The 56196-nt window shown below is 66.3% G+C and carries 53 protein-coding genes, 2 tRNA genes and 1 pseudogene (2 of these 56 only partly in view); 32 read left to right on the forward strand and 24 right to left on the reverse strand.

The annotated features are described in order from the left end of the window. From bamC to HPF_RS09445, 5 genes are all read right to left on the reverse strand, one after another. Positions 1 to 710 carry the 5' portion of an outer membrane protein assembly factor BamC gene (gene bamC / locus HPF_RS09430; protein ID WP_127804037.1) on the reverse strand. It extends 421 nt beyond the left edge of the window, so the window shows 710 of its 1131 coding nt (coding positions 1-710); its start codon is at positions 708 to 710; the stop codon falls past the left edge of the window. 44 nt (positions 711 to 754) lie between these two features. Further along, positions 755 to 1639 carry a 4-hydroxy-tetrahydrodipicolinate synthase gene (gene dapA / locus HPF_RS09435; protein ID WP_133156450.1) on the reverse strand — a complete coding sequence of 295 codons (885 nt, stop codon included), beginning with the start codon at positions 1637 to 1639 and terminating at the stop codon, positions 755 to 757. A gap of 104 nt (positions 1640 to 1743) precedes the next feature. Further along, positions 1744 to 2292 (reverse strand): class I SAM-dependent methyltransferase, encoded by a 549-nt coding sequence (locus HPF_RS09440; RefSeq protein WP_133156451.1) that lies wholly within the window; start codon positions 2290 to 2292, stop codon positions 1744 to 1746. Continuing rightward, entirely contained in the window at positions 2292 to 2420 is a 129-nt protein-coding gene (locus HPF_RS24065; protein ID WP_256861488.1) for a hypothetical protein, read from the reverse strand. Before HPF_RS24065 ends, HPF_RS09440 begins: the two co-directional genes overlap by 1 nt. After that, positions 2417 to 3661 carry an MFS transporter gene (locus tag HPF_RS09445; RefSeq protein ID WP_079366051.1) on the reverse strand — a complete coding sequence of 415 codons (1245 nt, stop codon included), beginning with the start codon at positions 3659 to 3661 and terminating at the stop codon, positions 2417 to 2419. Before HPF_RS09445 ends, HPF_RS24065 begins: the two co-directional genes overlap by 4 nt. A 166-nt stretch (positions 3662 to 3827) precedes the next feature. Here HPF_RS09445 and HPF_RS09450 point away from each other — a divergent pair, with 166 nt between their 5' ends. The 7 genes from HPF_RS09450 (at position 3828) to HPF_RS09480 (ending at position 12336) form a co-directional block, all read left to right on the forward strand. Further along, a complete protein-coding gene (locus HPF_RS09450) occupies positions 3828 to 5795 on the forward strand; it encodes a DNA topoisomerase IV subunit B (protein ID WP_133156452.1) in 1968 nt (655 codons plus the stop codon). Further along, complete coding sequence (locus tag HPF_RS09455; RefSeq protein ID WP_066158985.1) at positions 5795 to 6529, forward strand: lytic transglycosylase domain-containing protein; 735 nt, start codon at positions 5795 to 5797, stop codon at positions 6527 to 6529. Before HPF_RS09450 ends, HPF_RS09455 begins: the two co-directional genes overlap by 1 nt. Positions 6530 to 6583: 54 nt before the next feature. Further along, complete coding sequence (gene parC, locus HPF_RS09460; RefSeq protein ID WP_133156453.1) at positions 6584 to 8923, forward strand: DNA topoisomerase IV subunit A; 2340 nt, start codon at positions 6584 to 6586, stop codon at positions 8921 to 8923. Next, entirely contained in the window at positions 8920 to 9111 is a 192-nt protein-coding gene (locus HPF_RS09465; RefSeq protein WP_133156454.1) for a hypothetical protein, read from the forward strand. Before parC ends, HPF_RS09465 begins: the two co-directional genes overlap by 4 nt. Before the next feature lie 70 nt (positions 9112 to 9181). Further along, the gene (locus tag HPF_RS09470) at positions 9182 to 10309 is read left to right on the forward strand and encodes an MBL fold metallo-hydrolase (RefSeq protein ID WP_207959341.1); all 1128 of its coding nucleotides are present in this window, start codon (positions 9182 to 9184) and stop codon (positions 10307 to 10309) included. Positions 10310 to 10316: 7 nt separating this feature from the next. After that, on the forward strand, positions 10317 to 11609 hold the full coding sequence (locus HPF_RS09475) for a type III PLP-dependent enzyme domain-containing protein (RefSeq protein ID WP_133156455.1): 1293 nt from the start codon (positions 10317 to 10319) through the stop codon (positions 11607 to 11609). Positions 11610 to 11793: 184 nt separating this feature from the next. Continuing rightward, the gene (locus HPF_RS09480) at positions 11794 to 12336 is read left to right on the forward strand and encodes a phasin family protein (RefSeq protein ID WP_066158973.1); all 543 of its coding nucleotides are present in this window, start codon (positions 11794 to 11796) and stop codon (positions 12334 to 12336) included. Between the two features lie 94 nt (positions 12337 to 12430). Here HPF_RS09480 and HPF_RS09485 read toward each other — a convergent pair whose 3' ends face one another. Beyond that, positions 12431 to 12805 (reverse strand): EamA family transporter, encoded by a 375-nt coding sequence (locus HPF_RS09485; protein ID WP_243721712.1) that lies wholly within the window; start codon positions 12803 to 12805, stop codon positions 12431 to 12433. A gap of 63 nt (positions 12806 to 12868) precedes the next feature. Here HPF_RS09485 and HPF_RS09490 point away from each other — a divergent pair, with 63 nt between their 5' ends. From HPF_RS09490 to HPF_RS09500, 3 genes are read left to right on the forward strand one after another with little or no spacing between them, the layout of a single operon-like run. Continuing rightward, entirely contained in the window at positions 12869 to 14341 is a 1473-nt protein-coding gene (locus HPF_RS09490; protein WP_079366058.1) for a UbiA family prenyltransferase, read from the forward strand. Positions 14342 to 14388: 47 nt separating this feature from the next. Then, complete coding sequence (locus HPF_RS09495) at positions 14389 to 15675, forward strand: ArnT family glycosyltransferase (RefSeq protein ID WP_133156456.1); 1287 nt, start codon at positions 14389 to 14391, stop codon at positions 15673 to 15675. A gap of 20 nt (positions 15676 to 15695) precedes the next feature. Continuing rightward, the gene (locus HPF_RS09500; protein ID WP_165961673.1) at positions 15696 to 16361 is read left to right on the forward strand and encodes a class I SAM-dependent methyltransferase; all 666 of its coding nucleotides are present in this window, start codon (positions 15696 to 15698) and stop codon (positions 16359 to 16361) included. 56 nt (positions 16362 to 16417) lie between these two features. Here the strand turns inward: HPF_RS09500 and HPF_RS09505 are convergent, their stop codons facing one another. After that, positions 16418 to 16888: a RidA family protein gene (locus HPF_RS09505; RefSeq protein ID WP_133156458.1), complete on the reverse strand. Its 471-nt coding sequence runs from the start codon at positions 16886 to 16888 to the stop codon at positions 16418 to 16420. Positions 16889 to 16999: 111 nt separating this feature from the next. Between HPF_RS09505 and HPF_RS09510 the strand changes: the two genes are divergently transcribed. The 9 genes and pseudogenes from HPF_RS09510 to mnhG form a co-directional block, all read left to right on the forward strand. Continuing rightward, positions 17000 to 18412: a sodium:proton antiporter gene (locus HPF_RS09510; RefSeq protein ID WP_133156459.1), complete on the forward strand. Its 1413-nt coding sequence runs from the start codon at positions 17000 to 17002 to the stop codon at positions 18410 to 18412. Between the two features lie 19 nt (positions 18413 to 18431). Next, on the forward strand, positions 18432 to 19820 hold the full coding sequence (locus HPF_RS09515; protein WP_066158958.1) for a DNA recombination protein RmuC: 1389 nt from the start codon (positions 18432 to 18434) through the stop codon (positions 19818 to 19820). Further along, positions 19817 to 20992 carry an MFS transporter gene (locus HPF_RS09520; protein WP_279512608.1) on the forward strand — a complete coding sequence of 392 codons (1176 nt, stop codon included), beginning with the start codon at positions 19817 to 19819 and terminating at the stop codon, positions 20990 to 20992. The genes HPF_RS09515 and HPF_RS09520 overlap by 4 nt, the downstream gene beginning before the upstream one ends. 74 nt (positions 20993 to 21066) lie before the next feature. Next, positions 21067 to 23901 carry a monovalent cation/H+ antiporter subunit A gene (locus HPF_RS09525; protein ID WP_133156460.1) on the forward strand — a complete coding sequence of 945 codons (2835 nt, stop codon included), beginning with the start codon at positions 21067 to 21069 and terminating at the stop codon, positions 23899 to 23901. Then, positions 23898 to 24242: a Na+/H+ antiporter subunit C gene (locus HPF_RS09530; protein WP_066158952.1), complete on the forward strand. Its 345-nt coding sequence runs from the start codon at positions 23898 to 23900 to the stop codon at positions 24240 to 24242. Before HPF_RS09525 ends, HPF_RS09530 begins: the two co-directional genes overlap by 4 nt. Continuing rightward, the gene (locus HPF_RS09535) at positions 24239 to 25870 is read left to right on the forward strand and encodes a monovalent cation/H+ antiporter subunit D (RefSeq protein ID WP_133156461.1); all 1632 of its coding nucleotides are present in this window, start codon (positions 24239 to 24241) and stop codon (positions 25868 to 25870) included. Before HPF_RS09530 ends, HPF_RS09535 begins: the two co-directional genes overlap by 4 nt. Then, on the forward strand, positions 25867 to 26394 hold the full coding sequence (locus HPF_RS09540) for a Na+/H+ antiporter subunit E (protein ID WP_133156462.1): 528 nt from the start codon (positions 25867 to 25869) through the stop codon (positions 26392 to 26394). Before HPF_RS09535 ends, HPF_RS09540 begins: the two co-directional genes overlap by 4 nt. Then, positions 26391 to 26666 (forward strand): K+/H+ antiporter subunit F, encoded by a 276-nt coding sequence (locus HPF_RS09545; protein ID WP_133156463.1) that lies wholly within the window; start codon positions 26391 to 26393, stop codon positions 26664 to 26666. The genes HPF_RS09540 and HPF_RS09545 overlap by 4 nt, the downstream gene beginning before the upstream one ends. A gap of 4 nt (positions 26667 to 26670) precedes the next feature. Next, positions 26671 to 26925, forward strand: a pseudogene (gene mnhG / locus HPF_RS09550) (monovalent cation/H(+) antiporter subunit G); the annotation flags it as partial. Here the strand turns inward: mnhG and HPF_RS09555 are convergent. Continuing rightward, a complete protein-coding gene (locus tag HPF_RS09555) occupies positions 26891 to 27625 on the reverse strand; it encodes a TetR family transcriptional regulator (RefSeq protein ID WP_243721713.1) in 735 nt (244 codons plus the stop codon). The pseudogene mnhG and the gene HPF_RS09555 sit on opposite strands and share 35 nt — an antisense overlap. Positions 27626 to 27779: 154 nt before the next feature. Between HPF_RS09555 and HPF_RS09560 the strand changes: the two genes are divergently transcribed. The 3 genes from HPF_RS09560 to HPF_RS09570 are packed head-to-tail and all read left to right on the forward strand — an operon-like array spanning position 27780 to position 33624. Further along, positions 27780 to 29096: an efflux RND transporter periplasmic adaptor subunit gene (locus tag HPF_RS09560; RefSeq protein WP_066158942.1), complete on the forward strand. Its 1317-nt coding sequence runs from the start codon at positions 27780 to 27782 to the stop codon at positions 29094 to 29096. Between the two features lie 12 nt (positions 29097 to 29108). Further along, positions 29109 to 32261: an efflux RND transporter permease subunit gene (locus HPF_RS09565; protein WP_133156464.1), complete on the forward strand. Its 3153-nt coding sequence runs from the start codon at positions 29109 to 29111 to the stop codon at positions 32259 to 32261. Further along, positions 32254 to 33624, forward strand: coding sequence for an efflux transporter outer membrane subunit (locus tag HPF_RS09570; protein ID WP_243721714.1), 1371 nt, complete (start codon positions 32254 to 32256; stop codon positions 33622 to 33624). The genes HPF_RS09565 and HPF_RS09570 overlap by 8 nt, the downstream gene beginning before the upstream one ends. Here HPF_RS09570 and HPF_RS09575 read toward each other — a convergent pair. The 11 genes from HPF_RS09575 to HPF_RS09625 form a co-directional block, all read right to left on the reverse strand. Next, positions 33621 to 34490: an LOG family protein gene (locus HPF_RS09575; RefSeq protein ID WP_133156466.1), complete on the reverse strand. Its 870-nt coding sequence runs from the start codon at positions 34488 to 34490 to the stop codon at positions 33621 to 33623. The genes HPF_RS09570 and HPF_RS09575 overlap by 4 nt on opposite strands. Positions 34491 to 34520: 30 nt before the next feature. Further along, positions 34521 to 35399 (reverse strand): AEC family transporter, encoded by an 879-nt coding sequence (locus HPF_RS09580; RefSeq protein ID WP_066158932.1) that lies wholly within the window; start codon positions 35397 to 35399, stop codon positions 34521 to 34523. 66 nt (positions 35400 to 35465) lie between these two features. Further along, on the reverse strand, positions 35466 to 36020 hold the full coding sequence (gene efp / locus HPF_RS09585; RefSeq protein WP_066158929.1) for an elongation factor P: 555 nt from the start codon (positions 36018 to 36020) through the stop codon (positions 35466 to 35468). 63 nt (positions 36021 to 36083) lie between these two features. Continuing rightward, positions 36084 to 36695 (reverse strand): recombinase family protein, encoded by a 612-nt coding sequence (locus HPF_RS09590; protein WP_133156467.1) that lies wholly within the window; start codon positions 36693 to 36695, stop codon positions 36084 to 36086. A 169-nt stretch (positions 36696 to 36864) separates the two neighbouring features. After that, positions 36865 to 37911 carry a zonular occludens toxin domain-containing protein gene (locus HPF_RS09595; protein ID WP_133156468.1) on the reverse strand — a complete coding sequence of 349 codons (1047 nt, stop codon included), beginning with the start codon at positions 37909 to 37911 and terminating at the stop codon, positions 36865 to 36867. After that, on the reverse strand, positions 37908 to 38195 hold the full coding sequence (locus tag HPF_RS09600; RefSeq protein ID WP_133156469.1) for a DUF2523 domain-containing protein: 288 nt from the start codon (positions 38193 to 38195) through the stop codon (positions 37908 to 37910). Before HPF_RS09600 ends, HPF_RS09595 begins: the two co-directional genes overlap by 4 nt. 1 nt (position 38196) lies before the next feature. Then, positions 38197 to 38622, reverse strand: a complete 426-nt coding sequence (locus HPF_RS09605) for a hypothetical protein (RefSeq protein ID WP_133156470.1) — start codon at positions 38620 to 38622, stop codon at positions 38197 to 38199. 1138 nt (positions 38623 to 39760) lie between these two features. Next, complete coding sequence (locus tag HPF_RS09610) at positions 39761 to 40099, reverse strand: hypothetical protein (RefSeq protein WP_133156471.1); 339 nt, start codon at positions 40097 to 40099, stop codon at positions 39761 to 39763. An 18-nt stretch (positions 40100 to 40117) separates the two neighbouring features. Beyond that, complete coding sequence (locus HPF_RS09615) at positions 40118 to 40318, reverse strand: major capsid protein (protein ID WP_133156472.1); 201 nt, start codon at positions 40316 to 40318, stop codon at positions 40118 to 40120. 73 nt (positions 40319 to 40391) lie between these two features. Beyond that, a complete protein-coding gene (locus HPF_RS09620) occupies positions 40392 to 40712 on the reverse strand; it encodes a hypothetical protein (RefSeq protein WP_133156473.1) in 321 nt (106 codons plus the stop codon). Positions 40713 to 40724: 12 nt separating this feature from the next. Then, entirely contained in the window at positions 40725 to 41855 is a 1131-nt protein-coding gene (locus HPF_RS09625; protein ID WP_207959345.1) for a phage/plasmid replication protein, II/X family, read from the reverse strand. Positions 41856 to 42187: 332 nt separating this feature from the next. On the opposite strand from HPF_RS09625, the gene HPF_RS09630 reads away from it, so the two are divergent. Next, a complete protein-coding gene (locus tag HPF_RS09630) occupies positions 42188 to 42538 on the forward strand; it encodes a hypothetical protein (RefSeq protein WP_133156475.1) in 351 nt (116 codons plus the stop codon). A 118-nt stretch (positions 42539 to 42656) separates the two neighbouring features. After that, entirely contained in the window at positions 42657 to 42938 is a 282-nt protein-coding gene (locus HPF_RS09635) for a hypothetical protein (protein WP_133156476.1), read from the forward strand. A 3-nt stretch (positions 42939 to 42941) separates the two neighbouring features. Here HPF_RS09635 and earP read toward each other — a convergent pair whose 3' ends face one another. After that, entirely contained in the window at positions 42942 to 44024 is a 1083-nt protein-coding gene (gene earP, locus HPF_RS09640) for an elongation factor P maturation arginine rhamnosyltransferase EarP (RefSeq protein ID WP_243721715.1), read from the reverse strand. Between the two features lie 40 nt (positions 44025 to 44064). Between earP and uvrC the strand changes: the two genes are divergently transcribed. Next, positions 44065 to 46128 carry an excinuclease ABC subunit UvrC gene (uvrC, locus tag HPF_RS09645; RefSeq protein WP_133156477.1) on the forward strand — a complete coding sequence of 688 codons (2064 nt, stop codon included), beginning with the start codon at positions 44065 to 44067 and terminating at the stop codon, positions 46126 to 46128. Between the two features lie 14 nt (positions 46129 to 46142). Here uvrC and HPF_RS09650 read toward each other — a convergent pair whose 3' ends face one another. Continuing rightward, positions 46143 to 47798 carry an adenylate/guanylate cyclase domain-containing protein gene (locus tag HPF_RS09650; protein ID WP_165961675.1) on the reverse strand — a complete coding sequence of 552 codons (1656 nt, stop codon included), beginning with the start codon at positions 47796 to 47798 and terminating at the stop codon, positions 46143 to 46145. Between the two features lie 78 nt (positions 47799 to 47876). Between HPF_RS09650 and pgsA the strand changes: the two genes are divergently transcribed. Together pgsA and HPF_RS09660 are read left to right on the forward strand one after the other, a co-directional pair. Continuing rightward, positions 47877 to 48446: a CDP-diacylglycerol--glycerol-3-phosphate 3-phosphatidyltransferase gene (gene pgsA, locus HPF_RS09655; protein WP_133156479.1), complete on the forward strand. Its 570-nt coding sequence runs from the start codon at positions 47877 to 47879 to the stop codon at positions 48444 to 48446. Next, complete coding sequence (locus HPF_RS09660) at positions 48446 to 49333, forward strand: DMT family transporter (RefSeq protein ID WP_133156480.1); 888 nt, start codon at positions 48446 to 48448, stop codon at positions 49331 to 49333. Before pgsA ends, HPF_RS09660 begins: the two co-directional genes overlap by 1 nt. On the opposite strand, the gene HPF_RS09665 is transcribed toward HPF_RS09660, so the two are convergent. Further along, positions 49290 to 50273 (reverse strand): LysR family transcriptional regulator, encoded by a 984-nt coding sequence (locus HPF_RS09665; RefSeq protein WP_133156481.1) that lies wholly within the window; start codon positions 50271 to 50273, stop codon positions 49290 to 49292. The two genes, HPF_RS09660 and HPF_RS09665, sit on opposite strands and share 44 nt — an antisense overlap. A gap of 89 nt (positions 50274 to 50362) precedes the next feature. Here HPF_RS09665 and HPF_RS09670 point away from each other — a divergent pair, with 89 nt between their 5' ends. The 5 genes from HPF_RS09670 to HPF_RS09690 all read left to right on the forward strand — a co-directional run bounded on the left by HPF_RS09670 (position 50363) and on the right by HPF_RS09690 (position 54200). Further along, positions 50363 to 51460, forward strand: a complete 1098-nt coding sequence (locus HPF_RS09670) for a tartrate dehydrogenase (protein ID WP_079366076.1) — start codon at positions 50363 to 50365, stop codon at positions 51458 to 51460. A gap of 286 nt (positions 51461 to 51746) precedes the next feature. Next, positions 51747 to 52019, forward strand: a complete 273-nt coding sequence (locus HPF_RS09675) for an HU family DNA-binding protein (protein ID WP_066158910.1) — start codon at positions 51747 to 51749, stop codon at positions 52017 to 52019. 20 nt (positions 52020 to 52039) lie between these two features. Continuing rightward, a tRNA-Val gene (locus HPF_RS09680) sits at positions 52040 to 52115 on the forward strand. 85 nt (positions 52116 to 52200) lie between these two features. Beyond that, positions 52201 to 54096: a SurA N-terminal domain-containing protein gene (locus HPF_RS09685; protein WP_079366077.1), complete on the forward strand. Its 1896-nt coding sequence runs from the start codon at positions 52201 to 52203 to the stop codon at positions 54094 to 54096. Between the two features lie 28 nt (positions 54097 to 54124). Then, positions 54125 to 54200, forward strand: a tRNA-His gene (locus HPF_RS09690). Between the two features lie 933 nt (positions 54201 to 55133). Here HPF_RS09690 and HPF_RS09695 read toward each other — a convergent pair. Beyond that, on the reverse strand, positions 55134 to 55640 hold the full coding sequence (locus HPF_RS09695) for a hypothetical protein (RefSeq protein WP_133156482.1): 507 nt from the start codon (positions 55638 to 55640) through the stop codon (positions 55134 to 55136). A 14-nt stretch (positions 55641 to 55654) separates the two neighbouring features. After that, positions 55655 to 56196 carry the 3' portion of a hypothetical protein gene (locus HPF_RS09700; protein WP_207959348.1) on the reverse strand. The gene runs 187 nt beyond the window's last position, so 542 of the gene's 729 nt are visible here — the last part of the coding sequence; the start codon falls outside the window, past its right edge; the stop codon is at positions 55655 to 55657.

Consider the following 56196-nt stretch of genomic DNA (forward strand, 5'->3'; position numbering starts at 1 on the left):
CCGAGCTTGACCATCAGCCGGCGCATGAACTCCGTTTCCAGCTCGGGGTCGGCCGCGCGCGGCTGCCAGACGGTCTGGTCCTTGCGGGCATCGGTGTAGACCTCAATCATGCCGCGGTGGCTGATGTAGATCTCTGTGGCACCCGACGGGGTGCGCTCCAGCCGGGTGCGGAACTTGTCCTTCTCCCCCGTTGAATAGAGGCTGTCGAACACTTTGCCCAGTGTGGATCGGATGACGTCCTGCGGCAGCTTGGCGCGGTTCTCGGCCCAGTCGGTCTCCATCACCCCCAGGGTTTCCTGGTCCAGGGTGAGCACAAAGCCGTTCTCCTGCCAGAAGTCCTTGACGGGGCCCCACACCTTGTCGGCAGGGCGGTCCACCACCAGCCAGCGCTGACTGCCCGCGCGCTCGATGCGGACATCGCCGATCTTGCTTGCGGCGGTGTCGGAGGAACCCGCAACTGGCTGGGCCGTCTGGTAGCCGCTGGCCGTCACGGTGGCGCCAGGCACCTGGTAGCGCGACTCGCGGCTGAGCTGGGTCAGGTCCGGCGGCACTTCGAGGGAGTTGACCTGGCGGGCGCTGCGGTAGTCGATCTTGTCTTCCTCGAGCACGGAGCAGCCCGTGGCGAGAAAGGCTGCCATGGCCACGGCGCCCCAGCGGAGCGACACGGTGGGGCGGATGCGCGAAGACAGAGAGCGTGAGGTGATGGACATGGGCAGCTTGGATGACGTCTTGGTGGGACCTGGCAGCGGCGTGATCAGATCAGGCCGCTCTCTTTGAGTGCCGCCTCGACCACCGGTTCCAACGGGGAGCTCATGGGCGTGAGGGGCAGGCGCATGGTGCCACCACACAGGCCCATGCGTTCCATCGCCCACTTCAAGGGGATCGGATTGGCTTCGACAAAGAGGTTCTTGTGCACGGGCATCAGGCGGCGCTGGATCTCCATCGCCTTGCGGGCGTCACCGGCGATGGCGGCCATACACAGTTCGTGCATCAGTCGGGGCGCGATGTTGGCGGTCACGCTGACATTGCCCTGGCCACCACACAGCATCAGGGCGACCGCCGTCGGGTCGTCGCCCGAGTAGATGGCAAAACCTTCCGGCGCCTCGCGGATCAGCCACTGGGCACGCTCGATGTTGCCGGTGGCTTCCTTGATCCCGACGATGCCGGGCACCGCCGCCAGGCGCAGCGCGGTGTCCACGCTCATATCGGCGACGGAACGGCCGGGCACGTTGTACAGCACGATGGGCAGGTCGCCGGTGGCTTCGGCAATCGCCTTGAAGTGCTGGTACTGGCCTTCTTGCGTCGGTTTGTTGTAGTAGGGCACGACCTGCAGCTGGCAGTCGGCACCGACGCCACGGGCAAATTTCGCCAGCTCGATGGCTTCGGCGGTGGAGTTGGCGCCGCAGCCGGCCATGATCGGCACGCGCTTGGCGGCCTGTTCGACGGAGACGCGGATGATCTCGCAGTGCTCTTCGACGCTCACCGTGGGCGACTCGCCCGTGGTGCCGACGACGCCGATGCAGTCGGTGCCTTCGGCGATGTGCCAGTCGATCAGCTTGCGCAGGGTGGGGTAGTCGACGCTGCCGTCGGGGTGGAACGGGGTGACGAGGGCAACGATGCTGCCGGTGATGGTCTTCATGTTCTCGGGCTCAAGTCAGAGGCGCCGGCCTGTGCGCCGGACACGTTGAGGAAATCGATCCGGCGGCTCGCGCGCGAATCGTGCATTCTACCCAGCGCAGTCGCTCATTCAGGGAGCAGGTGGCGCGCCGGCACGGAGGCGTCTGACGGACGTTTTCGCAGGGCGGTGATGCGCTGCACGAAGCGCTCCGGGTGGTCGCAGAAGCCGTTTTCATAGGCGACCACGTGCAGGCCGGCGCAGGCCTGCAGCAGCTCGCCGGGCTGCAGCAGGAAGTCGGGCCGGGACGGTCTGCCGACCGATTCGTTACCGGTTGCAAAGGTCTCGTAGATCAGCGCGCCACCCTCGCCCACGCTGTCCACGATCACGGGCAGCAGCGCGCGCCAGAGGTAGTTGGTCACCACCACGGCGTCGAAGCGTTGTCCTTCGAAGGGCCAGGGGCCGTTCTCGATGTCGGCCTGCACCACCCGCCCGGCGCTGGCCGCTGCTGCCACAGCGGTGGGGTCCCGGTCCACGCCAGTCACCGCATGACCGCGGCCGGCGAACCAGCGCAGGTGCCGTCCCTGTCCGCAGGCCACGTCCAGTACGGTGCCGCCGACCGGCACCAGGTGCGACCAGCGTTGCACCCAGGGGGAAGGCGACTCCGTGCCGTGCATCAGAAACAGCTCCAGAGCTGGTCGGCCAGATTCACCAGGAAGTCCGGGCGCTGGTAGAGCATCAGCGTGCCCAGCAGGGCCAGGGCCACGGCGGCCCAGACCAGCGCCCTGACGGCCAGCGGCCTCACGCGGCGGCCCCCACACGCTGCGGGCCGCGTTCGATGGCCGACTCGCGGACCGGCAAGTTCACCAGGGCCGCGAACACGCCCAGGGCGATCGAGATGTACCAGACAACGTCGTAGCTGCCGGTCCGGTCGTAGAGCACGCCGCCCAGCCAGACGCCCATGAAACTGCCGATCTGGTGGCTGAAGAACACGAAGCCGCCCAGCATGGACATGTGGGCCACGCCGAAAATCTGGGCCAGCATCGCGTTGGTCGGTGGCACCGTCGAGAGCCAGAGCACGCCCATCACGGCGGAGAAGACATAGACGCTTGTGGGCGTGAGCGGTGCCCAGAGGAAGACCACGATGGCGACCGAGCGCGCCAGGTAGATGAAGGCCAGGATGTGGCGCTTGGCCAGGCGCTGTCCCAGCGCGCCGGCGGCGTAGGTGCCGATCACGTTGAACAGGCCGATGATGGCCAGCGCGTAGCTGGCCACCTGCGGCGAGAGGCCGTGGTCCTTGAGGTAGCTGGGCATGTGCACGCCGATGAACACCACCTGGAAGCCGCACACGAAGTAGCCCGCCATCAGCAGCTGGAAGCTGCGGTAGCCGAAGGCCTCGCGCAGGGCCTGCCCGATGGTCTGTTCGCGCTTTGGTGCCGCCCCGCCCCTGAAACCCGGCTCGCGCAGGAACAGTGCCAGCGGCATGATCAGCAGCACCGCTGCCCCGAGGATGAGCAGCGCCTGCTGCCAGCCAAAGCCCGAGATCAGCCAGCCTTCCACAGGCACCATCAGGAACTGGCCGAAGGAGCCGGCCGCCGCCGCCACGCCCATGGCCCAGGAGCGGCGCTCCGCAGGGATCTGGCGACCGATCACGCCATAGACCACGGCATAGGTGGTGCCGGCCTGAGCCGCGCCGATCAGCAGGCCGGCGGTCAGCATGAACACGAACGGCGTGGGCGAGAGCGCCATGCCTGCGAGGCCTGCCGCGTACAGCACCGCTCCGCCGACCAGCACCCGGAAGGCGCCGAAGCGGTCGGCCGCCATGCCGGCGAAGATGCCGAACAGGCCCCAGGCCAGGTTCTGGATGGCCAGCGCGAAGGAAAAATTTTCCCGGGTCCAGCCCATGTCCTGGGTGATCGGCTGCAGCCAGAGACCGAAACCATGGCGCACCCCCATGGAAAGGGTGACGATGGCGGCGCCGCAGAGCAGCACCTGTGCGGCCGACAGGCGCGCTGGTGATACGGAGATGGGAGAAGCTGAAGACATCCCGGCACTGTAGCGAATCCGGCTTTCCCGAAGGCGTCGCAGGGTGGACGCGCGGTGGTGAAATTTCTCGCGCAGATTGATGAGCGCCTGGCATTGCTGGACAGGCGGCGGTCGGTATCTGTGTTTGCATACAGGCTTTTGAAGGGCCTCACCTTACAATTTCCCGATGGCAACCCAATCGAACGAGTATTCCGAAGGCTCCATCCGCGTCCTCAAGGGACTGGAGCCGGTCAAGCAGCGGCCGGGCATGTACACCCGCACCGACAACCCGCTGCACATCATTCAAGAGGTGCTGGACAACGCGGCCGACGAGGCGCTCGCTGGGTTCGGCAAGAAGATCAAGGTCACGCTGCACACCGACGGGTCGGTGAGCGTGGAAGACGACGGCCGCGGCATTCCCTTCGGCCTGCACCCCGAAGAAAAGGCACCCGTGGTCGAGCTGGTGTTCACCCGCCTGCACGCCGGCGGCAAGTTCGACAAGGGCAAGGGTGGTGCTTACAGCTTCTCCGGCGGTCTGCACGGGGTGGGCGTGAGCGTGACCAACGCGCTCTCGACCCGTCTGGAAGTCACCTGCTTCCGCGACGGACAGGTGGCGAAACTGGCCTTCGGTGCCGGCGACGTGATCGAGCCGCTGGTGGTGACGCCCAAGGGCGAGGGCGACCGCAAGCAGGGCACCACGGTGCGCGCCTGGCCCGACGCCAGGTACTTCGACTCGCCCGCGCTGCCGCTGGGCGAACTGACCCACCTGCTGCGCAGCAAAGCGGTGCTGATGCCCGGCGTGCAGGTCACGCTGGTGAACGAAAAAACCAGGGACACCCAGACCTGGCAGTACAAGGGCGGTTTGCGCGACTACCTGCAGCAGACCCTGACCACCGACCCGGTGATCCCGCTGTTCGAGGGCGAGGGCTACGCCGACGCCAGGGACGACAGCTTCGCCGATGGCGAAGGTGCGGCCTGGGCCGTGGCCTTCACCGAAGACGGCGCGCCAGTGCGTGAGAGCTACGTCAACCTGATTCCCACCAGCGCCGGCGGCACGCACGACAGCGGCCTGCGAGACGGTCTGTTTCAGGCGGTCAAGAGCTTCATCGAGCTGCATGCGCTGCTGCCCAAGGGCGTCAAGCTGCTGCCCGAAGATGTGTTCGCGCGCGCCAGTTATGTGCTGAGTGCCAAGGTGCTGGACCCGCAGTTCCAGGGCCAGGTGAAGGAGCGTCTGAACTCGCGCGACGCCGTTCGCCTGGTCGGCGGTTTCGTGCGCCCGGCGCTGGAGCTCTGGCTCAACCAGCATGTGGACTATGGCAAGAAGCTGGCCGAGCTGGCGATCAAGGCCGCGCAGAGCCGCCAGAAGGCTGGCCAGAAGGTCGAGAAGCGCAAGGGCTCGGGCGTGGCTGTGCTGCCCGGCAAGCTGACCGATTGCGAGAGCCGCGACACCGCGCACAACGAACTCTTCCTGGTGGAGGGCGACTCGGCCGGCGGCAGCGCCAAGATGGGTCGCGACAAGGAGTGCCAGGCCGTGCTCCCGCTGCGCGGCAAGGTGCTCAACACCTGGGAGGTTGAGCGCGACCGCCTGTTCGCCAACACCGAGATCCACGACATCTCGGTTGCCATCGGTGTCGATCCGCACGGGCCGAACGACACGCCCGACCTGAGTGGCCTGCGCTACGGCAAGGTCTGCATCCTGTCGGACGCCGATGTGGACGGTTCGCACATCCAGGTGCTGCTGCTCACCCTGTTCTTCCGCCACTTCCCCAAGCTGATCGAGGCTGGTCATGTGTACGTGGCGCGCCCGCCGCTGTTCCGTGTGGACGTGCCGGCGCGTGGCAAGAAGCCCGCGGCCAAGCAGTACGCGCTGGACGAGGGCGAGCTGCACGCCATCCTGGACAAGGCCGAGAAAGACGGCGTGAACCGCGAGAAGTGCCAGATCAGCCGCTTCAAGGGCCTGGGCGAGATGAACGCCGAGCAGCTCTGGGACACCACGCTCAACCCCGACACCCGCCGCCTGCTGCAGGTGACGCTGGGTTCGATGGACTTTGCCGCCACCGAGGCCCTGATCACGCGGCTGATGGGCAAGGGCGAAGCGGCCGCGCGCCGTGAACTCATGGAACTCCACGGCGACTCCGTGGAGGTGGATGTGTGATGCCCCGTCTGGCCCCGATATTCGGCGGTGTCCTGCTGGCGGTGGCGCTGGCGGGGACTGCGCATGCCGAAGTCTGGGCGTACCGCGACAAGAACGGCGTCACCCACTATGCCGACCGCCCGCTCCACGCCCGCTATGAGCTGCTCTACCCCGGTTCCGGCAACGCCAGGACGGGCGGTGGCAGCCGCCCCACCAGGTCCTCGGCGTCGGCCGTGACGCGCATGGAGCTGTCGACGCGATTCAAGGCGGTGCGGCATCTGATCCGCGAGGCGGCGAGCCAGCACGGGCTGGAGTTCGAACTGCTGCAGGCGGTGATCGCCACCGAGTCGGGCTTCGATCCCGGTGCTGTCAGCCCCAAGGGCGCAGTGGGCCTCATGCAGGTGATTCCCGACACCGCGGAGCGTTTCGGTGTCCGCGCCACCGGGCGGCAGAGTGTGAGCGAGCGCCTGACCGACCCGCGCACCAACATCCAGACCGGCGCGCGCTACCTGGCCTGGCTGATCAACTACTTCAACGGCGATGTGCGGCTGGCGGTGGCGGCGTACAACGCGGGCGAGGGTGCCGTGCTCAAGGCCGGTCGCCGCATTCCCAACTACCCTGAGACCATCAACTACGTGCGCAAGGTCACCGACCTGCACCACAGCCTCAAACCTCCGCGCACCGTCAGCGAGGCGCGGGCCGAGGCGATTCCCGCGGCCACACCCATGCCGCTGCGCCCGCCCGGCCGCGGCTGACCACGCCGGTGCAGGTGTGCCGTGATGGCACCCGTTCTTCCAGTTTGTGACCCCATGACCCAAGACCTGATCACTCCCGAACCTGTGGCCGAACCCGGCGACGACAACCTGGCCGCCTACGCGCAACGTGCCTACCTCGAGTACGCCCTCTCGGTCGTCAAGGGCCGTGCCCTGCCCGACGTGTCCGACGGCCAGAAGCCGGTGCAGCGGCGCATCCTCTACGCCATGGACCGCATGGGGCTGGGCTTTTCCGGCAACACGGCGGCCAAGCCGGTCAAGAGCGCCCGCGTGGTGGGCGACGTGCTGGGCAAATACCACCCGCACGGTGACAGCGCGGCGTATGACGCGCTGGTGCGCATGGCGCAGGACTTTTCCCAGCGCTACCCGCTGATCGACGGCCAGGGCAATTTCGGCAGCCGCGACGGCGATGGCGCCGCCGCCATGCGCTACACCGAAGCGCGTCTGGCCAAGATTTCCGGCCTGCTGCTCGACGAAATCGACCAGGGCACGGTGGACTTCATCCCCACCTACGACGGCTCGTTCGAGGAGCCCAAGCAGCTGCCCGCACGCCTGCCGTTCAACCTGCTCAACGGCGCCAGCGGCATTGCTGTGGGCCTGGCGACCGAAATCCCCAGCCACAACCTGCGCGAAGTGGCCGACGCCTGTGTGGCCCTGGTCAAGAACCCCAAGCTGAGCGACGAGGAGCTGCTGACCATCCTGCCCGGCCCGGACTACCCGGGTGGCGGCCAGATCATCAGCCCGGCGGGCGACATTGCCGATGCCTATCGCACCGGCCGCGGCAGCCTGAAGGTGCGCGCGCGCTGGAAGATCGAAGACCTGGCGCGCGGCCAGTGGCAGCTGGTGGTGAACGAACTGCCGCCCGGCGTGAGCAGCCAGAAGGTGCTGGAAGAGATCGAGGAAATCACCAACCCCAAGGTCAAGGCCGGCAAGAAGGCGCTGACGCAGGAACAGACCCAGCTCAAGGCCAGCATGCTGATGGTGCTGGACGCGGTGCGCGACGAGTCGAGCAAGGACGCGCCGGTGCGCCTGGTGTTCGAGCCCAAGAGCAGCCGCATCGAACAGCAGGAACTCATCACCGCGCTGCTGGCCCACACCAGCCTGGAGACCTCGGCGCCGATCAACCTGACCATGATCGGGCTCGACGGCCGGCCGACGCAGAAAAGCCTGCGCCTGATGCTGGAAGAGTGGATCGCCTTCCGCCAGACCACGATCACGCGCCGCAGCCAGCACCGCCTGAACAAGGTGCTGGACCGCATCCACATCCTCGAAGGCCGGCAGCTGGTGCTGCTGAACATCGACGAGGTGATCCGCATCATCCGCCACAGCGATGAGCCCAAGGCCGCGCTGATCGAGGCCTTCAGGCTCAGCGAGCGCCAGGCCGAGGACATCCTCGAAATCCGCCTGCGCCAGCTGGCCAAACTCGAAGCGATCAAGATCGAGCAGGAACTCAAGGAGCTGCGCGAAGAGCAGGGCAAGCTCGAAGACATCCTGGCCAACCCGGCGAGCCTCAAGCGCCTGATGGTCAAGGAGATCGAAGCCGACGCCAAGACCTTCGCCGACCCGCGCCGCACGCTGATCCAGGCCGAGAAGAAGGCCGTGGCCGAGATCAAGGTGGTGGACGAGCCGGTCACGGTGGTCATCTCCAGCAAGGGATGGGTGCGTGCGCGCACCGGTCACGGCCACGAGGCCGCCAGCTTCGCCTTCAAGGCCGGCGACGGCCTGTACGGCACGTTTGAATGCCGCACGGTGGACACGCTCATCGTCTTCGGCAGCAACGGCCGCGTCTACAGCGTGCCCGTGGCCAGCCTGCCCGGCGCGCGCGGCGACGGGCAGCCCATCACCACACTGATCGAGCTGGAAAGTGGCACGCAGCCGCTGCACTACTTCGCTGGCCCGGCCAATGCCACGCTGCTGCTCAGTGGCACGGGCGGTTACGGTTTCCTGGCGACGGTCGAGAATCTGGTCTCGCGCCAGAAGGCCGGCAAGGCCTTCATCAGCGTGGGCGAGGGCGAAGCCATCTGCGCACCCTCGCACGTGGCCAACACGTCCGGTGGCCAGCCGCTGGCCGGTGCCACGCACGTGGCCTGCGCGTCGACCGGCGGGCGCATCCTCACCTTCGAGATCGGCGAACTCAAGTCGATGGAGAAGGGCGGTCGCGGCCTGATGCTGATCGACCTGGAAGACAAGGACACGCTGGCGGGCGCCTGCGCCTACACGCGCAGCGTGAAGATCGAAGGCATTGGTCGCGGTGGCAAGGAGCGCGACGAGACGCTGGAGATCCGCAGCCTCAACAACGCCCGGGCCGCGCGCGGTCGCAAGGGCAAGGCGGCCGACCTGGGCTTCAAGCCCAACCGCATCACCCGGGTGGAATGATGAGCACCGACGGTATCGGCCTGTTTCTGATGCTGGCGAGCTTCGCGCTCACCTTCTTTTTTGCACGAATGCTGGGCAAGCGCCTGAAAGCCAGGCGCGAGGCCGAGCGTGCGAAGCAGGCCGAGCGCGACCTGGCCCGGCAGAGCCGCCAGGTGCGGCGTGCGGCGCAGCGCAAGAAAAAATCCTGACGGGCAATCACCCTGGACTTCGCGGGGCGGCGCGCCGTCGCCAGAATGGCGTTTCTTGGAAAGGATGGCCATGAAGTCGATGGGCAAACGGGCCGAAGGCCTGCGGTTGGAGCGCATGCAGGCCTCGTCCCAGTGGCGCGGTCAGGGTTTCCACAACGTCTACCCGGTGGCGCCGGGGCTGCGCGACCCGAACGCTCCGTTTCCCAGTCTGAAGGACTTTCTCTGGGGTGGCGAACGTCGCGTGCCGACCGCGCCGCTGCCCGCGACCGATCCGCGCGAGGGCTGGCGCCAGGGGCCGCAGAGCGGCCTGCGCGCCACCTGGCTGGGCCACTCGACGGTGCTGATCGAGATTGGCGGAAAGCGCCTGCTGACCGACCCGGTCTGGGGGCCGCGCGCGTCGCCGTCCACCCTGGTCGGCCCCAGGCGCTTCCAGCCGGTGCCGCTCAAGGTCAAGGAACTGCCGGAGGTGGACGCGGCCCTGGTTTCTCACGACCACTACGACCATCTGGACTACCCCACGGTGCGTGAGCTCAACAAGCGCGGCGTGCCCTTCGTCACCTCGCTGGGCGTGGGCGCGCACCTTCAGGCCTGGGGCGTACCGGCCGAACGCATCACCGAACTGGACTGGTGGGAAACGCACCGACTGCCGGGCAGCGAAGTCACCGTCACCGCGACGCCCTCGCAGCACTTTTCGGGCCGCGGCCTGAAAGACCGCAACGCCACGCTCTGGTCGTCGCTGGTGATCCGGTCGGAGAAGCACGGTGTGTTTTTCAGCGGCGACACCGGTCTGACCGATGCGTACACCGAGGTCCGCGAACGCCTCGGGCCGTTCGATCTGGTGATGCTGGAGATCGGCGCCTTCCATCCGGCCTGGGGCGACATCCACCTGGGGCCCGAGAACGCCATGAAGGCGCACCAACTGCTGGGTGGTGGCGTGCTGCTGCCAGTGCACTGGGGCACCTTCAGCCTGGCCATGCACGCCTGGGACCAGCCGGCCGAGGTGCTGCACGCGCTGGCCGACAAGAACAGTGTCCCGCTGTTGATGCCCCAGCTGGGGCAGGCGGTGGAACCCGCCCATGTGGCGCGCACCGATCCGTGGTGGCGGCGCGTCGAGACCAAGGCCGGCCCGACGCCCGTGGTCGAACCCGACCTGCCACCCAAGAACCTGCCCAAAGCCCTGCAGTGGCCACTGGACTGAAACACCCATGACAACGTCTGACGCCGTTTTCGGCCACCAACTCAAAGGTTTCCCCACGGGCGGCGCACCGCTTACGCGGGCGCAGATCCCGTCACAAGGCTGGAACCTGTTGCGAGGCGATCTGGCGCTGCCGCTGGCCGTGCTCAAACAGTCGGCCCTGCAGCACAACCTGCACTGGATGCGCGACTTCTGCGCGCCGCGCGGCCTGCACCTCGCGCCACACGGCAAGACCAGCATGTCGCCCGAGCTGTGGCAGATGCAGCTGGGCGCGGGGGCCTGGGGCATCAGCTTCGCCACCGTATTCCAGGCGGCCGTCGGCGCGCGCCACGGCGTGCCGGTGCTGCTGATTGCCAACCAGGTGATTCAGCGCGCCGAGCTGGACGCGCTCGCGCTGCTGCACGCCGAGCGCCCGGGTCTGCGTTCGATGTTCCTGGTCGACTCGGTCGGGCAGGTGGACGCCATTGAGGCCTGGGCCCAAGACCGTTCGTTCCAGGGCCGCTTCGAGGTGCTGCTGGAGCTGGGCATTGCCGGTCAACGCACCGGCACCCGCACGGCCGGGGAGGCGCGGCAGGCCGCCATGCGCATCGCCGCCAGCCCGGTGCTGTCGCTGGTGGGCATCGAGTGTTACGAAGGCACGACCGCCTACTGCGACCACGCCAAAGACCGCGCCACGGTGCAGGGCCTGATGGACCGGGTGGACGCCATCGCGCGCGAAGCCATCGCTCAGGGCTGGTTCGCGCACGAGGAAATCATCCTCACGGCCGGCGGCTCGGCCATCTTCGACCTGGTCGCCGAGCGGCTGCTGCCCGATCTGGGCCGTCCGGTGCGCGGCGTGTTGCGCTCGGGGTGTTACCTGACGCACGACCACCAGCGCTACACGCGCTACCTGTGCTGCGTGGGCGAGCGCCTGAACCTGCGCGAGACCTTGAAGCCCGCGCTGGAAGTGCTGGCCTGTGTGCAGAGCCAGCCCGAGCCGGGCCTGGCGCTGCTGTCGATGGGCAAGCGCGACGTGGCCTACGACCTCGACCTGCCAGTGCCGGTTTGGCGCTCGCATCCTCAGGCCCTGGGGCAGGGCGGTGCGCTGCAAGCGGTGCCAGCCCACTGGCGCATCGACGCGCTCAACGACCAGCACGCCTACCTGCGCTTTGACGCCTCCGCTCCCCCGGACGAGTGGCCCAGCCTGGGCGAGACAGTCGGCAGCGGCATCTCCCACCCCTGCACCACCTTTGACAAGTGGCGCTGGCTGCCGGTGGTGGACGAGGCCTACGGTGTCGTGGACGCCGTCACCACCTGGTTCTGACGGCCCGCAGCCATCGGCTGGCCGCCGGTTTTGGCATGTCTCCCTATTTTTGCTGCAATGCAGCAAAAATGCTTGCCAGTCCAAGGTTTTCACATAGAATTGCGTCATGCTGCACTGCAACATTTGTCAACCCGATGAATGTTTTCCCGGCGGCTGTTTCAACCCTTCATCTTAAGGAACCGACATGAACAACGCTGCAGAACAGATCATCTCCGCCAACAAAGCCAACCTGGAAGCCCTTGAAGGCGCCACCACCAAGGCCTTCGCCGGCGTGGAAAAGCTGGTTGAACTCAACCTGGCCGCTTCCAAGGCCGCGCTGGGCGAGTCCTTCGGCTACGCCCAGGCCGTTCTGGCCGTCAAGAGCCCCCAGGAATTCGTGACCGTGCAGACCGGCTTCTTCCAGCCTTTGGCCGAGAAGTCCGCCGCCTACTTCCAGCACGTGCAGAGCATCGCCACCGAAGGCAGTGCCGAGTTCGTCAAGCAGTTCGAAGCCAACCTGGCCGAAGCCCAAAAGGCCGTTGGCGCCTCGGTGGACCAGCTGGTGAAGAACGCACCGGCCGGTTCCGAAGCCGCTGTGGCCGCTTTCCAGAGCGCCCTGAGCAACGGCCAAAAGGCGGTTGAACAGACCCAGGCCGCGATCAAGAAGGCCACGACCCAGGCCCAGGCCAACTTCGCCGCCGCTTCCAAGCAGGCCACCGATCTGGCCAAGAAGGCCGCCAAGGTCTGACCGGACCCTGATCGGAACGGCCTTGGGCCGCGGTCATGAAGCAGAAAGAGGCTCCCTGGTGAGCCTCTTTTTCATGGCGTCTGCAGGTGGGGGCTCAGGTTCTTGCCAGCACCACGATGCCGGCAGCGATCAGCAAGGTGCCCGCCATGCGCATGGGGGTGACGGCTTCGCCCAGGAAGGCCCAGGCCAACACCATCGTCACCACAAACCCCAAGCCTACAAACGGGTATGCCAGGCTCACATCGACCCTGGACAGGACCAGGAGCCAGACCAGGGCCGCACCCGCATAAAGGCCCAGCCCTACAACCACCCAGGGATGGAACAGCACCGTCACCAGGGCCGGCAGACGGATGCCTCCGGCCAGCGCACGGGCCACTTCGGGCGCACTCATGCCGCTCTTGAGCACAATTTGCGCCAGGGAGGTCATGGCCACGTTGGCCACAATGAGCAGCAGCGTTGAACGGTTCACGGAGGAGTCATCCTGCTGTGGAATAACCAAAAAGAATCAAGAATCGCCGAATATACTCCCGCCATGACGCTCAATCCGGCAGGTACGTCGGTCGCTCATCCCCTGTGTGTCGACCTGGATGGAACGCTGATTCGTACGGATCTGACGTTCGAATCGCTGCTGGCCGCACTGAAGCGGCAGCCCTTGCTGATCTTCTGCCTCCCCCTCTGGTTGCTGCGGGGTCGGAGCTACCTGAAACACCGCCTCGTGCAGGCGGGGCAGCTTGATGTGACGGTGCTGCCCTACCACGCCGATGTGCTCGATCTGATCGACAAGGCCAGACGGCAAGGAAGGCCTGTGGTGCTGGTGACGGGTAGTCACGAGTCACTGGCCAGTCAGGTGGCTGAGCATCTTTCCTTGTTTGATTCGGTGCTGGCGACCTCCGAGACTGTCAATCTGATCGGTGCGAACAAGGCGGCGGTGCTGGAGGATCGGTTCGGTCCGGGCCGGTTTGAATACGTCGCCAACGGGAGGGTGGACCTGGCCGTCTGGCAAAAATCAGGTGCGGCGGTCACTGTCAATGCCCCCCGTTCGATCGTGCGTCAAGTGGCCGGCATGGGCATCCCGCACCGGGACATTCCGAACACCTCAGGCCGATGGAGGACCTGGCTGCGGGCCATCCGCCTGCAGCAATGGCTCAAGAACCTGTTGCTGCTGGTGCCCATCATCACTGCCCACGAGGTGCTGAACACGCAGGCGCTGGGGGCCGCGACGCTCGCGTTCCTCTGCTTTGGTGCCTGTGCATCGGCAACCTACCTCATCAACGACCTGCTGGACCTGGAGGCCGACCGGTACCACCAAAAGAAGAAGAACCGGCCCTTTGCCGCGGGAACCCTGGATGTGCGTGCCGGTCTGGTCGCCGTCGTCGTCCTGATGGCATCCGGCCTGGGGCTGGCGTGGCTGCTCCCCGTGGGTTTCCAGCTGGCCCTGGGCACCTACCTGGTGACCACCCTGCTGTATTCCCTGTGGCTCAAGCGGGTGGCCAGCCTGGATGTGATCGTGCTCGCAGGCCTGTACACCCTGCGGATCATCGCGGGCGCCCTGGCGACCGGCATCAGCCTGTCTTTCTGGTTGCTCGCATTCTCGATGTTCATCTTTCTCTCCCTGGCGCTGGTCAAGCGGGTGGCGGAGCTGGTGGAAGTGCGAAAGAAGGAGATCGCCTCCGGCGTGACCCAGGGAAAGCTGCGTGGCAGGGAGTATGCGACGGAAGATGTGGTCGTGCTGCAGAGCCTGGGCGCAGCCAGCGGCTACCTGGCGGTGCTGGTGCTGGCCCTGTACATCCACAGCACCGAGGTGTCGCAGCTGTACCGCTCCCCCGAGATCCTGTGGCTGATCGCGCCCCTGATGCTGCTGTGGGTCACCCGCCTGTGGGTGGTCACGGCCCGCGGATACATGGACGAAGACCCCATCTTCTTCGCCGCCACCGATCCGGAAACCTGGGCCACCGGCGCCGTGGTGGCCTTGATTCTGACGGGCGCCACGCTGTTGCAGCTCTGAGCCCGACCCACCTCGGTTCATCGAACCTTCCTTTGCTTCACCTCAACATGAACAACCGTCCAACCGATGCCGGGCCCGCAGAGCTGCAATGGACGATGTCTCTGTGGCTTGTGACCTTTCTGGCGTTGTCGCTGCGCCTGATCTGGGCCTGGTGGGTGCCGGTCATTCCCAACTCGGATGGCGAGGCGTACGACGCGTTTGCCCGCACCCTGGTGCAGCACGGCACCTTCGGCTGGGAGCCTGACCACCCCACGTCGTTCTGGCCGCCGGGCACCACGTTCCTGCATGCCTCGCTGTTTGCGCTGTTTGGCATCCGCTATGAACCCATCGTTGCCATGAACATTGCGCTGTCCCTGGGCATCGTCTGGGTGACGGCGAGACTGGCCGCCCGTTTCTGGGGGCAGAACGTGGCCGTGCTGAGCGCGCTGGTGCTGGCCGCCTGGCCGACGCTGGTCATGTACCCGACCATTCTGGCGAGCGAGCTGCCCTTCCTGTTCCTGACTTTGCTCGCGCTGGACCTGTGGACCGTTCCGTGGGCAGGACGGACCGCCAGGGCGCTGCTGGCCGGACTGGTGCTGGGCTTTGCCGCACTCGTCCGTCCGCAGGCGCTTCTGCTGCCGCTGGTGTATGGCGGCGGACTGGCGCTGATGAATCGTGGAGGGCGGGGTGTGCTCCTTGAGCAGATCCGATCCGTGGTTCTGGCCGGCCTCGCCATGGCCGTGGTGGTGGCGCCCTGGACTTGGCGCAACTACCAGCTCTATGGGGAAACCGTGCTCATCTCCAGCAATGGCGGTATCACGCTCTGGATGGGCAACACACCGGGCACCGACGGTCGCTACATGGTGACGCCAAAGAAGTACAGCCACCTGCCTGAAAACGAGCGGGCGCAGGTGCTCGGACAGGAGGCCAAGGCCTACATCCTTCAGGACCCGACGGCCTTTGCGGAACGAGCGGTCAAGAAGCTGCTGATCCTCTACACCAACGAGTCGGTGGGTGTGGGCTGGAACTCGCCAGGTGTTCGCGAAGCATTCGGTGAGGCATGGGAGCCTCGGCTCAAGCGCCTCACGCAGGCGACTTGGGGGCTGATCTGTCTGCTGGTGGTGGTGGGCCTGTGGTCGTCGCTGCGCAGAGCCGGTTTCGTGTCGACCCTGTTCTCACCGATCACGCTGAGCATTCTGTATTTCACCGCCATCCACATGGTCGTGGTCTCCCAGGAGCGATATCACCTGGCGTTTGCCGGGCAGTGGGCCATTCTGGCCGCCTTGGGTCTTCTGCAACTGGCCGCCTGGCGACAGGGATGGGCAGCAACCGCGACCCGCCCGTCTCCCCAGTGACCCGCGCGAGCATCCGACCCATGTCCATCCAGAACACCCTGACCCCCACAGCCATCCAGCGGCTGGCCGCCCCTCTGTATGCGGGCGTGCCCAGCGCCAAGGTGCGTTTGATGCAGGAGTACCGCTCGCACATCTGTCCCTTGCACGAGGTGATCCACGAAGTTCCGCCCCAGTCTGCGGTGCTGGATGTGGGGTGCGGAAACGGACTGCTGCTGAACCTGATGGCCAGCCTTGGCCGGATTCGCCAGGGGCATGGGTTCGATGTGGCAGGGCCGGCCGTGGCCGTGGCCAATCAGGTCGCCAACGATCACGAGCTTTCCTCGGTCGTCGCTTTCGAGCACCGCTCCATCGAACAGGGAATCCCGCAACTGGGGCACGAGGTGGTGACGGTCGTCGATGTGCTTCACCATGTGCCGGACCAGCACAAGGCAGCGTTTGTGGCCGCCCTGTGTGAGGTGGTGCCGGCGGGAGGGCGTCTGATCGTCAAGGACATGGTGGTCCGGCCGCGCTGGCGGGCTGCAGCCAACCAGATGCACGACCTCGTGATGGCGCGCCAGTGGGTCGAGCACGTCGACTCCGACCAGGTGGAAGCCTGGGCCTCTCGCAGCGGCATGCAGGTGAGCCGGCGCGACCGCTTCAACACGCTTTGGTACGGGCACTGGCTGCTGGTGCTGGACAAGCCCTGAGTCCGCATCCCGCGTAAGCACGGCGCCGCCGGGCAGGCGACGCGGCGTGCGGTGTTTTACGCCAGCTCGGCGATCAGCTCGATCTCGACACAGGCACCCAGAGGGATCTGGGCGACGCCGAACGCGCTGCGTGCGTGCGCGCCCACCTGGGGGCCGAAGACCTCGCCCAGCAGCTCGCTGCAGCCGTTGGTGACCAGGTGCTGTTCGGTGAAGCTGCCGGTGCTGTTGACCAGACTCATGACCTTGACGATGCGCTTGACGTCGTCCAGCGTCTTGCCGGCGGCCAGGCAGGCCGCGGCGAGGGTGCCCATGAGGTCGACGGCGATGGCGCGAGCAGCTGCCTTGCCCTCATCGGTGGTCATGGTCAGACCCAGCTGACCCACCCAGGGCTTGCCGTCCTTCTTGGCGATGTGGCCGCTGAGGAAGACCAGGTTCCCGGTCTGCACGAACGGCACATAGGCGGCCGCAGGGATGGCCACGGGGGGGAGTGTGATGGCGAGCTGGTTCAGCTTGTCGTAGACGCTCATTGAAGGCTCCGGAAGGTGTTGTCGGGAGGTAGCAGGGCATTCTATCGAGGGGGTGTCAGGCGTTCTTCAGGCGCACAGGAAATAATCGAGGGCTACGAGGAGACAAACACCATGAAATTCCGAACCGCGCGTTGGGGCGCTGCTGTCCTGTCACTGTTGCCTTCGCTGGCCCTGGCGGCCGATATGGACGGCGCTCAGCTGTCGGTGCTGTGGGGTGTGCCGTTTGCGGGCATCCTGCTGTCGATTGCCATCATTCCACTGGTGGCGCCCATCTTCTGGCACCACCATTTCGGCAAGGTCTCGGCGGCCTGGGCGCTGGCGTTCCTGCTGCCGTTCGCCCTGGTGTTTGGCCCCGGCGCGGCAGGCGCGGGCGTGGTGCATGCGCTGCTGGCCGAGTACATCCCCTTCATCATCCTGCTGACCGCGCTGTTCACCGTGGCCGGCGGCATCTACATCAAGGGCAACCTGCGTGGCAGCCCGGCGCTCAACACCGGCATCCTCGCCATCGGTGCGGTGCTGGCCAGCTTCATGGGCACCACGGGCGCGTCGATGCTGCTGATCCGTCCGCTGATCCGTGCCAACGACAACCGCAAGCATGTGGTGCACGTGGTGGTGTTCTTCATTTTCATCGTCTCCAACGCCGGCGGTTCGCTCACGCCGCTGGGCGATCCGCCGCTGTTCCTCGGCTTCCTCAAGGGCGTCGAGTTCAGCTGGACCCTGACCCACATCTTTCCGGAAACGCTGTTCCTCGTCGGCACCCTGCTGGTGCTGTTCTACGCGCTGGACTGGTGGTACCACCACAAGCGGGAGGAGATCCGTCCCGCCGACCCTACGCCCGATGACCGCCAGTTCGGCTTCGACGGCGGCGTCAACTTCCTGCTGCTGGCCGGCGTGGTCGGCCTGGTGCTGATGAGCGGCCTGTGGAAGTCCGACGTGGTGTTCGACATCGCCGGCACCGAGGTCGGCCTGCCCGGCATCGTGCGCGACCTGGGACTGATCGCGATCACCGTGGCCTCGCTGCAGCTCACGCCCGGCAGTGTGCACGCCGACAACCAGTTCAGCTGGGGTCCGATGCAGGAGGTGGCCAAGCTGTTCGCCGGCATCTTCCTGACCATCATCCCGGTGATCGCCATGCTCAAGGCGGGCGTGGACGGGCCTTTCGGCGCCATCGTGCGGGCGGTGACCAATCCCGACGGCTCGCCGAACCCGGCCATGTACTTCTGGGCCACGGGCATCCTGAGTTCCTTCCTGGACAACGCACCCACCTACCTGGTGTTCTTCAACACCGCCGGCGGCGATGCGCAGGTGCTGATGACCACACTGGCGCCGACGCTGGTGGCGATTTCGGCCGGCGCGGTGTTCATGGGCGCCAACAGCTACATCGGCAATGCGCCCAACCTGATGGTCAAGGCCATCGCCGAAGACCGCGGCGTGAAGATGCCCAGCTTCTTCGGCTACATGGTCTGGTCGACGGGCATCCTGGTGCCGCTGTTCGCGCTGATGACCTGGCTGTTCTTCGTCTGAGGAACGGTACGATGCGCGGATGACCGATGGATTGCTGATCTGGATCGTGGTGGCTCTGGGCGTGCTCAACGCCCTGTGTCTGTTGTGGTTGCTGTTGCGCCGTCCGCCGGCCAACGCCGATGAGGCGGCGCAGCGCGCGCAGCTGCTGGCCGTGCTGCAGCAGCAGGGCCAGGCCACCGAACAGCGCATCGACCGTGTCGAGGGCGAGCTGCGCCGCGAGGTGGGTGACAGCGCCCGCACCGGCCGGCTGGAGATCCAGCAAACCCTGGCCACCTTCCAGGACACGCTGGTGCGCCAGGGCGCGGAAACCACCCGCACGCAGAACGCGCAGATTGACGCCTTCGCGCAGCAGCTGGTGCAACTGCGCGGCACCCTGGGCGACACGCTGACGCGCCAGCTGCAGGACCTGAGTGAAGCCAACGCGCGCCGCCTGGCCGAGGTGCGCGCCACGCTGGAAACCCAGCTGGCCCAGCTGCAGACCAGCAACGCCGCCAAGCTCGACGAGATGCGCGCCACGGTGGACGAAAAGCTGCACGCCACGCTGGAGCAGCGCCTGGGCGAGAGCTTCAAGCAGGTGGCCGAGCGGCTGGAGCAGGTGCATAAGGGTCTGGGCGAGATGCAGACCCTGGCGCAGGGCGTGGGCGACCTCAAGCATTTGCTGAGTAATGTGAAGACCCGCGGGATGTTCGGCGAGGCCCAGCTGGGCGCGCTGCTGGAGCAGGTGTTTTCCCCCGAGCAGTACGCGGCACAGGTGGCGACGCGGCCGGGCAGCCGCAACATGGTGGACTTTGCGATCCGCCTGCCGGGGCGGGGCGATGACGGTGCGCCCTGCTGGCTGCCGATCGACGCCAAGTTCCCGAACGAGGACTACGAACGCCTGCTGGACGCGCAGCAGCGCGCCGACGCCGAGGGCGCCGAACTGGCCGCGCGCGGGCTGGAGCAGCGCATCCGGCTGGAAGCCAAGTCCATGGCCGAGAAGTACCTGGAGCCGCCGCACACCACCGATTTCGCCATCCTGTTCCTGCCCACCGAAGGCCTGTACGCCGAGGTGCTGCGCCGCCCGGGCCTGATGGAGGCGCTGCAGCGCGATCACCGCGTCACGCTCACCGGTCCGACCACGCTCATGGCCATGCTCAATGCGCTGCAGATGGGCTTTCGCACGCTGGCGCTGGAAAAGCGCAGCAGCGAGGTCTGGCAGGTGCTGGGTGCGGTCAAGACCGAGTTCGGCAAGTTCGGCGACGTGCTGGCCAAGGTGAAGAACCAGACCCAGACCGTGCTCAACACGCTGGACGCGGCCGAGGTGCGCAGCCGCGCCATGGGCCGGGCCCTCAAGACCGTCGAGGCCCTGCCGCAGGACCGCGCGCAGTCGCTGCTGCCGCTGGACGCTGCCGACGGCGATCCGGCTTGAGACCCGGCACCCGCACCGCCCTGGTCCGCCTGATCGGCGCGCAGATCTGCGTGCACGCCTGCATGACCGGTTTTCGCATGGCTGCGCCGCTGATGGCGCTGCGCGAAGGTCACAGCGCCGTCGCGGTCGGCGTGCTGCTGGCCCTGTTCGCGCTGGCCCAGGTGGTCCTGGCCCTGCCCGCTGGCCGGTACGCCGAGCGCCATGGTCTGCAGCGCCCGTTCGTGCTGGCCAGCGTGGTGGCGACGGCCGGGGGGCTGTGCTCGGTCGCATGGCCGCAGTTTGGTGTGCTGTGCCTGACGGCGATCACCAGCGGCGCCGCCGTCTGCCTGGCCATGATCGCGCTGCAGCGCCACGTGGGCCACATGGCGAGCGACGCCACCGAACTGCGCCAGGTGTTCAGCTGGGTCGCCGTCGGGCCATCCATTTCAAACTTCCTCGGACCGTTTCTGGCGGGCCTGCTGATCGACGCCAGCGGCTTTCGTGCCGCCTACTTGCTGATGGCCTTGCTGCCTTCGCTGGCCTGGTGGTGGGTGCGGCGCGTGCCCGACCATCCCGCGCCCGACACGGGCGAAGCGCCGCGCCGGCAGTCGTCCTGGGGGCTGCTGCGGGACAAACCGTTCCGCAACCTGATGCTGATGAACTGGTTGCTGGCCTCGTGCTGGGACGTGCACACCTTCCTCGTGCCGGTGCTGGGTCACGAGCGCGGGCTCTCGGCCACGGTGATCGGCGCCATCCTTGGCTCCTTCGCGCTGGCGGCCACGGCCATCCGGCTGGTCATGCCCTGGCTGGCCTCGCGGCTGCACGAAGGCACGGTGATCGGCACCGCCATGGTCAGCACGGCCGCACTGTTCGCGCTCTACCCGCTGGTGCACACGGCCTGGCTGATGGGGCTGCTGTCGGTGCTGCTGGGACTGGCCCTGGGCTCGGTGCAGCCCATGGTGATGAGCACCCTGCACCAGATCACACCGAAACACAGGCACGGCGAAGCACTGGGCCTGCGCTCCATGGCCATCAACGGTTCCAGCGTGGTGATGCCGTTGCTGTTCGGGTCGGCCGGGGTGCTGGTGGGCGTGAGCGGCGTGTTCTGGACAGTGGGCTTCGCGGTTGGGGCAGGGTCCCGGCTGGCCTGGCGCATGCGCGGGTCCGCCCCCCCACCGCAGCGGCTCGACTGATTCCGGTTAAGCCCCCGGGAACTCGCGGGGTGGGTGGTGCTCCCTAGAATGCCCGCTCACCCGAAGGAAGCACCGTGCTCTTGTTGATTGTCTTGCTGCCTCTGCTGCTCGGGACCGTGGCCACCGCCTGCCTCGGTTCAAAGTCCCGCCCTCTCACCGCCCTGGCCGCCGGCCTGGTCACCGCGTCGGCGCTCGCGCTGCTGCTGGCGCAGGCACCGGCGGTGTTCGCCGGCCAGACGGTGATCAACGCCTGGCCCTGGGTGCCCGAGATCGGCCTGCAGCTGAGCTTCCGGCTCGATGGCCTTTCGCTCATGTTCGCCGGGCTGATCCTGTTCATCGGCCTGCTGATCGTGCTGTACGCGGCTTACTACCTGGCGCCCGAGGACTCGGCCGGCAAGTTCTACAGCTTCATGATGCTGTTCATGGCCGCCATGCTGGGCGTGGTGCTGTCGGACAACCTGCTGCTGCTGGTGGTGTTCTGGGAGCTGACCAGCATCTCGTCCTTCCTGCTGATCGGCTTCTGGAGCCACCGTGCCGACGCGCGCGCCGGGGCGCGGCAGGCCCTGGCCGTCACGGGCGGCGGCGGCCTGGCCATGCTGGGCGGTTTCGTGCTGCTGGGCCAGATCGCGGGCACATACGAACTCAGCGCCATGGCGAAGAACGTGGCGGCCATCCAGGCCGACCCGCGCTTCGTGCCCGCGCTGCTGCTGATCCTGCTGGGCGCCTTCACCAAGAGCGCGCAGTTCCCGTTCCACTTCTGGCTGCCCGACGCCATGGCCGCGCCCACACCGGTCTCGGCCTACCTGCACTCGGCCACCATGGTCAAGGCAGGCGTCTTCCTGCTCATGCGCCTGTACCCGGTGCTGGCCGGCACCGGGCATTTCGAGGCCATCGTCAGCGCGGCCGGACTGGCCACGGTGTTGTTCGCGGCCTTCATCGCGATCTTCAAACACGACCTCAAGGGCTTGCTCGCGTATTCCACCGTCAGCCACCTGGGGCTGATCGTGTTCCTGATCGGTCTGGGCTCGCCGCTGGCGGCCGTGGCCGCCGTGTTCCACGTGCTCAACCACGCGGCGTTCAAGGCCTCGCTGTTCATGATCGCCGGCATCGTGGACCACGAGACCCATTCGCGCGACATGCGCCAGCTCGGTGGGCTGTGGAAGTTCATGCCCTGGACGGCCACCTTGTCCATGGTGGCGGCCGCGTCCATGGCCGGCGTGCCGCTGACCAACGGTTTCCTGTCCAAGGAAATGTTCTTCACCGAAGCCGTGGTCGGCACCAGCGGCATCTATGCCTGGCTGGTGCCCGCGCTGGTGACCCTCGCCGGCGTCTTCAGCGTGGCCTACTCGCTGCGCTTCGTGCACGACACCTACTTCAACGGCGAGTTGGGCGATGTGCCGAACGATCACCCGCACGAGCCCCCGCTGGGCATGAAGCTGCCTGCGATGCTGCTGGTGATCATCTGCATCGCGGTCGGCCTGGCGCCCGCGCTCACCTTCGGGCCGCTGGTGCACGTGGCCGCGACCGCGCTGTTGGGCCAGGCACTGCCCGAGTACCACCTGGCGATCTGGCACGGCTTCAACCTGCCGCTGCTGATGAGCGCCATTGCGCTGGCGGTGGGCGTGGGCTTGTACCTGTGGCTTGCGAAGGGCCGACGCCTGCACCACATCGCGTCGGAAAACTGGTTCGGTGTGGCCACGGGCCGCAGCATTTTCGAATGGCTGATCGACCGCCTGTTCGGCCTCTCGGGCCGGCTGACGGCGCGGCTGGAAACCGGTTCGCTGCAACGCTACGTGGGCTGGCTGCTGCTGACCGCGCTGGTGCTGGGTGCGCTGCCGTTTCTGGGCAGCGGCATCGGCACCGGGACCCGGCCCCAGATGCCGGCAACGCCGCTGGCCTGGGCCATGTGGGCGCTGCTGCTGCTGACCTGCATCGCCATCGCGCGCACGCACCACCAGCGCTTCCAGACCGTGGTGCTGGTGGGTGTGGTCGGTGTGGCGGCCTCGCTCACCTTCCTGGGCTTCTCCGCGCCCGACCTGGCGCTGACGCAGCTGTCGGTGGACATCGTCTCCACCGTGCTGCTGCTGATGGGCCTGGCTCTGCTGCCTCAGACCAGCCCGAAAGAAACCCCGGCGCTGCGCAAGGGCCTGCACGCGCTGCTGGCGCTGGGTGGCGGCGCGGCCATGTCGGTCATCACCTGGCTGGTGCTCACGCGCGACCACGAATCCATCTCGTGGTATTTCCTGCAGGAGTCGCTGCCCAAGGGCGGCGGCACCAACGTGGTCAACGTGATCCTGGTGGACTTCCGCGGCTACGACACCATGGGCGAGATCACCGTGCTGGGCATCGCCGCCGTCGGCGTGCTGGCGCTCATGGACGGCCTGCGCACGCGCCGCCCGGGCATGGACCCCGAGGGCCGCGCCTGGACCTTCGCACAACAGCCGTTGCTGCTGCGCGTGGCCGCGTCGGTGGTGCTGCCGCTGGCCCTGGTGTTCAGCCTCTACATCTTCATGCGCGGCCACAACCTGCCCGGTGGTGGTTTCATCGCCGGGCTGATCACGGCCGTGGCGCTGGTGCTGCAGTTCATGTCGCTGGGTCAGGCGCGGGCCGAGCAGTTCCTGCGCGCGGGCGGCGGGCGCCGCTTCGTGCGCTGGGTCGGCAGCGGCCTGGGCATTGCCGGTCTGACCGGCGTGGGCGCGTTCGCGCTCGGCCGTCCGTTTCTGACCAGTGCCCACGGCCACCCGCATGTGCCGATGCTGGGCGAACTGCCGCTGGCCACCGCTGCCATTTTTGACCTGGGCGTCTACCTCACTGTGGTGGGCAGCACGCTGCTGACGATCTCGGTGCTGGGTCAGGCCTCGCGCGAGTTGCCCGCCACCGCCACCCCCACCCCAAGGAGTGCCGCATGAGCATGGAATTTCTTCTCGCCACCGGCGTGGGCATGGTCACCGCCACCGGCATCTACCTCATGCTGCGCGGTCGCAGCTTCCCGGTGGTGCTGGGGCTGTCGCTGTTCGGGTATGCGGTCAACGTGTTCATCTTCCTGATGGGCCGGTTGTGGAGCAACGCCGCGCCGGTGCTGGTGGGCGAGGGTCCGGTGGCCGACCCTCTGCCGCAGGCGCTGGTGCTCACCGCCATCGTGATCGGCTTTGCGACCACCGGCTTCGTGGTGGAACTGGCGCTGCGCAGCCGCCATGAAAGCGGCAACGACCACGTGGATGGCCACGAGCGCGGAGGGCCGCGCGCATGACGGGTTCGTTGTTCGGTTTCTGGCTGCAGCACGCCCCGGTGCTGTCGGTGGTGCTGCCCATGCTGACGGCGGCGGTGCTGCTACTCATCGGCGATGCCGGCGGCATGGCCGGGCAGGGCGGGGCGCACGACGACGCGCCGCTGCGCTGGCGCCGCCGCATCGCGCTGCTGTCCACGGCACTCGGCCTGTTCATGGCGGTGGGGCTGGTGCGGCACGCGGCCGGCGGCGAGCTGCTGGTCTACCGCCTGGGCGAATGGCCGGCGCCGTTCGGCATCGTCATGGTGGTCGACCGGCTCTCGGCGCTGATGGTGCTGCTGACCTACCTGGTCGCGCTGCCGGTGCTCTGGTATGCCGCCAGTGGCTGGGACGGGCGTGGCCGCTACTTCCACGCCATCTTCCAGTTCCAGCTCATGGGCCTGTGCGGCGCTTTCCTCACTGGCGACCTGTTCAACCTCTTCGTGTTTTTCGAGGTGCTGCTGATCGCGTCCTACGTGCTGCTGGTGCACGGCCAGGGGCGCGAGCGCTTTCGCATGGGCGTGCACTACGTGGTGCTCAACCTGGTGGCCTCGGGCCTGTTCCTGATCGGTCTGTCGCTGGTCTACGCCGCCACCGGCACGCTGAACATGGCCGATGTGGGCCGGCGCCTGGCGCTGCTGCAGGGCGACACCCTGCTGTTCGCGCAGGCCGCCGCGCTGGTGCTGCTGGTGGTGTTTGGCCTCAAGGCCGCCATGCTGCCGCTGTACTTCTGGCTGCCCGGCACCTACGCCGCGGCCAGCGCGCCGGTGGCGGCGCTGTTCGCCATCATGACCAAGGTGGGCGTCTACAGCATCGTGCGGGTGCACTGGCAGATTTTCGGTGCTGAGGCCGGTGGCGCCGCGCTGGCGGTGGCCGACTGGCTGCTGCCGCTGGCCCTGGCCACCAGTGCGCTGGGTGTGCTGGGCGCGCTGGCGGCGCATGGCCTGGGCCGGCTGGTGGGCTACCTCACCGTGTCCTCGGTGGGCACCATCCTCGCCGCGGTGGGGCTGTTCAGTCCGGCGACGCTGTCGGCCGCGCTGTACTACACGCTGCACAGCACCATCGTGGTGGCGGGCCTGTTCCTGCTGGTGGAGCTGATCGCGGCGCAGCGCGGCGAGACCATGGACCGGCTGCAGCCGGCGCACGCGGTGCGCGAGCCGGTGCTGCTGGGCGTGATGCTGCTGTTCGGCGCCGCCTCGGCTGCGGGCCTGCCGCCGCTGCCGGGCTTCCTGGGCAAGCTCATGGTGTTGCAGGCCAGCAGCGGTCTGGTGGCGCAGGCCTGGGTCTGGAGTGTGGTGCTGGGGGTGGGCTTCCTCACCATCATCGGCCTGGCGCGCGCGGGTGTCATCGTGTTCTGGCACGTGCAGCCGGCGGTGGACGACGGTGCCCCGGGCGGCAGTGCCCACCTGCAGGCGCCGGTCTGGGCCTTCATGGCACTGACGGTGGCGCTGGCGGTGCTGGCCGCGCCGGTCAAACGCTACACCGACGCCGCCGCGGCGCAACTCGCGGTCAACGCCGACTACGTGCGCGCCGTGCTCGGGCCGGACGCACCGCCCAGCACGCGTCCCTACGACGGCCAGCGCGGCGCACCCGTCCAGGAGAGGCAACCATGAAATCCGACACCCTCGACCGCCGCGGTGGCTGGTTCGACCACCCGGTGCTGTCCCTGCTGCTGGCGGCCAGCTGGCTGGCGCTCTCGCGCAGCCTGGAGCCGGTGCACCTGCTCTCGGCCGCGCTGCTGGGTCTGATCGTGCCGCGGCTGCTGCGGGGGCTGCTGCACGCGGGCAGCCCGATCCACTGGGGCGCCGCGATCCGTCTGACCTTCGTGGTGCTGTGGGACATCGTGCTGTCCAACATCACCGTGGCCCGGCTGGTGCTCGGCCCCATGAGCCGTCCGCAACCGGCCTGGCTGCGCGTGCCGCTGGCCTGCGAACACCACCGGGTCAACGCGCTGTTCGCCAGCATCATCACCATGACGCCGGGCACCGTCTCGGCCGTGGTGGACGAATCCGCAGGCTGCATCTGGGTGCACGCCTTGAACTGCGAGGACGCGGCCGGCATGGTGGCCGACATGAAGGCGCGCTACGAGACGCCACTGATGGCGGTTTTTGGCCAGGATGGGGAGGCCTCCGCATGAGCATTCTGCAGATCGCGCTGGGCATCGGCATCGGCGCCGTGACCCTGACCCTGTTGCTGTGCGGCTGGCGCCTGCTGCGCGGCCCGGCTATCGCCGACCGGGTGCTGGCGCTGGACACGCTCTACCTGAGTCTGGTGGCGCTGGTGGTGCTGCTCGGTCTGCGCTGGCAGACCCCGCTGCTGTTCGAGGCTGCGCTCATCGTGGCGCTGCTGGGTTTTGTCGGCACGGTGGCGCTGGCGCGCTACCTCAGCCGCGGTGATGTGGTGGAGTGAAACGATGGAACTGAACCCGGTGATCGAATGGGCGGCCGCGATCCTGATCGTGGTCGGTGCCTTCTTCCTGCTGGTGGGCGCCATCGGCATGGTGCGCCTGCCCGACTTCTACATGCGACTGCACGCGCCCACCAAGTCGTCCACCCTGGGCGTGGGTGGGGTGCTGCTGGCTTCGCTGCTGCTGGGCTGGGCGCAGGGGCGGCCCGGCCTTGCCGAGTTGCTGATCACGCTGTTCGTTTTCGTGACCGCGCCGGTGTCGGCGAACCTGCTGGCGCAGGCTGCCTTGCACCTGGGGCTGCCTTCGCGCGCACAGGCGCCAGAAGAGTTGCCGCCTTCGGCGCCTCCAGGACACTGAAACCCAGCCCCGCCAGGTAGCTGTCCATCACCTGGCTGCCGACCTGGACCAGGTCGAAGTCCTTGGTGTCCAGCAGCCAGTTGTCGAGCAGGCCGGACAGGATGGCCTTGAGTCCCAATGCCGCGCTGCGGTTGGGGATGGGCAGCCGGATGCCCGCGTCGGCGGCTGCGGCCTCGAACTGCTGGGTGAGATAGAGCAGGTACTCGTCGCGCCAGCGCAGCTTGCGTTCGCGCACGGCCAGCATTTCGCCGTTGTACTCGACCTGCTGGGTGGCGATTTCGAACACGCGGCGCGCCTGTTCGTCGGTGGCGGTCTTGCGCAAGGCCGTCAGCACCGACATGCGCATCTGCTGCAGCGGCGCTTCCTCGACCTGCGCGGCATAGGTCGACTGTTCCAGAGGCAGTGTCACCCGGTCCATCATGGCGTTGAACAGGGCGGCCTTGTCCTTGAAGTGCCAGTAGATCGCACCGCGCGTGGTGCCTGCCGCGCTCGCGATGTCCTGCAGCGAGGTGCGTGAGACCCCGTTGGCCTGGAACAGCTGTTCGGCGGCGTCGAGCAGGGCGGTGCGGGTGGCTTCGGCGTCGGCCTTGGTGCGTCGGACCATGGTGATCTGTTGGTATAAAAAACAACCCTGCGAATATACATACATTCGTGTCTGTATGTATACTGCGACCCCTTCGGTAACGCTGGCATGCGCTTTGCGCAGGATGGCGTGTCCGTCCAGGTTCCGTCTTCATCCGTCGCCCATGAGGTTCTTCATGCCCGCTTCATCCCCCGTTTCCCCGACGCCGCCCGCGGCGCGCACATCCTCTGGCGCTCGTCTGCGCCAGACCTTCCTGCTGTTGCCTCTGGTGGCGGCGCTGGCCGCCTGCGGCAAGGCCGATGCACCGCCCGCCGGTGGCGGCGCACCGGGTGGGGGCATGCCCGCGCCGGAAGTGGGCGTGGTGACCGTGCAGCCAGGCGATGTCGGTCTGCAGACCGAACTGCCGGGCCGGTTGGAGGCCTCTCGCGTGGCACAGGTGCGGGCCCGCGCGGCCGGCATCCTGCAGCAACGCCTGTTCAAGGAAGGCAGCGATGTGAAGGCCGGTCAGGCGCTGTTCCGCATCGACGCCGCGCCCTACCAGGCCACGTTGCAGAGTGCCCAGGCCAGCCTGGCCCGCGCCCAGGCGAACCTGGCCAGCACCACCGCTGTGGCCGAGCGCTACAAGCCGCTGGTGGCCGAGAACGCGATCAGTCAGCAGGAGTACACCAACGCGGTGGCGGCCCAGAAGGCGGCCGAAGCCGATGTGGCCGCCGCCAAGGCCGCTGTGCAAACCGCGGGCATCAATCTGAACTATGCCAGCGTGACCGCACCCATCTCGGGCCGCATCGGCCGGGCGCTGGTGACCGAGGGCGCGCTGGTCGGGCAAGGCGAGGCGACCGCGCTGGCCGTGATCCAGCAGGTCGACCCGCTGTATGTCAACTTCACCCAGTCGGCCACCGAGGCCATGCGCCTGAAGCGCGCGATGGAGGCCGGCCAGCTCAAGGGCGCCGGTGACGGCGCTGCCGCGGTCCGCGTGGTGCTCGACGATGGCAGCGAACACGCCAAGCCGGGCAAGCTGCTGTTCTCCGATCTGACGGTCGACGCCACCACCGGCCAGGTGACGCTGCGCGCCGAGGTGCCCAATCCGGGCGGCATGCTGCTGCCGGGGCTGTATGTGCGCGTGCGGCTGGAGCAGGCCGTGGCGAGCAACGCCATCACGCTGCCGCAGCAGGCGGTGACGCGCACGGCCCAGGGCGACACGGTGTCGGTGGTGGGCGCGGACGGCAAGATCGAACAACGCCCGGTCAAGGTGGGCGGGCAGCAGGGCGGCCGCTGGGTCGTGCTCGATGGCCTGAAGGCCGGCGAACAGGTGATGGTCGACGGCTTCCAGAAGCTGCAGATGATGCCCCCGGGCACCCCGGTCAAGGCCGTGCCCTGGGCGCCACCGGGTAGCCAGCCCGCAGCTCCGGCCGCTGCCGCGGCGGACGCCAAGCCCGCCGATGCTGCCAAGCCGGCTGCCGAAGCCAAACCCGCTGCGGAAGCCGCCAAGTAAGGAGCGCCCGACATGGCGAAATTCTTCATCGAGCGCCCCATCTTCGCGTGGGTGATCGCGCTCTTCATCATGGTGGCGGGCGCGGTGTCCATCACCCAGCTGCCGATCGCGCAGTACCCGCCGGTGGCGCCGCCTTCCATCATCATCAACGCCACCTACCCGGGGGCGTCGGCCAAGACGCTGGAAGACAGCGTGCTGTCCGTCATCGAACAGGAGATGAACGGCTCGCCGGGCCTGATCTACATGGAAGCCGTGGCCCAGGCCAACGGCACCGGCAGCATCACGCTGAGCTTCGAGCCCGGCACCAACGCCGACCTGGCGCAGGTGGATGTGCAGAACCGGCTCGCGCGCGCCACGCCCCGCCTGCCCGCGGCCGTGACGCAGCAGGGCGTGCGCGTCGACAAGTCGCGCAACAACTTCCTGCTGTTCGCGATCTTGACCAGCGACGACCCCGCCCTGGACCCGGTGGCACTGGGCGACTACGCCTCGCGCAGCGTCGTGCCTGAAATCCAGCGCCTGCCCGGCGTGGGCCAGGCCCAGCTGTTCGGCACCGAGCGTGCGATGCGCATCTGGATCGACCCGGCCAAGCTGCTGGGCTTCAACCTCAGCGCGGCCGACGTCACCAACGCGATCCGCGCGCAGAACGCCCAGGTCTCGGCCGGTGAAATCGGCGCACTGCCCAACGTGGCAGGGCAGAGCATCTCGGCCACCGTGGTGGTCAATGGCCAGCTCGCCAGCGTCGAGCAGTTCGGCAACATCGTGCTGCGCGCCAGCAGCGACGGCGCCACCGTGCGCCTGAAGGACGTGGCCCGCATCGAGCTCGGCGCCCAGGGCTACGCCACCTCGGCGCGCCTGAACGGCAAGCCGTCCACTGGCATCGGCGTGCAGCTGGCGCCCAGCGGCAACGCGCTGGCCACCGCGGAAGCCGTGCGTGCCCGCATGACCGAGCTGGAGAAGTTCTTCCCCAAGGGCATGAGCTGGACGATTCCCTACGACAGCTCCAAGTTCGTGAAGATCTCGATCCAGGAAGTGGCCAAGACCCTGGCCGAAGCCGTGGCCCTGGTGTTCCTGGTGATGCTGCTGTTCCTGCAGAACTGGCGCTACACGCTGATTCCCACGGTGGTGGTGCCGGTGGCGCTGCTGGGAACCTTCGCCGCGCTGCTGACCATGGGCTTCTCGATCAACGTGCTGACCATGTTCGGCATGGTGCTGGTGATCGGCATCGTGGTGGACGACGCCATCGTGGTGGTGGAGAACGTCGAGCGCATCATGAGCGAGGAGGGCCTGCCGCCGCTGGAGGCCACGCGCAAGGCCATGGGCCAGATCTCGGGCGCCATCATCGGCGTGACCGTGGTGCTGATCTCGGTGTTCGTGCCGCTGGCCTTCTTCAGTGGCTCGGTGGGCAACATCTACCGCCAGTTCGCGGCGGTGATGGGCGTGTCCATCGCCTTCTCGGCCTTCATGGCGCTGTCGCTCACGCCCGCCTTGTGCGCCACGCTGCTCAAACCGGTCGAGGCCGGGCACCACCACGAGAAGAAGGGCTTCTTCGGCTGGTTCAACCGCACCTTCTCTCGCACCGCCAAGCGCTACGAGGCAGGCGTGTCGCGCCTGCTGCCGCGCGCGGGCCGCACCATGCTGATCTATGTCGCCATCGTGGTGGCCGTGGCACTGGTCTACCAGCGCCTGCCCGGTTCCTTCCTGCCCAATGAAGACCAGGGCACGATGCTGGTGAACGTGCAGCTGCCGCCGGGTGCGACCCAGGAACGCACGCTGGACGTGATGAAGCAGGTCGAAGGCTTCGTGCTGCAGCAACCGGAAGTGCAGAGCATGGTCAGCGTGCTGGGCTTCAGCTTCTCGGGCCAGGGCCAGAACGCGGCGCTCGCCTTCGTGACGCTCAAGGACTGGGCCGAGCGCACGGCGCCGGGCAGCGACGCTCAGTCCATCGCCGGCCGGGCCTTCGGTGCGCTGTCGGGCATCAGGGATGCCTTCATCTTCCCGCTGAGCCCACCCCCCATCCCTGAACTGGGTGCGTCGTCTGGCTTCAGCTTCCGCCTGCAGGACCGCGCCGGTCTGGGCCGCGACGCGCTGGTGGCCGCGCGCAACCAGATGCTGGGCATGGCCTCGCAGAGCAAGCTGCTGACCCAGGTGCGGCCGGATGGTTTGGAAGACGCGCCGCAGCTGCAGATCGACATCGACCGCGACCGCGCCAATGCGCTGGGCGTGGGCTTCGACAGCATCAGCGCCGCTATCGGCACCGCGCTGGGCTCCAGCTACGTCAACGACTTCCCCAACGCCGGGCGCCTGCAGCGCGTGGTGGTGCAGGCCGATGCCACGGCCCGCATGCAGCCCGAAGACCTGCTGCGCATCAACGTGCTCAACAACAAGGGGCAGGCGGTGCCGCTGTCGGCCTTTGCCAGCACCCACTGGATCACCGGCCCGATGCAGACCGTGCGCTACAACGGCTACCCGGCCATGCGCATCAGCGGCAGCGCCGCGCCGGGCGTGAGCACCGGCCAGGCCATGGCCGAGATGGAGGCGCTGGCGGCCAAGCTGCCGCAGGGCTTCGGTTTCGAATGGACGGGCCAGTCGCGCGAGGAAAAACTCGCCGGCTCGCAGGCCATGATCCTCTACGCCTTCGCCATCCTGGCCGTGTTCCTCTGCCTGGCCGCGCTGTACGAAAGCTGGTCGATCCCGATGGCCGTGATCCTGGTGGTGCCGCTGGGCGTGCTCGGCGTGCTGCTGGCGACGCTGCTGCGCGGCTACGCCAACGACGTCTACTTCCAGGTGGGTCTGATCACCATCATTGGCCTGTCGGCCAAGAACGCGATCCTGATCATCGAGTTCGCCAAGGACATGCAGGCCCAGGGCCACAACGTGATCCAGGCCGCGCTGGCGGCGGCGCACATGCGCTTCCGTCCGATCGTGATGACCTCGATGGCCTTCACCCTGGGCGTGCTGCCGCTGTTCCTGGCCAGCGGGGCCGGCTCGGCCAGCCAGCGCGCCATCGGCACCGGCGTGATCGGCGGCATGCTGACCGGCACCGTGCTGGCGGTGGTCTTCGTTCCGATCTTCTTCGTCCTCGTGCGCACATTCTTCAAGGACAGCGAGCGCCAGCAGCGCCTGCACGAGTCCGAGGCCCAACACCATGGGGTACACCATGCCTGACACCCGTTTCTTCTCTCTTGGCGCGCTGGCGGCAGCGGCCCTGATCGCCGGCTGCTCGATGACGCCCACGCTGGAGCGTCCCGCGGCCCCCGTGCCGGCCACTTTCCCAGGGCAGCCGGCCTCGGTCACGGCCAGCGGCCCGGTGCAGGCGTGGGAGAGCTTCATCACCGACGCCCGCCTGCGCGAGCTGGTGGCGCTGGCGCTGAAGAACAACCGCGACCTGCGCGTGGCGACACTCAACATCGAACAGGTGCGCGCGCAGTACCAGGTGCGCCGCGCCGACCAGGTGCCGACCGTCAACGCCACGGTGGCCGGCAACCGCCAGCCCACCCCCAGCGGCGACATCAGCAGCACCTACACGGCGGGTCTGGCCATGGCCAGCTGGGAGCTGGATTTCTTCGGCCGCGTGGCCAGCCTCAAGGACACCGCGCTGGCCCAGTTCCTCGCCAGCGAGGAAGCGCAGCGCGCGGTGCAGACCAGCCTGGTCGCCTCGGTGGCCAGCAGCTGGCTCAGCCTGCAGACCGACGAGGCGCTGCTGGCGCTGACCCAGCGCACCCTGGCCACGCGCGAGGATTCGCTGCGGCTGACCAAGCTGCGCTTTGACAACGGTGCCGCGTCCGCGCTGGACCTGCGCCAGGCGGAGTCCCTGACCGCGGCGGCGCGCGCCACGCTGGCGCAACAGCGCCGGACCATCGCGCTCGACCTCAATGCCCTGACCTTGCTGGTGGGGCAGGAGGTGCCGGCGAACCTGCTGCCCGGCGCGGGCGACGTGGCGCCGTTCCAGCCGGTGCCCGAAGGTCTGCCGTCGGAACTGCTGACCCGCCGCGCCGACATCCGGCAGGCCGAACAGCAGATGGTCGCGGCCAACGCCAACATTGGTGCCGCGCGGGCCGCGTTCTTCCCGCGCATCTCGCTGACCGCTGGTATCGGCACCGTCAGCACCGAGCTCTCGGGCCTGTTCAAGGACGGGTCCTGGGGCTTCACGCTGGCGCCGCAGGCCCTGCTGCCGATCTTCGACATGGGGCGCAACCAGGCCAACCTGGACGCGGCCAAGGCTGCGCGCGACATCGCCATGGCCCAGTACGAAAAGGCCATCCAGGTCGCGTTCCGCGAGGTGGCCGACGCGCTCGCCGGGCGCGCCACACTGGGCGAACAGCTCGCGGCCCAGGAAGCTCAGGCTCAGGCAGAGACAGATCGCTTCCGCCTGGCCGAACTGCGCTACCGCAACGGCGTGGCAAGCTACCTCGATGTGCTGGACGCGCAGCGCTCGCTGTTCGCCACCCAGCAGGCGCTGGCACAGACCCGGCTGGCGCAGCAGCAGAACCAGGTGGCTTTGTACAAAGCCCTCGGCGGAGGGTATTAAGTCCTCAAGTCGTAGAAGCGCACGATGTGGTCCCAGGCCGACTGCGGGTCGTCGACCAGCTTGAACAGGTTCAGGTCCTCGGGCGATATCGTGCCTTCCTCGACCAGCACCTCCAGGTTCAGCAGGCGCTTCCAGTAGTGGCTGCCGAACAGCACGATGGGCACCGGCTTGGCCTTTTTGCACTGCACCAGGGTGATCACTTCGAACAGCTCGTCGAGCGTGCCGAAGCCGCCCGGAAAGGCCACCAGCGCCTTCGCGCGCATCATGAAATGCATCTTGCGCAGTGCGAAGTAGTGGAACTTGAAGCTCAGCTCGGGCGAGATGAAGCGGTTGCCCGACTGCTCGTGCGGCAGTGAGATGTTCAGACCGACGTTGAGTGCGCCCTCGTCGTGTGCCCCGCGGTTGGCCGCTTCCATGATGCCCGGGCCGCCGCCGGTGCAGATGAACAGCTGGTCGTGCCGCGGGCAGCCGCGGCTGTAGCGCGCCACGATGCGGGCGAACTCCCGCGCCTCGTCGTAGTAGTGGGCGTTGCGCAGCAGCGCCTCGGCCTTGCGGATGGTTTCGGCGTCACCGCCCTCGATGGCCTTCTCCAGGTTGGCTCTGGCCTCGTCTGGCTCACGGAAGCGCGCACTGCCGAAGACCACGATGGTGTTCTCGATGCCCAGTTGCTGCTGCGCGAGGTCGGGTTTGAGCATTTCCAGCTGGAAACGGATGCCGCGGGTCTCGCGTCGCAACAGGAACTCGGGGTCGGCAAAGGCCAGCCGGTAGGCATCCGCCTGCAGGGCGTTGCCGCTGTTGGAATGGGCCTGCAGGTCGGCCCAGGCGTCGGCGATGCGCTGTTCGCTCAGGTGTTGGGTGGTTTCCATGCGAAATCCTCGGTGACAGACAAAAACGGATCAGAGCCCGATGGCCAGGGCCAGCGGCACGAAGACCACTGCCAGGGCGTTGCCCAGCATGATCATGGCGGCGACCTTGTCGGGCTCCTGGTGGTAGCGCTCGGCCAGCATGAACTGCATCACGGCCGGGGGCAGGGCGGCAAACAGCAGCAGCTGTCCGCGCGCCGCGCCCTCCAGTCCCAGGGCCCAAGCAAGAGGGATGCCGATGGCCAGGCCGAGCAGGGGTCTGGCCAGTGCACCCAGCAGACCCAGTGCCAGACCGGAACGGGTGAGCGAGGTCAGTCGCACGCCCAGGGCGAACAGCATCATGGGCAGCATCGCATCGCCCAGCAGCTTCAGGCCCCCCAGCAGCACGTCGGGCGGACGGAGGTCGGTGAGCGCGCTGGCGAACCCGAGCACGGTGGCGATCATCAGCGGGCTGGTCAGCAGGTCGCGCGTGCGGGCCGAGGCGCTGGTGATGCGCGCGCCGATCGAAAAGTGGAACAGGTTGCTGACCGAGAACAGCGCGACCGCCGCACCGAAGTGCGCCGGGCCAAAGGCCAGCAGGGCCAGCGGCAGGCCCATGTTGCCGCAGTTGTTGAACATCACCACCGGCACCAGGGTGCGCGGCTGTGCACCGAACCAGCGCGCCAGCGGCCAGGCCAGCAGGCCGCTGCCCAGGATCAGCACCGTGCCGCCGATCAGCAGCGGCACATGATCGGCCAGGTGGAAGTCCTTGGCCGCCAGAGCCGAATACACCAGCACCGGCGCCAGCACGTCCAGCGCGATGCGGTTGAAGGTGGACAGGTCCGGCACCTTGCGGCGCGCGTAGCCGTAGCCGATGGCCACGATCAGGAAGACCGGGATGATGACGTCGGCGATGCGGGAGAGAAGGTCCATGGTGCAAGGGTAGCAACAACAAAAAAGGCTCCCTTGCGGGAGCCTTTCTGTGGAGCGGAGACCGGATCAGACACGCTTGCGGTATTCGCCGGTGCGGGTGTCGATTTCGATCTTGTCGCCCTGTTCCACGAACAGCGGTACGGCCACTTCGAAACCGGTGGCGATCTTGGCGGGCTTGAGCACCTTGCCGGACGTATCGCCCTTGACGGCGGGTTCGGTCCAGGTGATCTCGCGCACGATGCTGGTGGGCAGTTCGACGGAGATGGCCTTGCCTTCGTAGAACACCACTTCAACGGCCATGCCGTCTTCCAGGTAGTTCAGGGCGTCGCCCATGTTCTCGGCTTCCACTTCGTACTGGTTGTACTCGGTGTCCATGCAGACGTACATCGGGTCGGCGAAGTAGGAGTAGGTGCACTCCTTCTTGTCCAGGATGATCTGGTCCATCTTGTCGTCGGCCTTGAAGACGACTTCGGTGCCGATGTTGCCCAGCAGGCCCTTGAGCTTCATGCGGACGGTGGCGGCGCCGCGGCCGCCGCGGGCGTACTCGGTGCGCAGGACGATCATGGGGTCCTTGCCGTGCATGATCACGTTGCCGGCGCGGATTTCTTGGGCGATTTTCATAGGGGTTCCAACAGTTGGGCCGCGGTTCCTTGTGCGGCGACGCTTCTAGCAAAGCCTTGGATTTTAACCCTTCAAATACTTTCCAAGAACCGGCCTAGACCGGCGCACCCAGGGGTGGTCTGGGCGCTCGTGTTCGTGAATAACCCTGTAAACCACTACAGTTCCGACGTTGTAGCGACGAGACAATTCAGCTTTGCTGAACTGTCCTGACTGCCATTCGGCATAGAGCTGGTTTTCCTTTTCAGGTGACAAGATTCGCGGCCGGCCGATGCTCTTGCCCCTCTGCAATGCAGCAACCTGACCGGCGATGGTCCGCTCACGAATCATCGAGCGTTCGAGCTGTGCGACAGCTCCAAGCACTTGAAGGGTGAATTCGCCGATTGGTGAAGAGGTGTCGATGGGCTCTGTGAGGCTACGAATCGACGCCTGAGACGCTTTCACTCGACCGATGATGCCCAGCAGATCAGACAGGCTTCGCGCGATCCTATCGAGCTTCCAAACCACGAGAGAGTCACCCGGTCGAAGCCCTGCGATCGCAGCCTGTAGCTGCGGCCGGTCTCCGACGCCGCTGGCCTTGTCCTGGTACACCCTACGAACGTTCGCAGCTCGCAGCGCGTCGAGCTGGAGTGCAGTGTCCTGGTCGAGCGTGGACACCCTGGCATAGCCGATCAGCATCTGTTCCCCCTGATACCAAAAAAACGGCCGAACCGTATCAGCATTCGACCGCTCTTTAAGCTCCGAAAAGAGCACGTCAGGGGTGGCACCTCGCGCCGTTTTTTCGCGGCCCTGTAGGGCCGTCAGGGTCCCGGAGAGGGGGTTTGCACGCCGAGGCCCTGTTTGTCTATCAAAACCGAATTGAGGGGAGAGGTGGCCGCTTTGTCGTGGCGCGGATCATGAGGAAGTCAGCCTCTTCATCGGTGGACGGTCGGCCACCCTCGGTAGGTCCGTCGGCGAGAGCCAGACGCGCAGGCGCGGGCTTTTCCGCACGCTTGCACTCATCCAGATCGCCATCCACCTGAGCGCCAGCCGTGTCGTAGCAGAGGCAGTAGCCAGCGGCCACGATGCAGCCAGAGAACTGCGGTGCACCTTCGGCCATCGGCCCGAGCGGACGCTCAGAGGTGGCAGGAATCGGCGGTACAGGCTGCGTTTCCTGGAGCGGAAGGGGTGAGGTGGCAGGCGAGCCGGGAAGCGCTCCAGGCGCGTCCTTGGTCAGCATGGCCGGGTTTTGAGCACGCGACGTGATGCGGTCCATGAGAGTCGGCCAAGCGTAGGCCGCACCGCAGATAGCAGCGCCCGCGATCCACACCGCAGCGGGCAGGCTTCGCTTTGGCTTCGTGTGGACCTTGGCGCTCTTGTAGAGCTTGAAAACGGCACTGCTGTAGCGATACGCCGTTTTGGTAAAGGCCGCTTTGAAATTCAGGCTGTTGGAGCAGGCGTCCCACTCGTAGACCACGGCAGCGCCGAGAGCAGCGATTCGGCGCATGTGCAGATGACGCCCAACCAGGGCACGAACGGCAGGGTCCAGCAACTGCGGATTCTGCGTCATGATGACGAGGTCAATGCCCTCGTGCCGGTGCGTCTCCAGGAACTCGACCGCGGGAGGCTTCTTGGAACCAGCAGGTCGGTTCGGCCAGACCCTTTGCACCTCGTCAAACACGACGACCATGCCGGGCTGCTTCTGGTTGTGCAGGTCTTCCAACCACTTGCCGTCAACCGCCTGATGATCGAGCAACAGACCGTTGATGTTCGAATAGATGGTGCGGTCGTACTTGACCTGGTTGCCGTCATCGTCCTGGCCTGAAACGCTGGTGCCAACCAGAGGCCGCATCAGCTTGTCGATGGTGTAGAGCGTTTTGCCACTTCCAGGCGCTCCGGTAATGAGGGTAATCATGATTGAGGCGTCCCGAGGATGCGCGTGGCCTTGGCAATCATCCACATGGCCACACGCGCGTTAATCGCGCCCATGATGATGGCCACCGCAGCGTTGCCGCCTGCGAGCTGAAAGAGGTTCATCACATCGACGCTCATTGATGCGCCAGCCGACTGGAGCTGGGCCTTGAGCTGGTCCACCATGATGTTCATGCCAGTGATGGTCACGACGCTGAAGCCGAGCGCAAGAAGCGCACGACCGATGAGAGGCCCCACCCACGAGAGAAGGGCACCGAGCAATGGCATGTCAGTCCTCCGGTCTTCCGCCGGCAGCGCCGGTGACGATAAAAATTGCACTGATGGTCGCCAGAAGAAGCGCCATCGGACGAACGTAGGCGCTGAGCTTGTCGCAGGCCCAGGCCATGTTTGTGAGCTTGATCTGACGACCGGCCATGGTCACCACTTGATCGGCGGGACACGAGCCGCCGCCAGAACCGAGCACGTAATCGGGGGTCCACGTCACTGTTTTAGTGACGCGGCCAATGTTGTCAGGAGCCTCACCGTCTAGCGTTGAGCATGCAACCCTTTTGTCACCAGGAACACAATTGCCAGAGCCACCGCCTGTACCGGGATCAGGATCGCCAGGATCACCGGGGCCGCTGCCGCCACCGGGAGGACCGCCGTACTCCGACGAGACGCACGTTGCAACGCCATTGATGTAGACCTTGGACATGCCAGGAGGGCACGTCGTTTCACCCGGGTTACTGGGGTCCTCAACCGGAGGTTGGTTGTCCTTGTAGCACTGGCCGTCAGCACCCTTATGTTGACCCTCGGGACACTCGCCGCCCTCGTCTGGTGGTGTCGGTGTAGGTGTCGGTGTAGGCGTCGGCGTAGGCGGATTTGTCCCAGGCGTTTCAGGATCAGTAGGGGGAGCGTTAGGGTCTGGAGGTGGACCCTCGGGATCAGGGCTAGGTGGTGTCGGCTTAGGGGGAGTGGTAGGAGTACATGCGCCACCTTGCCAGATACCCTGACCGCCACAAGACTGCTTCCAAACGCCATTGTCCTGGTACTTCACACACGCAGGATTAGGCACCGAAACCATGCAGTACTTCCACGCGGGAAGGTAGTAGGTGCAATAGAACGATGGAGAGTCAGAAGACGTGCCGAACTCACCAGCAGGCTTTCCACTTGGACAGCCGTTTTTGCGACAGACGCCGTCGACTCGGTGTTCATCGGGCTTGCACTTGGGCACGCACTGGCCGTCGATCTTTTCGGTGCCAGGTGGACAGTCGGGCGGCGGATCACAGGTACCGGCTTGGGCATTCTCATTAAAGCCTTCATTGCACGTGCAATGAGTCGGGCTAGACTGCGTCGCGTTTGCGGGGCACTGGAGATAATCCTGAGTGCGCTGGCTGTAGCTGACAGCATAACTACCAGACCATGCTGGCCCGTTCCAGGTGGAGCATGCAGGAGCTGTCATCGAATACTGTTCACGACGCCATGAGGACGGCGAGCCGTCAGTGTTGGTACTGTAAACAGTCGCATTGCGCCTGCGTAAGCCACCCTTAGGCGGCGAGGCAGTGCACACCTCATCGAGAGACGGCATGTACGCACTTATATCCGCGAGCATTTGCTCTGCTGAGGCTGTCTTGCTGACGTTCCAAGGGCCGACGATGGCCGGATACACGATCTGCTTTGCTTGAAACTGGATTTCATTCACAGGCGTACCAGGAATCTCAGCACGAGCACACAGAGCTACAAGAGCCACCAGGAGGACGAAAAGGCCACGTATCACCGGAAGATGTACCACACGGCCCCCAGCAGAAGGACGATCAACAGGATGCTGTTGACCTGGTTGAAGACTTCATAGGTCACTTGTCGTCACTCCCGGAGAAGATCGCAATCAGGCGCTTTGCAGCAAACAGCACCACGAACAGAAGGAACGCGGCCCACATCCAATCAACGGCGAGCACCGTACCGGCCTCGAAATCACAGGGCGAAAAGGTGGGGTAGTCCTGGGCGAACGTTTCGCATGCGCCGCCATCGGTGCGACGACAGAGCGTCATGGACGTGGTGTCGAAAGTGGAGGTAGCGCACTCCAACGTGTACACGCTGGAGCCACTACCCCACACCGCAGAAGCGCCGGAACAGGCCGCCTGCCGTGCGTCCTCGACAGTCGAGAAACAAACGTTTTTGTGCAGGAAGCCCATTCCAGCGCTCCCGAGGGCTTACCACCAGCCCATCTTGCTGCCGATCTTGCGCAGCGCCCAGAAAGCGACCATGGCAACGATGACAGCCGTGGCGGCGGTGGTCAGATCAGTACCGGCCTCTTCGATGGCGGTGGTGACGGCAGCGGGGATGGCAGCATGGGCCTGCTGGGCCAGAACGAGGGCAGCGCCTGCGGCGCCGTATTTGCGGATGAAACGCATGAGGAAACTCCAGTTGACGACGCGGGATTGCGTCCACTGACCCCCTTGGCGCGGGTCAGTAGTCGAAATCTCGTCAGGCAGTAGCCTTCACAGGCTGAGCAACGACGGGAGCCACCGGGCGCACGTCCAAGACCACTTCACGGCTTTGCTTGCCGTTGCCCACGCGCTCGGTGTCCACATCGGCCAAGAAGGGCAGCGGGAGATGCTCAAGACGTTTGACCAGCTCGGAGCTGGGAAGCTTGAGTTCTTCGGTGAACACGCCCTTGGCGTGGCTGTCTTTGCCGTTGCGGCTGTCATCGAGCTTGCACTCAACGAACAGCTTTCCGCTGTCGATGTCGTTGCCGTCCACGCGACCGGTGAAACGCTTGATGCCAACAATTTTGAAACGTGCCATGTTGTGCCCCTTTCAGGCTGCGAGCTGATACCAGGATGGAATCTCAGCCGGGCGCAGCTCGATCACCCGGACGCGAGGTTGAAACGGGCGCACGTTGCGCACCGCGATATCGATGCCGTAGGGCAGCAGATCGGCCCGGTGGCGGTAGAAAGAGGCGCGGGACATGCGAGCTGCGCAGTCCATTCCGGCCATGTAGTCGCGGGCCGTGGCGCGAAGGTGCCGAGGTAGTTCGTCAAGGTCGTCCGTGGACCGCTCGGCGCGGTGGAGAACCTGTTTTTGCTGCTCAAAGAGCTGAATCAATTGAGCCATGGCCCACCCGCTTTCGTAATCGCCCAGGAATGCGCTACCCATGTCCGTCAGGGCTTTCGTTCGGACGGTGCCTTCAAAACGCACTACGCCGCGCTCCGCGCAGTGGTCGATAACTCGCTGATCAGATGCAGCGTGACGCTGCATTTCGAGGTGTTTGATGTAGGCCTTCCAGTACTGGCGACAGCCACCACGGCCACCCCATGCCACCGTTTCACCCTGGCCCAAGACCCGGCCTTCATGACGGCCAGCGTGCTGCGTGCCGAGGTACTGCATGAGGGCGTGCGCGTTGTCCACGCTACCGGTCTCGTAATTGGCCGTCAGGTCGATGCGAGACACCCGGGCACCTGTCCACTCGTAGCGCACATCACCGCGAGTGATGCGCTCGATCTTTTTGCCAGCGGTAAACGGTGGCAGCGCGTAGTGATCGAGAACAGCATTAACCCTGCGGAGGCACTCCCAAAAATCAAAACCGAAGAGGTTGTCAGCGCGACCGAAGCGCGACACGTTGCCGCTGAAAGTCACACGGAAGCCATCGCAGCGCACATTCAGACTGGTCTCAAAGCTGCCCTCATGCTTGACAGCCTTGGAGGTCTTCCACTCCAGCTCACCGGACTCGTCCACACCCATGACACAACCGGAGTCCACGAGGGGTAAGCCGCCCTCGGTGTGCACTTGGCTGATGGACAGCCAGTCAACGAAAAAGGCGGGCTCTTGAAGCTGGGTTGTCTCACCGGTGAGACTTTCGGAAGGTGTTACTAATACCTTCCGAAACGGGGCCGGGGGCGCGCTCGCAGGCTCCCGCACCCCCGGCCCCGAAACGAGCTCCAAAGCCATCAGTTCACCCCCTCGCAGGTGCATCGGCCGTCGAGCTGGGCGCACTGGCGGACCTTATACGCAGGGATGGACATGCGGCCCCGAATAGGGCCGACAAGGTCGAGCTGCCACATTTCGGCTCCATCGTTGGTGTCCCAGGCGTGGACGATGCGGGCGCAACACACGGTGCGACCGACTTTTGCCTGAACGTGGAGGCGAGAAGGAACAGTGCCACGCTGGGCGGCTTCACGGCACAGCGCGGCATGCATGGCGTGGGAGTAGTGATCGGTCATCGCCGCCCCCACGTCTGCTGTTGCAGGAAGAGCGAGATTTCCAGCCAGGGGAGGTGATTGGTGCCCCTCACCCTCACCGGCTTTGACCGAGCCGCCAAGGTCCGGGGGCCGGGGGTGTTTGAGGGTGAGGGACTTAAACTGATCGGTTCACCGAGAGGAACCGTTATGCAGGCGCTGGAAATCGAATTGACAAAGCTGGCTTTAGCTTCGTTTTTGATCCAACTGGGCTTCGTGATCGCCTTCTTCTTCACGCTGTATTTCGTGATCAAGAACGCAATCAGAGACGGCATCAACGAGTCGCGACTGGCAGAACGACGATGGAACGAGGGAGTAGCCGACCCAGCGATCAGGGATGCACTACGAGAGACGAAGGAAGCGGCGAAGGTGCTGCCACCAATGCGGGCTGACTGAACATGTTTCATGGCGGCTCGTTGACATGATTTCAACGAGCCGGACCATACCCATGCGTTGAAATCACGTCAACATCGAAGCGCGTACCATGTTGACATCTTGACAACATGGAAGAAGCATGCAAGCACGATCAATTGACCTGCTCATGAAGGCAGAGTCCCAATGGATATCGAGCGGGAAAAGCTATGCGGAACTGTGCAAGGAAATCGGCATTGACAGGACCGCGCTTTGCAAGGCAAAAGAAGCTGACCGACTAAGCCCTGTAATCGCCGGGAGACTGGCGCAAATACTGGGTGATGATGCTATCAAATGGATAGCAATTGCAGCCGTTGAAAACGCCAAAAACAGCAAAGCCCGCACGATGCTGGAGAAGCACCTGCAGGCCCTTTCAAAGGGTTAAATTTTAACGCTTTCCAGTGACGAACCCGATCAGCTGGCCGATCAGGTCGGGCTGGGCCTGCAGGCGCTGCCGCGCCGACAGCGCACAGGGCTGCCAGGTGTTCACCACGTCCCAGCCCGGCCAGACGGTGCCGGGGCGCGTGACGCCGTTCCAGGCGCGGTGGAAATCGCGCAGCGAGGGCGGTGCCGCCAGCCAGTCCAGGAAAGCCTCCAGCTTGGCGTGGTGGGCGTTGTCGTGCTGCGGGTAGATGTGCCAGACGAAGGGCTTGCCTGCCCACAGCGCGCGCACCAGCGAATCCTCGCCGCGCACGAAATTCAGGTCGCAGGACCAGAGCAGGTGGTCGTAGTCGTGCTGGGTCAGGCGGGGCACGGTGTGCAGCCGGGCCAGACCGGTGTCCAGACCCCGGCCGCGCTCGGCTGCCACGGCGTCGGCGGCGCGGCCGGTGGTGACCAGCCAGTCGCTGGGCGCCTGCGCACCCGCCTCTTGGAGCACGGCGCGCAGGGCAGGGGGCTCGTAGCAGAACAGGCTGGCCCTGGGGAGCCCGCCGACCGGCAGCGACTGCGACGCCAGCCAGGCGGGCGCGTCGAAGGCCGACTGCCGCGCAGGCAGGTCCGTTTCGCGCAGCAGCCCCCCCGTCCGGGGGGTGAAGCCCGGGTAGAAGAACCACTTGGTCAGGCCCTGCAGCGGCCCGGTCATGATGGGCGAGGGCAGGCGGTGGCAGCGCTCGACATAGGCCTCGGCGCTCATGTATTCCAGGTTCAGCCAGACCGGCGCCGCAGCGCCCTGTCGCACGCGCAAGGCCAGCTCATCCAGGCATTCCTGCGCCGGATCGCAGCCGAAGGCCTCGATCCAGACGTCGGCAGCGGGGCCGGCGTGGGCAACCTTCAGCGGCTCCGTCCAGTGGATCACTTCGACCCCGGGGATGTGACCCTCCCGGGCGCCGGGCACCATCCAGTCCAGATCGTCGGGCACGTCGATCCACAGACGCACACGCTGCTGGCGCGCCGCCAGTCCCGCGCACAACCGCCAGCACACGCCGATGTCGCCCAGGTTGTCGATGACCCGGCAGAAGATGTCCCATTGCATGCGCCGATTGTCCATGGCGGCGGATTCACAATACGGCCCCATGTCCAGTCCCGCACCCGACGCACCGCACTCCGAACAACTGCTGGCCGAAGTGGCGGCCCTGCCTGGCCTGCCGGGGGTGTACCGGTATTTCGATGCCCAGGACCAGCTGCTCTATGTGGGCAAGGCGCGCAACCTGAAGAAGCGCGTCAGCAGCTACTTCCAGAAGAACCACGACGGCACCCGCATCGGCCACATGGTCAGCCGCATCGTGCGCATGGAGACCACGGTGGTGCGCACCGAGGCGGAGGCGCTGCTGCTGGAAAACAACCTGATCAAGACGCTGAACCCCAAGTTCAACATCCTGTTCCGGGACGACAAGAGCTACCCCTACCTCAAGATCACCGGCACGCGTGAGACCTTCCGGACCGCCGGGACCAAACCCCTGCCGATGCTCGCGTTCCCGCGCATGGCCTACTACCGCGGCGTGGTCGACCGGCGGCACAGCTACTACGGCCCGTACCCCAGCGCCTGGGCGGTCAAGGAAACCATCACCCTGCTGCAGAAGGTGTTCCGCCTGCGCACCTGCGAGGACACGGTGTTCGCCAACCGCACACGCCCCTGCCTGCTCTACCAGATCAAGCGCTGCACCGGCCCCTGCGTGGACCTGATCGACACCGAAGCCTACGGGCGGGACGTGGCCGACGCCGAGCGCTTCCTGCGCGGTGAGACCCAGGAGGTGCTCGACGCGCTGCAGGCGCGCATGATGGCCCACGCCGAGAAGCTGGAGTTCGAGCAGGCGGCCGAGATCCGCAACCAGATGAGCGCACTGTCCCGCGTGCTGCAGCAGCAGGCGATGGACAACCTCTCGGACAAGGACGTCGACGTGCTGGCGGTGAAGGTGCTGGGCGGACGGGCCTGCGTGAACCTGGCCATGGTGCGCGGTGGCCGGCACCTCGGCGACCGGCCGTACTTTCCGGCCCATGTGGAGGACGCGACCCAGATCGACGAGGCGCTGGAATCCGAAGCCGAGTCATCGCCGGCCACCGACCCGATGGAACGGGTGCACGTGCGGGTGTTGGAGGCCTTCATCGCGCAGCACTACCTCGGGGCGGCGCTGCCGCACACCCTGGTGACCAGCCATCCCGTGAGCCGGACGCTGATGGAGGCCCTCACCGAGCAGAACGGGGCCAAGGTGCACACGGTGCACCAGCCGCGCGAACACCGGCGCGCCTGGCTGGACATGGCGCAGAAGAACGCCGAGATCGCGCTGGCGCGCCTGCTGGCCGAAGAAGGCTCTCAGCAGGCGCGCACGCGCGCGTTGGCCGAGGCGCTGGGGCTGCCCGACGACAACCTGGACGAGTTGCGCATCGAGTGCTTCGACATCTCGCACACGGCGGGTGAATCGACCCAGGCGTCTTGCGTGGTGTTCGAGGCGCACAAGATGCAGAACAGCCAGTACCGCCGCTACAACATCGACGGCATCACGCCCGGCGACGACTTCGCGGCCATGCGCCAGGTGCTGCTGCGGCGCTACGGCAAGATCGCCGAGGCGCTGCGGGCCGAGCAGGGTGTGGCACCGGAGGCCACGGCCGGGGCGGTGGATGTTCCGGCGGGTGCGGCGGACACGCCGGAACCCGCGGCCGAGGTGGCGGGCGAGGCGCCCAAGGGCCCGCGCATGCCCGACCTGGTGCTGGTCGATGGCGGCAAGGGCCAGGTCAGCATGGCGCGCGAGGTGTTCCAGCAACTGGGGCTGGACCTGTCGCTGATCGTCGGCGTCGAGAAAGGCGAGGGCCGCAAGGTCGGGCTGGAGGAACTGGTGTTCGCCGACGGGCGCGAAAAGGTGTACCTGGGCCACGATTCGGCGGCGCTGATGCTGGTGGCGCAGATCCGCGACGAGGCGCACCGCTTTGCCATCACCGGCATGCGGGCGCAGCGCGCCAAGGTGCGCACCGGTGGCAGCAAGCTGGAAGACATCCCGGGCGTCGGGCCCAAGAAGCGGGCGCGCCTGCTGCAGCGCTTCGGTGGCGTGCGTGGCGTGGCGGCTGCCAGCGTCGAGGACCTGAGCACCGTCGAGGGCATTTCGGCCGAGCTGGCCGACGCCATCTACCGGGCGCTGCACTGAGGGGCGGAGCTGGCCTACTTGCTGGTGAAGAGAAAGCTGCCGTCCCATTCCGCCAGCGGTGGGTGGTCCAGGTAGCGGCGGCAGCGGCTCAGCAGCACCCGCGACGGCGGGTCGTCGGGGTGGCGCTCCAGCAGGGCCATTGCCGTGCCGAAGTCGCGCTGCTGGTAGTGGGCAAACGCGGTCTCGTAGTCGGCCACCACCGCCAGCGGCTCCGGCGCCACCGCGCCCTGGCGACCCAGCAGCTCGTACACCCGGATCGGCCGGCTCTTGCCATACGCCACCAGCTGGTCCACCAGGCGGGTCACGAACTGCGCCCGCACTCGCTGCTGCGTGTGTTCGGACAGCAGGATCGAGGTGCCATAGAACTTGTTGGTCGCTTCCAGCCGGCTGACCAGGTTCACCTCGTCGCCGATCACGGTGTAGCTCATGCGGTCGTTGGAGCCGATGTTGCCGACGATGGCCTCTCCGGTGTTGATCCCGATCCGCGTCCTGAACGCCACGCGGCGGCCCTGCGCCTCCCAGGCGAGATTGAGCTGGGCAACAGCCTCCTGCACCGCCAGGGCCGCGTCGCAGGCGCGTTGCGGATGGTCGGCCGCGGGTTCGGGCGCGTTCCAGAAGGCCAGCACCGCGTCACCGATGTACTGGTCGACGGTGGCACCGGCACCCAGCAGGCGGCCGGAGACCGCGGTCAGGTACTCGCCGAGGTGGTGCACCAGCTCGTCCGGCGCAAGCCGCTCGCTGAGCGTTGTGAAGCCCTCGACGTCGGACATGAAGAAGGTCATCTCCTGCTGCGTGCCGCCCAGCTCGGCATCCACCCCCCGCGCGACGAGCCGCCGCACGAGCTCGGCCGGCACGTATTTCTGGAACGACCGCAGGCCCGAACGCATGCTCTCCAGTTGCTCCACCATGCGGTTGATCTCGATCACCCGTGAGTGGATGGGTGGCGTGCTTTCCAGGTCGAACTGGCGCACCTTGCGCATGTCACCCTCGAGCCGCGACAGCGGGCGTCGGATGCGGTGGGCCATCCAGTAGGCCAGCGGCATCATCAGCAGCGCGAGCAGGGCGCAGGCGCCCCAGAGGGTGTACTGGTATTGCCGCTCCTGCTGGAGGATGCGGTCCGCCGACATGTCCAGCACGAGCACCGCGTCAAGGCGACCGTCGGGCAGGTACAGCGGCGCGTAGGCCGACATCCAGGTTCCCCAATCATCGGTGTAGAAGCGCTGCGTGACAAAGGCCTTGGCGGTGCCCCGGGGCGCCGACAGGGCGACCCGCAGTTCAGGGCTCACGTCGGCGTAGACGTCGCCGAGTGCGCTGAAATCTTCCGGTTTCTCCTCGGCGTCCACCACGAAGACCACCTGGCCGTCCTGTCGCAGGCGGGTGGTGTAGATGAAGCGGATGTGGGTGCCGTGGTCCCTGATTTCCCGCAGGTGGTCGCGCAGGGCACGGTAGTCCGGGCTGTCCTGGTCCTTCGGTGTCTGCAGGCGGTGGTGGGCCTGCACATTGATCTGCGTGGCGGCGACGGCCACCAGGTCCGACATGCGCAGGCGGAATTCGTCGCGCATGAAGTCGCCCACCAGGGTGGCGGTGGCCAGCCCGATGACCAGGCTGACCAGCAGCGTGATGCCGGTGAACGCCGCCACGAGCGTGAACCGCAGGGTGAAGGTGCCCAAGCTCCGAGGCGCCGCGGGGAGAGAGGGAGGGGGCGACATGGAGGGCCAGTGTACAAAACCACCCCCATAATCTCGTCCATGTTCTTCAACCTTCCCACCCTGCTGACTTGGGCGCGCATCGTCGCCATTCCCCTGATCATCGGCGTGTTCTACCTGGAAGGTGTGAGCCCGGCGCAGCAGAACCTGATCGCCACGGTGATGTTCATCGTGTTCGCCGCCACCGACTGGGCCGACGGCTATCTGGCCCGCAAGCTCAACCAGACCTCTGCCTTCGGTGCCTTCCTTGATCCGGTGGCCGACAAGTTCCTGGTCTGTGCCTGCCTGCTGGTGCTGGTGCACCTGGAACGGGCCGATGTGTTCGTGGCGCTGATCATCATCGGCCGCGAAATCGCCATCTCGTCGCTGCGCGAATGGATGGCCATCATCGGTGCCACCAAGAGCGTGGCGGTGCACATGATCGGCAAGGTCAAGACCACGGTGCAGATGATCGCAATTCCGTTTCTGCTGTTCCACGGCACGCTGTTCGGCGTGATCGACACCCATGTCTGGGGCACCTGGCTGATCTGGATTTCCGCGGTGCTGACCGTGTGGTCCATGGTGTATTACCTGCAGAAGGCGCTGCCCGAGATCCGCGCCCGCTCGCGCTGATGTCCGGCGACAAGAACGCATGGCTGCGCGCCATGCCCTGGGTGTTCGTGCTGATCTGGAGCACCGGTTTCATCGTCGCGCGCTACGGCATGCCGCATGCACCGCCGATGTCCTTTCTGGCGGTGCGCTATGCGCTGTCCATCCTCTGTTTCCTGCCCTGGATCGTGCTGGCCGGGGTGAAGTGGCCGTCCGACCACCGGCAGGCCCTCCACCTGGCCGTCACCGGCGTGCTCATGCATGCGGGCTACCTGGGCGGCGTCTGGGCCGCGGTCAAGGCCGGCATGGGCTCCGGCCTGTCCTCGCTGATCGTCGGCATCCAGCCGGTGCTCACCGCGATCTGGCTCACGAGTGTGGGCGGGCACCATGTGTCGCGCCGCCAGTGGCTGGGCCTGCTGCTGGGTTTTGCCGGTCTGGTGCTGGTGGTCTCGCGCAAGTTCGGCGCCGGTGGCCCGGGCGATTCGGCCAACTGGCTGAACCTGTCGTTTGCGGTGATGGCCCTGTTCGCGATCACCGTCGGCACGCTGTATCAGAAGCGCTTCGTCCAGCCTTGTGACGTGCGCACTGCGAACACGGTCCAGCTCGCTGCGGCCCTGGTGGTGACGCTGCCGCTGGCGCTGCTGGAGGCCGAAACCATGCACTGGAACGCCGAACTGGTGGGTGCCATGGCGTGGTCCGTGCTCGGGCTGACGCTGGGGGGCAGTTCGCTGCTGTACATGCTGATCCAGCGAGGTGCGGCGGCGTCGGTGACCAGCCTGATGTACCTGGTGCCACCCTGCACCGCGCTGATCGCCTGGGTGCTGTTCGCCGAACCGATCACGGCGACGACGATCGCCGGCACCGCGCTCACCGCCTTCGGCGTGAGCCTGGTGGTGCGTCCTTCGCGCTGACCGGGCTGGCGGCCTGCTGGCGCCAGGGCTCGTCCCGGAAGCGCTCGGCCAGGAAGTCCACCAGCAGCCGGATGCGGCGAGGCACCTGCGCCCGGTAGGGTGCGATCCAGTGAACGTCCGCGTCGGGCATGTTCCATTCGTCCAGCACCCGCACCAGATCGCCGCGCTCCAGCAGCGGCGCCACGTCCCACAGGCTGCGCAGCATGATGCCGTGGCCCGCCAGGCACCAGTCGCGCACCAGCTCGCCGGAGTTGCTCGACAGCGGACCCCGCACCGGCGTATGGACCCACTGGCGTTCGCCGATTCGCTGAAGGCGCCAGTGGTCGAAGCGCAGGTCGGCGCTGCCACCGTTCTCGCGCACCACCAGGCAGTCGTGCTGTGACAGCTCGTCCAGCGAACGGGGTTCTCCGCGCCGGCGCAGGTAGGCTGGCGCGGCGACCAGCACACGCTGGTTGGTGGCGAGCCGCCGTGCAACCCACTCGCCCGCGCGCTGTGCCGGCGCGCTCCAAAGCCAGATTGCCCCGTCCAGCCCGTCCAACGTGAGGTCGGGCAGTTGTTCCGTCAACTGCACCTGCACGCTCACCTTGGGATGGAGGGACTGGAACGACGCCAGTGCCGGCCCCAGCCAGGTGCGGCCGAAGCCGAAGGTGGCCGCCAGCCGGACCGGCCCGGACGGCTCGGCCTGGCGCTCGCGCAGTTCCACCTCGGCCGATTCAAAGGCGCGCAGCAGCTCCTGCGCGCGTTCGCACAGCGTGTCGCCGTCGGCGGTCGGGCTCACGCGGCGGGTCGTGCGCTGGAACAGCCGTGTGCCCAGCCGGACCTCCAGTGCCGCGAGTCGTTTGGTCACCACGGAGGGCGCCACCTTCAGCGCCCGAGCGGCGGTGACAAGGCTGCCGTGGCGCCGGACGGCCAGCACCAGTTCCAGATCAGGACGGTCCAATTCTTTCTTTCATGGAAATAATGAATGAATGAATTATTGTCATAAACAGCCGTAAGCTCGACACCACATTGCCACCACAGGAGCTTTCCATGTCATCAGTCCATCGCATCGCTGTCATCGCCGGAGACGGCATCGGTACCGAAGTCATGCCCGAGGGGTTGCGCGTCCTCGAAGCGGCGGCAACGAAGTTCGGCATCGGCCTGCAGTTCGACCACTTCGACTTCTCCAGCTGCGACTATTACGAGCGCCACGGCAAGATGCTGCCGGACGACTGGAAGGAGCAGATCGGCGGACACGATGCGATCTACTTCGGTGCGGTGGGCTGGCCCGACAAGGTGCCCGACCACATCTCCCTCTGGGGGTCGCTGCTGATGTTCCGCCGCGAGTTCGACCAGTACGTCAATGTGCGGCCGGCCCGGTTGATGCCCGGCGTGCGGGCACCGGTGGTGCGGCGCGATGGCAGCCCGCGCGAACCGGGCGAGATCGACATGGTGATCGTGCGCGAGAACACCGAGGGCGAGTACAGCAGCATCGGTGGCCGCATGTACGCCGGCACCGAGCGCGAGATCGTGGTGCAGGAGACGGTGATGTCCCGCGTCGGTGTGGACCGCGTGCTGCGTTATGCCTTCGAGGTTGCGCGCTCCCGCCCGAAGAAGCACCTGACCAGTGCCACCAAGTCCAACGGCATCGCCATCACCATGCCCTACTGGGACGAGCGCGTGGAAGCGATGGCCAAGGAGTATCCGGATGTGAAGGTCGACAAGTTCCACATCGACATCCTCACCGCGCACTTCGTGCAGCGACCCGACTTCTTCGACGTGGTGGTGGGCAGCAACCTGTTCGGCGACATCCTCTCCGATCTGGGGCCGGCCTGCACCGGCACCATCGGCATCGCGCCGAGCGCCAACCTCAACCCCACGCGCCAGCATCCCTCTCTGTTCGAGCCCGTTCATGGTTCGGCGCCGGACATCGCGGGGCAGGGCATTGCCAACCCGATCGGGCAGATCTGGTGCGGGGCGATGATGCTGGATTTCCTGGGGCATCGCGAGGCCCATGACGCCATCATGCGGGCGATCGAAGCCTGTCTGGCCCCCGGCAGCGATGCGCCGCGCACCCGCGACCTTGGGGGGCAGGCCAGCACCAGCGATCTCGGCAAGGCGATCGCGGCCAGCGTGCAGGCGGGGTGATCCGGCACGCGGCGCGCGGCATGGTGTTCGTCGCGCGAGTGTCGCTGGGAGCCCATGCAAACCGCATAGAATCTCGCGGTTCTGGCGTTCGTCGGGGGTTTCGATGGCCTCTGTATTGACAGTGCAGCAGGCCCGTGGGTCTAATGAAGACGCGCATGGGCGGTGGCTTTCCCGCACCGGTGCGACCTGTGACCCAACCAGAAACTGCAGGCAGTGGCGGCCGGTGTTTAACCATCACGCACTCGCCTGATGAGACGAACTTTTATTTCTTATAGAGGGGCTATTTGTGAACAAAACAGAACTCGTCGAGCACATCGCCAAGCACGCCGACATCTCCAAGGCTGCGGCCACCCGCGCACTGGACTCCACCATCACCGCCATCCGCACCACCCTGAAGAAGGGTGGCACGGTGTCCCTGGTGGGTTTCGGTTCGTTCGCCGTGACCAAACGTCCCGCTCGCAAGGGTCGCAATCCCCGCACCGGCGCTGAGATTAAAATCAAGGCCGCCAAGGTTCCGAAGTTCCGTCCGGGCAAGGCCCTCAAGGATGCTCTGAACTGAGCAAACCCAGGTACCCGGTGGGGTGCTTAGCTCAGTCGGTAGAGCGGCGCCCTTACAAGGCGTAGGTCGGCGGTTCGACCCCGTCAGCACCCACCACCATCAAGAAGGCGAACTCGGGTTCGCCTTTTTTGTTGTCGACATTCCGATGTCGGCGTTTGTTTGAAGTAGCAGGATTCCAGGCATGTTCGACTCCATCCGCAATCACAAGAAGTACCTCATGGGCTTCCTGCTGATACTGATCATTCCGTCTTTCGTGCTGTTCGGTGTCCAGGGCTTCACCGACTTCAACCAGCGCGGTGAAGCCGTGGCGACGGTGGACGGTCACGACATCCGCAAGAGCGAATGGGACGAGGCGCACCGCAACGAGGCGCAGCGCCTGCGGGAGCAGATGCCCAACCTCGATGCCAAACTGCTCGACAGCGACGCCGCGCGCTACGCGACGCTGGAACGGCTGGTGCGCGACCGCGTGCTGGCCGCCGCCGTGCAGAAGGACCACCTCTATACCAGCGACCAGCGCCTGGCGCGCGCGCTGCAGGAAGACCCCGGCATCGCCGCGCTGCGCAAGCCCGACGGCTCACTGGATGTCGAACGCTATGCGCAGATGGTGGCGCGTCAGGGATTGACGCCCGAGGGCTTCGAAGCCCGCATCCGCTCCGACCTGTCCATGCGCCAAGTGCTCGGTGGTGTGCAAGGCACCGGGTTCGCGCCATCGGCCGTGGCCCAGGTGTCGCTCAACGCATTTTTCGAACGCCGTGAAGTGCGCGTGCTGACGCTGGCCGCCAAGGACTTTGCGGCCAAAGTGGCGCCGACCGATGCTGAGATCGAGCAGTTCTACAAGGACAACCAGGCCCTGTTCCAGGCGCCCGAACAGATCGACGTCGAATACCTCGTGCTCGATGCCGCGGAGATCGCCAAGGGCCTGACGCTCAACGAAGAGGACCTGCGTGCCTACTACAAGGAGAACGTCGCCAAGCTCTCCGGTGACGAGGAGCGGCGTGCCAGCCACATCCTGCTCAATGCCGCGGCCGGCGCGCCCGCCGAGGAGCGCGAAAAGGTCAAGGCCAAGGCGCAGGCCCTGCTGGCTCAGGTGCGCAAGGCGCCCGAAACCTTCGCCGCCGTGGCCAAGGCCAACTCGCAGGACGCCGGGTCTGCCGCCAAGGGTGGCGACCTGGAGTTCTTCGGACGTGGTGCGATGGTCAAGCCGTTCGAAGACGTGGTCTTCTCGCTCAAGAAGGGTGAGATTTCTGATCTGGTGGAAACCGAGTTCGGTTACCACATCATCCAGCTCACCGACATCAAGGCTCCCAAACAGAAGACGTTCGAGGAAATGCGTCCGCAAATCGAGGCCGATCTGAAGAAGCAGCAGGCGCAGAAGCGCTTCGCAGAGAGCGCGGACGGTTTCGGCAATACGGTCTACGAGCAGGCGGAAAGCCTCAAGCCCGCGGCAGACCAGTTCAAGCTCGAGATCAAGACCGCGAAGGGCCTGACACGCCAGCCGGTACCGGGCTCCGGTGTGCTGGCCAATGAGCGCCTTCTCTCCGCCCTGTTCGCGCCCGACTCCGTCCAGAACAAGCGCAACACCGAGGCGATCGAAACGGCCTCGGGCCAGTTGACGGCGGCGCGCGTCGTGAACCACGCGCCAGCCCGCACGCTGCCGCTGGCCGAAGTCCGCGACAGTGTGCGCGCTCGCCTGATCGCCCAGCGGTCCGCCCAGATGGCCAAGGAAGAGGGTGCCCGCAAGCTGGAGGCACTCAAGTCGGGCAGCGACACCACTGCGCTGCCTGCATCTGTGGTCGTTTCTCGCGACAACCCGCAAGGTGTGTCCGGACAGGTCCTGAGGGCGGCGCTCAGCACCGACCCCAAGCAGTTGCCATCCTGGGCCGGAGTGGACCTGGGCGAGCAGGGCTATGCAATCGTGAAGGTGGAGAAGGTGCTGCCGCGCGCCACGCCCTCGGCCCAGAACCAGGAAGTGCAGCAATATGCCCAGTGGTGGAACGCCGCCGAGGCGCAGGCGCACTACGAGCTGCTCAAGCAACGGTTCAAGGTGAAGATCCTGGTGCCAGAGCCAAAACAGTAAAGGTTCACGCTATAATGGCAGGCTTGCGGTGGCTGTAGCTCAGTTGGTAGAGTCCAGGATTGTGATTCCTGTTGTCGTGGGTTCGAGTCCCATCAGCCACCCCATATAGATCAAGCACTTAGCCCGGTTTTTGACCGGGCTTTGTCGTTTCTGGGATTCCTGTGTAGCCACCATGTAGCCATCGGTGCGCAGTTTTTGCCCCGCTGTCCGGTTCTCCAGGCGCCCGCAGCACCATCCTGAAATGAGGTTTTCTCAGGTGGCCAGGCGTTTCCCGGCCTGAAGCGCGCCGCGCCGAATGTCAACATTCGTCAACAGCCCATCCAAATCCAAATGTCTGGTTTTGTCTGGTGCAGGGGCTTGCTGCTCGCTGGAAAACCTCGAGCCCAAAGTGAGGTTTTTTCTCAGGGTGCGCCGTTGCGCTCTCGACGCGTGGCCCTCCTTGAAAGACGCCCCTACGAAGGGCCTTCGATGGGGCTTCCTTGAGCCCCTACCCACTCGCTCCCGCTCTGTCTGCGCCTGCGCGTTGCCCCATAGAATCACCAGCGGCAGGTGTGACACGGTGAAATTCTCCCGGCCGTAGCACGGCGTCCAGCCGGTGCGCAATGTGGGGTTGCCATCTCGCGATGGATGGGAGGCCCCACCACCTGCCACCTCTTCGGCGACCGTCGGCGCATGGGTTCTGTCTCAGGTCGGCCGTGGGGCAGTTTTCGTATCGGGCTGGTATCGGTTCTGGCCCGGCGCGCCGCTCTCGGTAGGCGGACCTGGGTATCTATTCGTTTCTACTTTAGAAACCCGGCGCTGGTGCTGTCGCTGCCTGATTCGCCAATCAGGCCACGGACTGCAACCACCCATCCCCGGGCCGCGTGGAGCGCTTCAGGCGTTGCGGTCGCCTCGCCACGCAGGACGCGCGCCAGAGCCCCGAGTCTCGCCCCCAACGTCCTGCCGGGAAAGCCGCTCAGGTCGTACCCTGGGCACTCGTTCCCCCGCTTGCTGGTCTGCCCCTTCTTGGGCTTGCTCTTGTCCATGCGCCCCCCTGCTCAGACGTCAAGCCCAAGCTGCCCGGCCGGCGCAGCAGCGGGCGCGCTGGCGGCCTTTTCAGGTCCTGCGCTGGTCTTGGCCTTGGTGGTGGGCGCTTCGGCCGCCTGGGCGCGGTCTGCAGACTCTTGCGCCTGATCCTCGGGCAGGTCGGCAGTGAAGGCCCGGGCAATCTCGTACAGCGCCCCTGCGCTGGCCAGTTCGCGCGACATGTCGGTGTACTCACTTGCCCGGCTGTTCAGCAGGGCGATGTGCAGCTCGTCGATGCGCTCAAACAGCACCCGCAGGCGATGCTCCAGCGCTGCCGACCGGTCGCCGACGTGTTGGGGCTTCGGCTGGGGCTCAAGCCCCGCGAAACGCTCAGCGATGTAGCGCAACTGCATCGGGTGCATGCCGACCATAGCGCCATCGTCTGCGCAACTGTCGGTGTCGGTGATGAACACGATGGGGCCGTGCTTGTCGGTGACGAATTCGGCCTTCACGCTGTGCATGGTGATGAGGGTGTCCATGGGTGTCCTTCCGTTCAGGCCATCGCGGCGACTCGACCGCTGGCCTTTTTGGTTGTCGTGGTGGTGGGCGCAAGCAGGCCGGTGAACAGGCGCTCCGGCTTCGCGGTCAGTCGGATGTAGCGGCCAGCGCAGCTATCGGGCGGGGTCACTTCTTTTGGTGCAGCAGATGGCATATCTAGATGGTGTCCGTCAGACGGTACTGAGAGGGGGGCAAAAACACCCCAAATAGGACCGTGAGACGGTGCTACGCGCTTTTCCTCTGTACCGTGAGACGGTCCTATTTGGGAGGGTCTAGTACCGTGAGACGGACGGAGGGGCTCGTTTTTCATGGACAGTCCTTTCCGGTACGCACCGCGCACAAACGTCTCGGCGGCGCCGGGGTCATAGTCGCTGTGGCGGTCCAGGGAATACCAGGTCACCGCGTACCAACTGGCCTTTGCTGGCCACTGGCCGGTGACGGTCTCGTGAATGAATCCGCCGGCCAGCAGCGCGCGCTTTGCACGGGTCAGCACGTCGGATGAGCTCCACCCCCTCGACCTCATGTGTTCGCGAGACA

It is taken from the genome of Hydrogenophaga pseudoflava (assembly GCF_004353865.1).
Classification (GTDB): domain Bacteria; phylum Pseudomonadota; class Gammaproteobacteria; order Burkholderiales; family Burkholderiaceae_C; genus Hydrogenophaga; species Hydrogenophaga pseudoflava.

Coding starts and splice junctions, on each gene's coding strand:
- dapA (WP_133156450.1), bottom strand. CDS start 1,639: ATGAAGACCATCACCGGCAGCATCGTTGCCCTCGTCACCCCGTTCCAC.
- HPF_RS09440 (WP_133156451.1), bottom strand. CDS start 2,292: ATGCACGGCACGGAGTCGCCTTCCCCCTGGGTGCAACGCTGGTCGCAC.
- HPF_RS09445 (WP_079366051.1), bottom strand. CDS start 3,661: ATGTCTTCAGCTTCTCCCATCTCCGTATCACCAGCGCGCCTGTCGGCC.
- HPF_RS09450 (WP_133156452.1), top strand. CDS start 3,828: ATGGCAACCCAATCGAACGAGTATTCCGAAGGCTCCATCCGCGTCCTC.
- HPF_RS09455 (WP_066158985.1), top strand. CDS start 5,795: ATGCCCCGTCTGGCCCCGATATTCGGCGGTGTCCTGCTGGCGGTGGCG.
- parC (WP_133156453.1), top strand. CDS start 6,584: ATGACCCAAGACCTGATCACTCCCGAACCTGTGGCCGAACCCGGCGAC.
- HPF_RS09465 (WP_133156454.1), top strand. CDS start 8,920: ATGATGAGCACCGACGGTATCGGCCTGTTTCTGATGCTGGCGAGCTTC.
- HPF_RS09470 (WP_207959341.1), top strand. CDS start 9,182: ATGAAGTCGATGGGCAAACGGGCCGAAGGCCTGCGGTTGGAGCGCATG.
- HPF_RS09475 (WP_133156455.1), top strand. CDS start 10,317: ATGACAACGTCTGACGCCGTTTTCGGCCACCAACTCAAAGGTTTCCCC.
- HPF_RS09480 (WP_066158973.1), top strand. CDS start 11,794: ATGAACAACGCTGCAGAACAGATCATCTCCGCCAACAAAGCCAACCTG.
- HPF_RS09490 (WP_079366058.1), top strand. CDS start 12,869: ATGACGCTCAATCCGGCAGGTACGTCGGTCGCTCATCCCCTGTGTGTC.
- HPF_RS09495 (WP_133156456.1), top strand. CDS start 14,389: ATGAACAACCGTCCAACCGATGCCGGGCCCGCAGAGCTGCAATGGACG.
- HPF_RS09500 (WP_165961673.1), top strand. CDS start 15,696: ATGTCCATCCAGAACACCCTGACCCCCACAGCCATCCAGCGGCTGGCC.
- HPF_RS09505 (WP_133156458.1), bottom strand. CDS start 16,888: ATGAGCGTCTACGACAAGCTGAACCAGCTCGCCATCACACTCCCCCCC.
- HPF_RS09510 (WP_133156459.1), top strand. CDS start 17,000: ATGAAATTCCGAACCGCGCGTTGGGGCGCTGCTGTCCTGTCACTGTTG.
- HPF_RS09515 (WP_066158958.1), top strand. CDS start 18,432: ATGACCGATGGATTGCTGATCTGGATCGTGGTGGCTCTGGGCGTGCTC.
- HPF_RS09530 (WP_066158952.1), top strand. CDS start 23,898: ATGAGCATGGAATTTCTTCTCGCCACCGGCGTGGGCATGGTCACCGCC.
- HPF_RS09535 (WP_133156461.1), top strand. CDS start 24,239: ATGACGGGTTCGTTGTTCGGTTTCTGGCTGCAGCACGCCCCGGTGCTG.
- HPF_RS09540 (WP_133156462.1), top strand. CDS start 25,867: ATGAAATCCGACACCCTCGACCGCCGCGGTGGCTGGTTCGACCACCCG.
- HPF_RS09545 (WP_133156463.1), top strand. CDS start 26,391: ATGAGCATTCTGCAGATCGCGCTGGGCATCGGCATCGGCGCCGTGACC.
- HPF_RS09555 (WP_243721713.1), bottom strand. CDS start 27,625: ATGGTCCGACGCACCAAGGCCGACGCCGAAGCCACCCGCACCGCCCTG.
- HPF_RS09560 (WP_066158942.1), top strand. CDS start 27,780: ATGCCCGCTTCATCCCCCGTTTCCCCGACGCCGCCCGCGGCGCGCACA.
- HPF_RS09565 (WP_133156464.1), top strand. CDS start 29,109: ATGGCGAAATTCTTCATCGAGCGCCCCATCTTCGCGTGGGTGATCGCG.
- HPF_RS09570 (WP_243721714.1), top strand. CDS start 32,254: ATGCCTGACACCCGTTTCTTCTCTCTTGGCGCGCTGGCGGCAGCGGCC.
- HPF_RS09575 (WP_133156466.1), bottom strand. CDS start 34,490: ATGGAAACCACCCAACACCTGAGCGAACAGCGCATCGCCGACGCCTGG.
- HPF_RS09580 (WP_066158932.1), bottom strand. CDS start 35,399: ATGGACCTTCTCTCCCGCATCGCCGACGTCATCATCCCGGTCTTCCTG.
- efp (WP_066158929.1), bottom strand. CDS start 36,020: ATGAAAATCGCCCAAGAAATCCGCGCCGGCAACGTGATCATGCACGGC.
- HPF_RS09590 (WP_133156467.1), bottom strand. CDS start 36,695: ATGCTGATCGGCTATGCCAGGGTGTCCACGCTCGACCAGGACACTGCA.
- HPF_RS09595 (WP_133156468.1), bottom strand. CDS start 37,911: ATGATTACCCTCATTACCGGAGCGCCTGGAAGTGGCAAAACGCTCTAC.
- HPF_RS09600 (WP_133156469.1), bottom strand. CDS start 38,195: ATGCCATTGCTCGGTGCCCTTCTCTCGTGGGTGGGGCCTCTCATCGGT.
- HPF_RS09605 (WP_133156470.1), bottom strand. CDS start 38,622: ATGTCCAAGGTCTACATCAATGGCGTTGCAACGTGCGTCTCGTCGGAG.
- HPF_RS09610 (WP_133156471.1), bottom strand. CDS start 40,099: ATGGGCTTCCTGCACAAAAACGTTTGTTTCTCGACTGTCGAGGACGCA.
- HPF_RS09615 (WP_133156472.1), bottom strand. CDS start 40,318: ATGCGTTTCATCCGCAAATACGGCGCCGCAGGCGCTGCCCTCGTTCTG.
- HPF_RS09620 (WP_133156473.1), bottom strand. CDS start 40,712: ATGGCACGTTTCAAAATTGTTGGCATCAAGCGTTTCACCGGTCGCGTG.
- HPF_RS09625 (WP_207959345.1), bottom strand. CDS start 41,855: ATGGCTTTGGAGCTCGTTTCGGGGCCGGGGGTGCGGGAGCCTGCGAGC.
- HPF_RS09635 (WP_133156476.1), top strand. CDS start 42,657: ATGCAAGCACGATCAATTGACCTGCTCATGAAGGCAGAGTCCCAATGG.
- earP (WP_243721715.1), bottom strand. CDS start 44,024: ATGCAATGGGACATCTTCTGCCGGGTCATCGACAACCTGGGCGACATC.
- uvrC (WP_133156477.1), top strand. CDS start 44,065: ATGTCCAGTCCCGCACCCGACGCACCGCACTCCGAACAACTGCTGGCC.
- pgsA (WP_133156479.1), top strand. CDS start 47,877: ATGTTCTTCAACCTTCCCACCCTGCTGACTTGGGCGCGCATCGTCGCC.
- HPF_RS09660 (WP_133156480.1), top strand. CDS start 48,446: ATGTCCGGCGACAAGAACGCATGGCTGCGCGCCATGCCCTGGGTGTTC.
- HPF_RS09670 (WP_079366076.1), top strand. CDS start 50,363: ATGTCATCAGTCCATCGCATCGCTGTCATCGCCGGAGACGGCATCGGT.
- HPF_RS09685 (WP_079366077.1), top strand. CDS start 52,201: ATGTTCGACTCCATCCGCAATCACAAGAAGTACCTCATGGGCTTCCTG.
- HPF_RS09695 (WP_133156482.1), bottom strand. CDS start 55,640: ATGGACACCCTCATCACCATGCACAGCGTGAAGGCCGAATTCGTCACC.